Genomic DNA, 56716 nt, shown 5'->3' with positions numbered 1-56716 from the left:
GCCGAACTTCCATTGCTGCAACAAACCACCCGCCCTTACGCCTGGCGACAGTGGTTCAACGCCCAACAGTTGAATATCCCACGCGACATGACAGGCCCGCGTTACGAACTATTCTCGATGTTGTCCCAAGCCGCCATGCATGACATGGGCATTGCGCTGATTCCGCCGTTCCTTATCCAGCGAGAACTCGAAGAGCGACAGCTGGTGGTTGCAAGCCCTAAGGCACTGACCAGCCTGAAGGCTTATTACTTGATGATTCCTGACCGAAAAGTCGAATCAGCCTCGCTGCACGCATTCAAGGACTGGCTGGTCGATCAATCGAAGCGCTTCAGCTCCAGCATTTAGTGACCAGTAGCGATTTACTGACTTTGTAGTCAATAAATAAAATCCCCTACAGATATAACTATATGTCGCATTTAAACAGACTGTACTTGTCGTTGAAAAATATGGCCCAACGCTATGATTTTCAGGGCTTGTAGCGACTATCACAGGCCAATGCACGACTATTCACAGCGGCGATGTAAAAACCACCTAGAATTCCCTAGACCTCTTTAATTACCTGTATTTAAAGAGGTTATTCCACGGTATTGCGACAATCAGTCACAGGGTGACTTGTAGTTAATTTTTCGTCACCCGTCATAATCCCTTGAAGGCCGTAAAGTTCGCCTGCAAAATGCCGCGCCCCGCTGTCATTTCAGCGGGATCGTGCTGATCGGCCGCCCCAGTTGTGCCACTCGCGGTGCACTGGCCTTTTTACAAAAAGATCAAAAGCAAAAAGATCATGCAGGAGATTTGACGTGCACATTGGTGTTCCTCTCGAAACCCAGACCGGTGAAACGCGGGTGGCTGCCACCCCGGAAACCATCAAGAAGCTGATCGGCCAGGGCCATAAGGTCACTGTACAAAGCGGCGCAGGCATCAAGGCCAGCGTTGTCGACAGTGCCTATGAAACGGCAGGCGCAACCATTGGCAGTGCCGACGATGCATTTGGCGCCGAGCTGATTCTCAAGGTGGTTACTCCCAGCGACAGCGAATTGGCGCTGATCAAAAGCGGCACCGTGTTGGTGGGCATGCTCAATCCGTTCAGCAACGAAACCATCGCCAAGCTGGCCGAGCGCGGTATCACTGCCTTCGCTCTCGAAGCCGCGCCACGCACCTCTCGGGCCCAGAGCCTCGACGTGCTGTCCTCGCAAGCCAATATTGCCGGCTATAAAGCGGTGTTGTTGGCGGCACATCACTACCCGCGTTTCATGCCGATGCTGATGACCGCTGCCGGCACCGTCAAAGCTGCACGCGTGTTAATCCTCGGTGCAGGTGTCGCAGGCTTGCAGGCCATCGCCACGGCGAAACGCCTGGGTGCGGTGATCGAAGCGTCTGACGTACGTCCGGCAGTAAAAGAGCAAATCGAATCCCTCGGCGCCAAGTTCGTCGACGTGCCTTACGAAACCGATGAAGAGCGCGAATGCGCCGTCGGCGTCGGCGGTTACGCACGACCGATGCCGACCAGCTGGATGCAGCGTCAGGCCCTGGCCGTCCACGAACGCGCCAAGCAAGCCGACATCGTCATCACTACCGCCCTGATCCCGGGCCGCAAAGCGCCGACCCTGCTCAGCGCCGAGACCGTCGCGCAGATGAAACCCGGCTCGGTAGTCATCGACCTCGCGGCAGCCCAGGGTGGCAACTGCCCGCTGACCGTTGCCGACCAGGTGGTTGTGGAAAACGGCGTGATCATCTGCGGCCCGACCAACCTCGCCGGCGCTGTCGCCGCCGATGCATCGGCCTTGTACGCGCGCAACCTGCTGGACTTCCTGAAGCTGGTCTTCACCAAGGAAGGGCAGTTTGAAATCAACCTCGAAGACGACATCGTCGCCGCGTGCCTGATGTGCCGCGACGGCCAAGTCATCCGCAAAAACGCCTAAGCAGGGATTCAGACGATGGAAGAGCTTATCTCCCCCGGTATCTACAACCTGATCATCTTTGTGCTGGCGATTTATGTCGGTTACCACGTGGTCTGGAACGTTACCCCCGCATTGCACACGCCGTTGATGGCGGTGACCAACGCGATTTCGGCGATCGTGATTGTCGGCGCCATGCTCGCGGCCGCGCTCACTGTTACGCCATTGGGCAAGACTATGGGCACCCTGGCCGTGGCCCTGGCGGCGGTCAACGTGTTCGGTGGCTTCCTGGTCACCCGCCGCATGCTTGAGATGTTCAAGAAAAAAGCCCCGAAAGTAAAAGAAGAGGCGCCATCGTCATGAGCATGAATCTGGTTACGACGCTCTACTTGATCGCGTCGATCTGCTTTATCCAGGCCCTCAAAGGCCTGTCGCACCCAACCACGTCGCGACGCGGCAACTTGTTCGGCATGCTCGGCATGGCGCTGGCGGTACTCACTACCGTGGGCCTCATCTATAAGCTCGGCGCTGAGCTTGCGACGGCCGGCATTGGCTACGTGATTGTCGGCCTGCTGGTCGGCGGCACCGCCGGTTCGATCATGGCCAAGCGCGTTGAAATGACCAAGATGCCGGAACTGGTGGCATTCATGCACAGCATGATTGGCCTGGCTGCGGTGTTTATCGCGATTGCCGCCGTGGTTGAGCCGCAATCCCTGGGCATCGTCAAACATTTGGGCGATGCGATTCCTGCGGGCAACCGCCTGGAGTTGTTCCTCGGTGCCGCCATCGGCGCAATCACCTTCTCCGGCTCGGTGATCGCCTTCGGCAAGCTGTCGGGCAAGTACAAGTTCCGCCTGTTCCAGGGCGCACCCGTACAGTTCGGCGGTCAGCACAAGCTGAACCTGGTGCTCGGCCTTGCGACGCTGGGCCTGGGCTTGGCATTCATGTTCACCGGCAACCTCACCGCGTTCGCGCTGATGCTGGCCCTGGCGTTCGTGCTCGGTGTGCTGATCATCATCCCGATCGGCGGCGCCGACATGCCGGTGGTGGTGTCGATGCTTAACAGCTACTCCGGCTGGGCAGCGGCGGGTATCGGTTTCTCACTGAACAACTCGATGCTGATCATCGCCGGCTCCCTCGTGGGCTCCAGCGGCGCGATCCTGTCGTACATCATGTGCAAGGCGATGAACCGTTCCTTCTTTAATGTACTGCTCGGCGGTTTCGGCAATGCGCCGGACGCCGGAGCCGCTGCAGGCGCCAAAGAGGCGCGCCCGGTCAAGTCCGGCTCGGCCGACGACGCAACCTTCCTGCTGACCAACGCCGACACCGTGATCATCGTCCCGGGCTACGGCTTGGCGGTAGCGCGGGCGCAACACGCGCTGAAGGAGCTGACCGAGAAACTGACCCACCACGGCGTCACCGTGAAGTACGCGATCCACCCGGTGGCAGGCCGTATGCCCGGGCACATGAACGTGCTGCTGGCCGAGGCCGAAGTGCCTTACGACCAAGTGTTCGAGATGGAAGACATCAACTCCGAGTTCGGCCAGGCCGACGTGGTGCTGGTGCTTGGCGCAAACGACGTGGTCAACCCGGCCGCGAAGAACGATCCGAACTCACCGATCGCCGGCATGCCAATCCTGGAAGCGTTCAAGGCCAAGACCATCATCGTCAACAAGCGCTCGATGGCCAGCGGTTATGCCGGGCTGGATAACGAACTGTTTTACCTGGATAAGACCATGATGGTTTTCGGTGACGCCAAGAAGGTCATTGAAGACATGGTCAAAGCCGTCGACTAACACTGCGTCAGCGCAATACTCCAAACCCCGGCCTCACGTAGGCTGGGGTTTTTTATTGCTGCGTGAAACCCGACCAAAGGCTCTAAATCGCGGCCTCACATTCGACCATGGTAGCGGGCCGAAATCTTTTGAAATCACTACACTGCCCACCTTGCTTCCGTAGCCTGAGATAACCATTCATGTACCGTGATCGTATCCGCTTGCCTTCGCTGTTGAACAAGGTCATGAGCGCGGCAGACGCCGCCGCACTGATCGAGGACGGCATGACCGTCGGCATGAGCGGCTTCACCCGTGCCGGTGAAGCCAAGGCCGTCCCCCACGCCCTCGCCGAACGCGCCAAGACCTCGCCGCTCAAAATCACCTTGATGACCGGCGCCAGCCTGGGCAATGACCTGGACAAGCAACTGACAGAAGCCGGCGTACTGTCCCGACGCATGCCGTTCCAGGTCGACAGTACCCTGCGCAAAGCGATCAACGCCGGCGAAGTAATGTTTATCGATCAGCACCTGTCGGAAACCGTCGAGCAACTGCGCAACAACCAGCTCAAGCTACCGGACATTGCGGTGATCGAGGCCGTTGCCATCACTGAGCAAGGGCATATCGTGCCCACTACCTCCGTCGGTAACTCGGCCAGCTTTGCGATTTTCGCCAAGCAAGTGATCGTTGAGATCAACCTGGCGCACAACCCGAACCTGGAAGGGTTGCACGACATCTATATCCCGACCTACCGGCCGACCCGCACGCCGATCCCGCTGGTGAAAGTTGACGATCGCATCGGCAGCACCGCGATCCCGATCCCGCCGGAAAAGATCGTCGCCATCGTCATCACCAACCAGGCGGACTCCGCGTCCACCGTGACGCCGCCCGACAGTGACACCCAAGGCATCGCCAATCACCTGATCAACTTTCTCAAGCAGGAAGTGGACGCCGGGCGCATGACCAACAAGCTCGGCCCGCTGCAGGCGGGTATCGGCAATATTGCCAACGCGGTGATGTGCGGTTTGATCGACTCGCCGTTCGAAGACCTGACCATGTACTCGGAAGTCTTGCAGGACTCGACCTTCGACCTGATCGACGCCGGCAAACTGAGTTTCGCCTCAGGCAGTTCGATCACCTTGTCGGAGCGGCGCAACGCTGATGTGTTCGGCAACCTGGAGCACTACAAGAACAAACTGGTGCTGCGTCCGCAGGAGATCTCCAACCACCCTGAAGTGGTGCGACGCCTGGGCATTATCGGCATCAATACCGCGCTTGAATTCGACATCTACGGCAACGTCAATTCCACCCATGTCTGCGGTACGCGGATGATGAACGGGATTGGCGGCTCCGGCGATTTCGCGCGTAATGCGCACCTGGCGATCTTCGTGACTAAATCGATCGCCAAGGGCGGCGCGATTTCCAGTGTGGTCCCGATGGTCAGCCATGTGGACCATACCGAGCACGACGTCGACATCCTCGTCACCGAAGTAGGCCTGGCGGATCTGCGCGGCCTGGCGCCGCGCGAGCGCGCTCGGGTGATCATCGACAACTGCGTGCACCCGGCCTACCGCGATGCGCTGAACAATTACTTCAATACCGCCTGCGCTCTCGGCGGGCACACCCCGCATATCCTGCGTGAAGCACTGAGTTGGCACATTAACCTGGAAGAAACCGGGCATATGCTCAAGGCTTGATTGATACAGATCCGGGCTGATGCAAACACAGTTTCATCAGCTTGGCTGGCTCAGCCTCACTTCTTGAAAAAACTGTACTGCTGTACTGGTGTTTTCCTACCGATAATTCCTACTTCCTCACTCGAAATTGCCTATTTCGCACTGTTTCGGTGCGGACAGGTACAGTTGCCCCATTTCCGTACAGTACAGCACCTATAAACAGTTAACTGGCCCCTCACAATACAAGTGAACTGTATCTAGAGAGTCTTGCGCCGGAGGAGGATCATTGGCATCAGTTAAACCACTACCTAATCCCGCCACAAGCGGAAGGATGTCATCATGGAACGTACACTCAGTTCCGAACTGTTCTTCGAAGAAAAAGCTGTAAACTCCCAGGCTTCCCTGCCTTTGCGCGTTCTCGCCAACCTGATGTTGTGGCAGCGCCGCATCTCCAGCCGCCATCAACTGGCTCGTCTGGATTCGCGTCTGCTTGCTGACGCCGGCATCAGCGAAGCTCAACGCTACGAAGAGCTGAGCAAGCCGTTCTGGCGCTAATGGGCGCCCGCTGGCCCTGACCCAACGGGTCCACTGCCAGCACTGATTATTCAAAACAAAGCCCGCCCCGGGAGACCGGAGGCGGGCTTTGTTGTTCTCGGGTCTTGCACTACGAAACAGGTACAGTTTATAAAATTTACAATATAATAAGTACAGTTATGCGCGCTGCATAAAATCTACCCGAACTGATAAGCCGCAGCCTAATATCCAGTCAGCATCTGGATACCGCCCTGCACCACATTCATTGTTCACTTACAGGAGTCACCCCATGTCCCGCCTTCGTCTGCTCAGCGCTGCTGCCTTGTTGGCCCTGGCTGCCAACGCCACTGCATCCAGCTTCATCGTGACCACCGACTCCATCGTCGGCGCGCTGAAAGCCACTTCCGACGCTACCTCCGATGCGACTTCATCCCTGCGTGACAACAAGATCGTGCGCGCCGCACGTGACGATGCCGCCAGCTTTGTCGCCAGCGAAGGCGCGATTCGTGGCGTGAAACTGGAAAGTGCGCTGGCTCAGATCCGCCAGCAAGCACCGCAATTGAACACCGCAACGGATGCACAACTGGCCCAGGCCATCCTGGCCATCTGAAACGGCCACACAAGGGGAGCGCCCGCTCCCTGACACCTTCACTGGCTCTCGCCCAAGCATTGCGCTAGCCTTGGCGCTCGTTTTCAGTAGTCGAGTCCCATGGCTTTTTCATTCCGCCTGTTCCTGGTCCCCGTATTGTTTTTTGCCTGCTGGTCGCCTTTGGTTTCAGCCTTTGACTTGATCACCCAGGGCACCGTCGCGAGCGCATACGCCACCAGCAAGGTGACCTCGGCCCCCTTCGACCGCAAAGTCATCATGGCCGCCCAGGATGACGCTGCCGCGTTTATCGCCACTGACGGCCAGTGGCGGGGCGCACGGCTGGAATCGGCGCTTGATTACCTGCGTCGCACCCAACCAAAACTTCATGCCGGCGACCTTGAACTGGCGCAGGCAATTCTCGTCCAATAATCATCCTCATATTTCTATCTTTGTAACTGGAGTAATTCCATGCGTAGCCCGCTGATCGCCGCCACCCTTGGCCTGCTGTTGTTGGCCGACGTTGCCCAGGCGCATACCCTGGTGGCCACCAGTAACATCATCGTTCGTGCCTCCGGCCGCACCATTGATTTCACCTCGGACACCACCACCTCCATCCGCGATTCCAAGGTCGTGCGTGAAGCCCACGATGATGCGGCGAGCTTCGTCGCCAGCAACGGCGAAATCCGCGGTGCACAGTTGGAAGCCGCCTTCGACACCTTGCGCACCCGCCTGCCGGAAGCTCGCGATGCCAGTGACCAGACCCTCGCCGAAGCTATTCTCGCTCTGTGAGGCGCCTTGTCGCCTGGCTCTTGGCCGGGACGGTGCTGCTCTGTGCCGGCGCAGCCCAGGCCAGCCTGCAACTGCGGCTCAAGACAGATGGCTTGAGCCCGGCCCAACAGCAGGCCAGCCAGGCATTGCTCGATGAAGCGATGCGCTCGTTGCCACCGCGCTTCGTCGAGCAGTTGGACCGGCGCATCGATGTCGGCTGGACGGACAAGATGCCCGACAACGCCTACGGCCAGGCTTCGCTGGTGTCGGAACTGGACCTCAACCGCAACCTGCTCGACAGCCTGACCGACGGCAGCGCCGCCACCCAGAAAACCCATCGTCCCCACGGCACCGTGCGCCGTGAAATGCTCGCCACGGTCCTGCATGAACTGACCCATATCTATGACCGTGCGCGCCTATGGTCTCCAGACGAGCGCACATTGATCCAGCGTTGCAGCCGCCAGAACAGCATCACCGGCCTGATTGGCCTGCCCGATCAGTGCCGCGGACAGAACGACCGGCGTTTCTCCCTCAGCGATGATCCGCGCCTGTTGGACCTTGCCGGCTGGCCGCAATATGTCGGTCGTCGCGGCGAACGCGAGCAGCACAATCGCCAAGTTGCGCGCAGCCCGGATATTTACGAAACCACCAGCCCACTGGAGTTCGTCGCGGTCAACATGGAGTACTTTCTCCTCGACCCGAGCTACGCCTGCCGGCGTCCCGCACTGTTCCGCTATTACCAGCAGCACTTCGGCTGGGCTCCGCCAGTACAGGACGCCTGCGCCAAGACCTACCCGTTTCTCAATGCCGGCAACGATTTCGCCAAGACGCCGCTGGGTCATGTGGACCCGGAACGGGTCTACGAAATCGACTACCTGCTGGCCGAAGCCAACCAGAACCTGGTGAGCCGCTGGGGCCACAGCATGTTGCGCCTGGTGATCTGCGCACCGGGCCGCCCTCGTGGGCCGGATTGTCGGCTGGATCTGGACCAGCACCTGGTGCTGTCCTATCGCGCATTTGTCGGCGACGTTCAGCTGTCGAGCTGGGACGGCTTGGTGGGCAAATACCCGTCACGCCTGTTTGTGTTGCCGCTGGCCCAGGTCATCGACGAATACACCAAGACCGAGCTGCGCGGCCTGGCCTCCGTGCCGCTGAAACTGTCGCGCCAGGAAATCAACGACACCGTCGAACACGCTGCAGAAATGCACTGGAGCTACGACGGCAACTACTATTTCCTGTCCAATAACTGCGCGGTCGAAAGCCTGAAACTGTTGCGCAGCGGCAGCGCAAACCCGCAACTCACTGGCCTGGATAACATCACCCCCAACGGCCTGCTCGAAGTGCTGCAAGCCCGCGGCCTGGCCGATACCAGCGTACTGAATGACAAACGCGAAGCGCTGCGCCTGGGCTATCACTTTGACTCGTTCCGCGAGCGCTATCAGGCGATGTTCGACGTGCTGCGCAAGCATCTGCCGATCAAGCAGACCCAGGTGGAAGATTGGTTAGCGCTGAGCGCAGCGCAGCGTCGCCAATGGTTCGATCAGGCCGACCTGCGTACCAGCGCCGCGTTGCTGCTGCTGGAGCAAGCCAGCTTTCGCAAACAGTTGATGCTCGCTCAGGACGAAGTCAAGCAACGCTACCTCGGTGCCCGCGAGCTGAAAAACGGCGGTATGGAGAAGGCCAACGCCACCCTGCAGCAGATCCTCGCCAACAGCGGCTTCCTCAGCCGCCCGGCGGAACTGCTGGACAGCGGCGGCTACGGCCTGCCGCAACCGTCGGAAGCCAAACGCCTGGAGTCGGAAAGTGCCGAGCGCCAGAAGCAATTGCAATCACTGACCGGTGAGTTGGATAAAGAGGTGAGGGCGCTGCTGGAACCTGCGCGCGCGGCCGAGATTGCCGCGTGCGAGGCCAACCTCAAGCAGTTGGGAGAACACCTGCGGTCACTGCACAAGGCAGCCGGCGGCCTCGAACTACCCTGAAATATCCGAGATAACACATGCCAATGTGGGAGGGGGCTTACCCCCTCCCACATTTTGACCTGTGCAAGCTTGAAGACCGCATGTCTATTCCATATCACCTGTTTTGCCAACGAAAGCTGGCTGAAAGCTTACCCGTCTAGGATCACCCCCACTGCCGGCAACAGACCGGCTGTTAACAACAACAATGGTGATTCCCGATGTCCGTCCGTACCCGCCTGTTCGCCCCAACTCCCCCCGTACGCCTCGTGCCTTTCGTTCTGCGCTGAGCCTCCCGGTTCGCCATTCCCTAGCCGCGCTACGCCTGGAGTATTCCTATGCTGACTTTCCTTGGCTTTGCCATGGTCATCACGTTCATGTTCCTGATCATGACCAAGCGCCTGTCTGCGCTGATCGCCCTGATCATCGTGCCGATCCTGTTCGCGCTGTTCGGCGGTTTCGCGCCGAAGATCGGCCCGATGATGCTCGAAGGCATCACCAAGCTCGCGCCGACCGGCGTGATGCTGATGTTCGCCATCCTTTACTTTGCCTTGATGATCGACTCCGGCCTGTTCGACCCGGCCGTGCGCAAGATCCTCAAGATGGTCAAGGGCGATCCGCTGAAGGTCTCGGTCGGCACCGCAGTGCTGGCCCTGGTGGTGTCCCTCGACGGTGACGGCGCTACCACCTACATGATCTGCGTGGCCGCCATGCTGCCGCTGTACCAGCGCATCGGCATGAGCCCGCGGATCATGGCCGGCCTGATCATCCTCGCCGGTGGCGTGATGAACATGACCCCCTGGGGCGGCCCGACCGCCCGCGCCGCCAGTGCGCTGCATGTGGACCCTTCGGATATTTTCGTGCCGATGATCCCGGCCATGGCCGCAGGTGTCGTGGCAATCCTGGTGATCGCCTATATGTACGGCAAGCGCGAACGTGCGCGTCTGGGTGAGTTGCACCTGCAGGGTGATGAGATCGACCACAGCGAAATCAGCGTGTCGCAATACCCGGACGCCCGCCGTCCGAAGCTGATCTGGTTCAACGGCGCGCTGACCTTGGCCCTGATGTGCACCCTGATCGCCGGCCTGTTGCCGCTGCCGGTGTTGTTCATGGTGGCGTTCAGTATCGCGATGATCGTCAACTACCCGTGCCTGCAGCAGCAAAAAGATCGAGTCGCCGCCCACGCCGGCAGCGTGCTGGCGGTGGTGGGGTTGATCTTCGCCGCGGGTATCTTCACCGGCATCCTGTCGGGCACCGGCATGGTCGATGCTATGTCCAAGAGCCTGCTGGCGGTCATCCCGGAAGCCATGGGCCCGTACCTGGCGGTAATTACGGCACTGGTGAGCATGCCGTTCACCTTCTTCATGTCTAACGATGCGTTCTACTACGGCGTACTGCCAGTATTGGCCGAAGCCGCCAGCCACTACGGGATCACTGCAGTGGAAATGGCTCGCGCCTCGATCGTTGGACAGCCTGTGCACTTGCTCAGCCCACTGGTACCGTCGACCTACCTGCTGGTGGCCCTGGCCGGTATCGAATTTGGTGATCACCAGCGCTTCACCCTGAAGTGGGCAGTGCTCGTGTGCCTGTGCATAATGTTTGCCGCATTGCTGATGGGGATTTTTCCGCTGTTCAGCACTCTATAATCGTACAACCCAACCGCACCGGCCTATCCGCCGGTGCGGTTTAACACTTGCTCAAAGGAATACACATGGAATGGCTGACCAATCCGGAAATCTGGATTGCCTTCTTCACCCTGACGGCCCTCGAGATCGTCCTGGGCATCGATAACATCATCATGATCTCGATCCTGGTCAGCCGCATGCCCAAGCATATGCAGGCACGCACCCGGATCTTCGGCCTGGCACTGGCCATGGTCACGCGCATCATGCTGCTGCTGTCGATCACCTGGGTCATGCAACTGACCGCCGATCTGTTCGTGGTGTTTGGCCAGGGCATTTCCGGGCGCGACCTGATCCTGTTCTTCGGTGGCCTGTTCCTGCTGTGGAAAAGCTCTCAAGAGATGTACCACGCCCTGGAAGGTGAAGACGAAACCCACGACGAGCCAAAAGGCGCCAGTGGCAAGTTCATCTACACCATCATCCAGATCGCGATCATCGACATCGTGTTCTCCCTGGACTCGGTCATTACGGCGGTGGGCATGGTGTCACACGTTCCGGTCATGGTTGCCGCGATCGTCGTGGCCGTACTGGTGATGATGCTGGCGGCCGGCACCATCAGCGAGTTCATCGACAAGCACCCGTCGTTGAAGATGCTGGCGCTGTCGTTCCTGCTGGTAGTAGGTACCGTGCTGATCGCTGAATCCTTCGATGTGCACGTGCCAAAAGGCTACGTCTACTTCGCCATGGCGTTCTCGCTGGCGGTTGAAGCGGTGAACATCAAGATGCGTACCGCCATCGCGAAAAAGAAGAAGCAGCAGGACCCAGTGAAACTGCGCAAGGACATTCCGGGTCAATAGCGGTGACCCGCTGTTGAAAAGGGGCTTTCGAGCCCCTTTTTTTCTGCGCATTCGGGACGCGGAGCATCCCTGGCGGCATTCCCACGCAGAGCGTCGGGAACGACCTTCATGACAGTTTTGTTTCAATCCCCACTTTAGCTATGCGATGCTGGCGCAGAGCCCATTCGCCAACTACAGCTTAAGTACAAGACGTAGAGCGGCACGCGGCAATTTTCATTTGCTCCTGCTGGAGCACACCCACACGGGGGGCCGAGCATGCTGACCTTGCTCAATCTGCTTTCCGCCGTGACCCTGCTTATCTGGGGCACGCACATCGTCCGGACCGGCATCCTGCGGGTCTACGGCTCCAACTTGCGCCAAGTCATCGGGCAGAACATGTCCAAGCGCTGGCTGGCGTTTGTCGCCGGCATCCTGGTGACGGCCATGGTGCAGAGCAGCAACGCCACGGCGATGCTGGTGACATCGTTTGTCGGCCAGGGCCTGATGGGCCTGGTGCCCGCCTTGGCAACCATGCTCGGCGCAGATGTCGGTACCGCGTTGATGGCACGGGTACTCACCTTTGACTTGTCCTGGCTGTCGCCGCTGCTTATTTTTCTCGGCGTGATCTTCTTTCTGTCGCGCAAACAGACGCGGGCAGGGCAGTTGGGACGCGTGGGGATCGGCCTCGGACTGATCATCCTCGCGCTGCAATTGATCGTCGAAGCCGCCGGGCCGATTACCCATGCCCAGGGCGTCAAGGTGATCTTCGCTTCGCTGACCGGTGACATTCTGCTCGACGCCCTGGTTGGCGCCTTGTTCGCGATGATTTCCTACTCCAGCCTGGCCGCCGTGCTGCTCACCGCCACCCTGGCCGGTGCCGGCGTGATCGGTTTGCACGTAGCCATCGGCCTGGTGATCGGTGCCAACATCGGCAGTGGGGTGCTGGCCTTTCTCAGCACCAGCATGCAGAACTCAGCCGGGCGTCAGGTGGCCTTGGGCAGCCTGTTATACAAACTGATCGGGCTGCTGTTGATCATTCCGGTGCTCGACCCTCTCGTCCGTTGGATGGACGACCTGGATTACAGCGCCCAAGGCATGGTCATCACTTTCCATTTGCTCTACAACGTCAGCCGCTGCCTGATCCTGCTGCCGACTATCGGCCCTATGGCACGCCTGTGTGCGTGGTTGCTGCCCGAGCGCGAAGAGGCCAACGGCAAGGCCAAGCCACGCCACCTGGACCCCACGGCCCTCGCCACACCAAGCCTGGCGCTGGCCAACGCGGCCCGCGAAACCCTACGCCTGGGCGACCTCATCGACAATATGCTCACCGCCATGCAGGAAGTGCTGCGCGGCAAGCAAACCGCCATCACCCAGGAAATGCGCAGCCTCAGCGACGATGTCGAAGCGCTCTACAGTGCGATCAAGCTCTACCTGGCGCAAATGCCCCGGGAAGACCTCAGCGAACATGACAGCAGGCGCTGGGCCGAAATCATCGAACTGTCGATCAACCTCAAGCTCGCCGGCGACCTGATCGAACGCATGCTGCGCAAAGTCCAGCAGCAAAAAACGTCCCAGCGTCGCCAGTTCTCTGAAGTCGGCCTGGAAGAACTTACCGGGCTGCACAGCCAACTGATCGCCAATCTGCGCCTGGGCCTGTCGGTGTTTCTCAGCGCCGACCGGGAAAGCGCACGCCAGTTGCTTCGTGAGAAGCGCCGCTTCCGCGCCCAGGAACGGCGCCTGGCCCACGCCCATGTCAGCCGCCTGCAGCGCAAGATCGTACAGAGCCTGGAGACCAGCTCCCTGCATCTGGAGCTGATTGCCGACATGAAACGCCTCAACTCGTTGTTTTGCAGCAGTGCGTATGTAGTGTTGGAAACCTCAGACACCGGCGCGCTCTCGGCTGAAGATATTGCCGACATCACGCATTCGCCCTGAACGTACGATGGCCCGTGAAGTCAGTTAAGGCTGACCTCACTCGCCAGGAAGCCAGTTATGCGTCGCCTGTTATTCGCCTGCCTGCTCATGGGCGCTACCCACGCCTTTGCCTTTGATCGCCTGCAGGTCGAGGGCTACACACTGCCCAATGGCCTGCAAGTGCTGCTCAAACCGGGCAATGAACGCGGGCATGTGGCGATCCGTCTGGTGGTCGGTGTGGGCCTGGATGACTTCAGGTGCGCAGACAAGGAACTGCCGCACCTGTTTGAACACTTGCTGTTCAGCGGCATCGATGGCGGCGGCGAAGGTGACCTGGAAGACCGCATGCAAGCCCTGGGCGGCGAGTGGAACGCCTACACCAGCAACGCCGACACCACCTTCGTGATCGAAGCGCCAGCGCAAAACCAGCGCAAGGTGCTCGACCTGCTGCTGGCGATTCTCACGCGCACCGAATTGACCGATGCGAATATCGACGCCGCCAAAAAAGTGGTCGAGCGCGAAGACGGCGGCCATTACTCACATTTGCAACGCCTGCTCGACCGCCAGGATCTGGGGCACACCGCCAGCAATCAATTGGCCGTCGAGCTGGGCCTCAAGTGCGCCGAACGCGCCGAGGTCCATCAACTGACCCGCGACCAACTGCAAAAGCTGCGCAAAGATTGGTACGCCCCCAACAACATGACCCTGATCATCGTCGGCGAACTCGACAAGCTGCTGCCGGCCTACCTGGAACGTACCTACGGCCAGCTCGACCCGGTCGAGCCCAGCGAGCATGCACCGCTGCCGCAGATCCAGCAGGCTGCCGCCGGCCATCGCGAATTGATCCACGGCTGGGTGGGCAACAGCGCCAAACTGCACTGGTTGCTGCCCGAACCGGTGCTGGACGACCAACATGACGAAACCTACGACCTGCTCAAGGACTATTTCGACTGGGCGCTGTACCGCCAACTGCGCCTCAGGCACGGCTTGTCCTACGGCCCCTGGAGCGAGCGCGAAGTATTCGGCGGTGTGGGTTTTCTCAGCCTGAACGCCGACGTTGAACGGGAAAATCTCGACAACGCCGAACAGGTACTGCAAGACCTCAAGGCCCAATTGCTCAAGGACGGCCTCGCCCCGCAGGTGTTTGCCCGGCTGCAGCAAGCCGCCATTGCGCGCCAGGCCTGGGCCGTGCAGGGTAACAGCGCCCTGGCCGACTATTACTGGAGCGCCATGGGCGACTACGACAACGGCCATTTCAGCGATCCGGTCAAACGCATCAAGGCGGTCAAACTGGAACAAGCCAATGAGGCGATGCGCCAAGTCCTCAAGCAACCAGGCTACTGGCGCATCGAGAAACCGCTGTTGAGCTACGATGCCCTGAGCTGGATCGGCGCCGGCCTGCTCGGGCTGGCCGCCCTTGTGTTGATCGGCGTGCGGTTTTATCGCAAACGGATCACGTAATGAGGCACCGAACACCCGGCTAAGGCGCTATTCTGTCTTGGATTTTTTCCTACAAAACTGCGAACCGCCGAATGCCCAACCTGACCCACTTAATCCAGCGCATCCTCGAACTGATGAAGCGCTACCCAGGGGTGATTGCACTCGGCGGTTTCATTTCGGGTGTGAGCAGCTTCATCCTGGTGGATCGCCAGCAGGGCATGGCCAGTTGGATCGCGGTGATCATGCTGGTCAGTTGGTTGTGGCTTATGCTGGAAAACAGCTTCACCCAGCTGTTTACCAAGCTGTTCAAGCGCGAAATCCCCGAGCCCCTGCTGCGCTACGCCACCCAGATGATCCACCAGGAAAGTCTGTTCTTTGTACTGCCGTTCTTCTTCGTCACCACCGCCTGGAACAGCGGCCAGTCGATTTTTACCGGCCTGCTCGGCGCGGCGGCGCTGGTATCGATCATCGACCCGCTGTACTACAAGTGGCTGGCCCCCAAGCGCTCGCTGTTCCTGGCGCTGCACACCCTGACCCTGTTCGCCGCATTGCTCACCGCGCTGCCGATCATCCTGCACCTGACCACCGCCGAGAGTTACAAGCTGGCGCTTGGCGTCGCCATGGCCCTGTCAATCCCGAGCCTGGCGGTGAGCCTGCCGCTGCGCAGCCTCAAAGGCTGGGGGATGCTGCTGGGGGTGACGGCCGCCATAGGTTGCGCGGGCTGGTTCCTGCGCAGCTGGGTACCGCCGGCCACCCTGTGGATGACCGAAGTTGCCATCAGCACCCAGTTGCAGGACCGCACGCCAGGCGATGACCTCAAGGAAGTCAGCGCCTCGCAACTGCGCAGCGGCGGGCTGTACGCCTACACCGCGATCAACGCACCGCGCGGGCTGGACGAGCGGATCTACCATGTATGGAAATTCAACGGCAAAGAGGTCGACCGCATCGCCCTGGATATCCACGGCGGGCGCAAGGAGGGCTACCGCGCCTGGACTCACAAACAGAACTTCCCGAACGACGCAGTAGGCCGCTGGCAGGTTCAGGTGCTGACCGAAGATGGGCAAGTGATCGGCGTACTGCGTTTTAAAGTCTCGGACGCAGCACAAACGGACAACCCACAGTAGGCGGGATCGTGCTATTACGTAGCAATTGTGGATAGCCCATACAAGCTCGGAGCTTATGACCAGTAGGACCACCGCCGGCGCAGCCCAACTCGATACGTCCTCCGTCCCTGCACTGTTGCGGATTACCGGGGACTGGACGCTTGCCCACTACGCAAATCTGAAGAAGCTGGCGGACAAGCTCGACGGCCAATACGATGCCGGCGCACGCATTGACCTCAATGGCCTCGGCGCCTTGGATACCGCTGGCGCCTCATTGCTGGTAGAGCTGCTGGGGCCGACCCGTATCGAACAGTCTGCCGAGCAGACCGACTGCACCCTGTCCGCCGCCGATCGTGCACTGCTCAAGACGGTCTACCGTTCCCTGAATGATTTCTGCGTACCGGAAAAAGCCCCGGAAGAAACCGCCGGCATGCAACTGCTGGCGCGCATCGGCCGAGCGGTTGACACCGTCTGGCAGGACAGCAAACAACTGCTCGGCTTTATTGGCCTGATCCTCGAAACATTCGCCCGTGGCATTTTCCGGCCCAAGCGTTGGCGCATCACGCCGATGGTCGCGCACCTGGAACAAGTCGGCCTCGACGCCGCGCCTATCGTGGCCTTGTTGACCTTTCTGGTGGGCGCCGTGGTGGCCTTCCTCGGCGCGACGGTACTCAAGAGCTTCGGCGCGACGATTTTTACCGTAGACCTGGTGGCGTTCTCGTTCCTGCGCGAATTCGGTGTGTTGCTCACCGCGATCCTCATCGCCGGCCGCACCGCCAGTGCCTTCACCGCGCAAATCGGCTCAATGAAGGCCAACGAGGAAATCGACGCCATCCGTACCCTGGGCCTGGACCCGATGGAACTGCTGGTGCTGCCCCGCGTGCTTGCGTTGCTGGTGGCGCTGCCGATGCTGACGTTCCTGGCTATGCTCTCGGGGATTGTCGGCGGCGGCGTGGTGTGCGCGGTGGCCTTGGATATTTCGCCGGCGATGTTCCTGTCGCTGCTGCAGTCGGACATTGGCGTGCAGCACTTTCTGGTGGGCATGGTGAAAGCGCCGATCTTTGCCTTCCTGATCGCCGCCATCGGCTGCCTGGAAGGTTTCAAGGTCAGCGGCAGCGCCGAATCGGTCGGTGCGCACACCACCTCCAGCGTGGTGCAATCGATCTTCGTGGTGATTGTGCTGGACGCGGTCGCAGCGCTGTTCTTCATGGAGATGAGCTGGTGAGTCGCTTACACCGTGCGCCCACCGAGGCGGTGATCGAAGTACGCGGTCTGTGCAACCGCTTCGGCAGCCAGAGCGTGCACGAAAATCTCGACCTGTCGTTGTACAAGGGCGAGATCCTTGCGGTGGTCGGCGGCTCTGGCAGCGGCAAATCGGTGTTGCTGCGCAGCATCGTCGGCCTGCGTAGGCCCAGCGAAGGCGAAGTTCGGGTGTTCGGCAACAACCTGCCGAGCCTGCCAGAACATGAACGTTCCCTGGTGGAGCGGCGCTTTGGCGTGTTGTTTCAGAAGGGCGCACTGTTTTCCTCGCTGACCGTGACCGAAAACGTCGCGCTGCCGCTGATCGAACATGCCGGCCTCAGCCGCCGCGACGCCGAACACCTGGCGGCGGTCAAGCTGGCCCTGGCCGGGTTGCCACTGTCGGCCGCCGACAAGTACCCGGCGTCGCTGTCCGGCGGCATGATCAAGCGCGCGGCCCTGGCCCGGGCGTTGGCGCTGGACCCGGACATCCTGTTCCTCGATGAGCCCACCGCCGGCCTCGACCCGATTGGCGCGGCGCAATTCGACCAACTGATCCTGACCTTGCGTGACGCGCTAGGCCTGAGCGTGTTCCTGGTCACCCATGACCTCGACACGCTGTACACCATCACCGACCGCGTGGCGGTACTGGCACAGAAAAAAGTGTTGGTGGCCGGTGCCATCGATGTCGTCTCGGAAACCGACGACGCGTGGATTCACGAATATTTCCACGGCCCCCGTGGCCGCGCGGCATTGGATGCCGCTCAATCGCTCAACGAGGTATGACATGGAAACCCGAGCCCATCATGTGATGATCGGTCTGTTCAGCGTGATTGTGGTAGTCGGCGCGATGCTGTTTGGCCTGTGGCTGGCCAAATCCAGCGTCGACAGCGCCTTCCAGGATTACGAAGTGATCTTCAACGAAGCGGTCAGCGGCCTGTCCCAGGGCAGTTCGGTGCAATACAGCGGGATCAAGGTGGGCGACGTGATCAGCCTGAGCCTGGACCCCAAGGACCCGCGCCGCGTCCTCGCACGCATCCGCCTGGCAGGGCAAACGCCGGTCAAGGAAGACACCCAGGCCAAGCTGGCGCTGACGGGCATCACCGGCACCTCAATCATCCAGCTCAGCGGCGGCACTCCACAAAGCCCCGCACTTAAGGGCAAGGACGGCAACCTGCCGCAGATCATCGCCTCGCCGTCGCCTATCGCACGGCTACTGAACGACAGCAACGACCTGATGACCGGCATCAACCTGCTGCTGCATAACGCCAACGCGATGTTCTCCTCGGAGAACGTCGACCGCATCAGTAAAACCCTGGATAACCTGCAACAAACCACCGGCGCCATCGCCGACCAACGCGGTGATATCAAGGTGGTGATGCAGCAACTGATGCAAGTGAGCAAACAGGCCAGCGCCGCGCTGGAGCAGACCACGTTGCTGATGCGTAATGCCAATGGCTTGCTCAATGATCAAGGCAAACAGGCTTTCGGCAGTGCCGAGCAGGCTATGAAATCCCTGGAACACAGCACTGCGACCCTCAACACCTTGTTGACCGATAACAAGGACTCGGTGAACAGCGGCCTGCAAGGCCTCAATGAACTGGCGCCGGCGGTGCGTGAACTGCGCGAAACCCTCGGTTCGCTGCGCGCTATCTCCCGCCGCCTGGAAGCCAACCCCAGCGGTTACCTGCTGGGCAGCGACAAGAACAAGGAGTTCACGCCATGAAGCGTGCGTATCAACTGATCGCCCCTGTGGCACTGGCGCTGATCAGCGCCTGTTCGATTCTGCCCAAAGCCGACCCTTCGGACGTGTATCGCCTGGCTGCCACCCAGACCGCCACACAAGGTGCGCCGGTCAGTTGGTCGCTGCGCGTGACCAAGCCGCAGACCAGCGAGTTTCTCGATAGCCCACGCATCGCCGTGGTGCCCAATGGCGATTTGATCAGCAGCTATGCCAACTCGCGCTGGAGCGATCCGGCGCCGGTGTTGTTGCGTAACCGCCTGCTCGATGGTTTCCAGCGCGATGGCCGGGTGACGTTGCTCAGTACCGACGAGACCAACCTGCAGGCCGACTATGAATTGGGCGGGCAGTTGCAGGCGTTTCAGAGTGAGTATCGAGGGAGCGCGGTGGAGGTGGTGATTCGCCTCGACGCACGCCTGGTGCGAGGGAGCGATCAACGGATTATGGCCAGCCGGCGATTTGAAGTGCGCCAGCCGGTGGCAGATACCAAGGTGCCAGCGGTGGTGGCTGCTTTTGGGCAGGCCGGGGATCAATTGAATAAGCAGGTGGTGGATTGGGTAGTGGTGCAGGGCAACGGTGCGGTGAAACGCTGAGGGCCTCTTCGGGGGCAAGCCCCCCGATAGCAATCCAAGCCTTAGGCAAAAAACCAGTAGCACACCGCAATCGCGGCCACGACGCCAGCAAACTCCGCCAGCAACGCACAGCCCACCGCATGCCGCGCCCGCTGGATGCCCACCGAACCGAAGTACACGGCCAACACATAAAAGGTGGTTTCGGTACTGCCCTGGATCGTCGCCGCCACCAGCGCCGGGAAGCTGTCCACGCCTTGGGTCTGCATGGTCTCGATCAACATCGCCCGAGCGGCACTGCCGGAGAACGGCTTGACCATCGCGGTCGGCAACGCATCGACAAAGCGCGTGTCCATCCCCGTCCAGGCCACCACATGGCGAATGCCTTCCAGACCGAAGTCCAACGCGCCGGACGCACGCAACACGCCCACCGCACAGAGCATCGCCACCAAGTACGGCAACAGGTTCTTGGCAACGTCGAAACCTTCTTTGGCACCTTCGACAAACGCCTCGTACACCTTCACCTTGCGCAGCGCGCCGATCACCAGGAACAGCATGATCAAGCCAAACAGCGTGAGGTTACCGAGGATCGACGACAAGCCGGCCAACGCCGTGGCGGACAAGGTCGCCAGCAACGCCATGAAGCCACCCAATATCAACGCGCCGGGAATCAGGTAGGCCAGCACGACCGGGTCCCACAGGCGCAGGCGCTGCATCACCGCCACAGAAAGCAGGCCCACCAGGGTCGAGGCGCTGGTGGCCAGCAGGATCGGCAGGAACACCAGCGTCGGGTCGGCGGCCCCTTGCTGGGCGCGGTACATGAAGATGGTCACCGGCAACAGCGTCAATGAAGACGCGTTGAGCACCAGGAACAGGATCTGCGCGTTACTGGCGGTGTTGGGGAGGGGGTTGAGTTCCTGCAACGCCTTCATCGCCTTCAGGCCGATGGGCGTGGCCGCATTGTCCAGGCCCAGGCCGTTGGCGGCGAAGTTAAGGGTGATCAAGCCGATGGCGGGGTGGCCGGCGGGCACTTCCGGCATTAACCGGCGGAACAGTGGGCCGAGAGCCTTGGCCAGCCAATCGACAATTCCGGCTTTTTCGGCGATGCGCAAAAAGCCCAGCCACAACGTAAGCGTGCCGAACAGCAGCACCATCACTTCCACCGACAACTTGGCCATGGCAAAAATGCTTTCCACCATGGCCGCAAAAATCCCGGCGTTACCGCCCACCAGCCATTGCGCCAGTGCTGACACCATTGCCACGACGAAGAAGCCAAGCCATAGGCCATTGAGCATCAGTTAAATCCCCCGAAAGATGGGGCGAATGATAGCGGGGCTGGCAGAAACGACAAACCCCGGAATTCTCCGGGGTTTGTTTCAGTGCCCGCGTGCTATCAGCTGCGAGTGGCTTGGGCCGTCGGCAAGGCTTCCTTGCTGCGCCAGTGCGGCAGCGAGTTCCAGTAGCGCTCGCCCTTGGCATCGTCATACATGCCTTCCCAACGGGAGATCACCAGCACGGCCAGCGCGTTGCCGATCACGTTGAGGGCGGTACGCGCCATGTCCATGATGCGGTCGACACCGGCGATGAATGCCAGGCCTTCCAACGGGATGCCCACGCTGCCCAGGGTAGCCAGCAGCACCACGAAGGAAACGCCCGGCACACCGGCAATACCTTTGGAGGTGACCATCAGCGTCAATACCAGCATCAGTTGCTGGCCGATCGACAGATCGATGCCATACAGCTGGGCAATAAAGATCGCCGCAATGCTCTGGTACAGGGTCGAACCGTCGAGGTTGAACGAGTAACCGGTCGGTACCACGAAGCTGCAAATGGCCTTGGGCGCACCGTAGCTTTCCATCTTCTCGATCACGCGCGGCAGCACGGTTTCGGAGCTGGCGGTGGAGTAGGCCAGGACCAGCTCGTCCTTGAAGATGCGGATCAGCTTGAGGATCGAGAAGCCAAACAGCCGTGCGATCAGGCCCAGTACGACAAAAGCGAAGAACAAGATGGCGACGTAAACCAGGATCACCAGCTTGGCCAGCGGCAACAGCGAGGCAAAGCCGAAGTTGGCCACGGTCACCGCGATCAGCGCGAATACGCCGATCGGCGCGTATTTCATGATCATGTGGGTGACTTTGAACATGCTCTCGGACACGCCCTGGAACATAGTCACCAGCGGCTCGCGCAGTTCAGGCTTGAGGCTCGACAAGCCCAGGCCGAACAGCACCGAGAAGAAGATGATCGGCAGCATTTCGCCACGGGCCACGGCGGCGAAGATGTTCGACGGAATCAGGTTGAGGATGGTCTGGATGAACGCGTGTTCATGCTGAACCTCGGCAGCGGTGGCCTGGTACTTGGAAATGTCCACGGTGCCCAGGGTGCTCATGTCGATACCCGCGCCCGGGTGAAAGACGTTGGCCAACACCAGGCCGACCACAATGGCGATGGTCGTGACGATTTCGAAGTAAAGGATGGTTTTGACGCCGATGCGGCCGAGTTTTTTCGCGTCACCCACACCGGCAATACCGACGATCAGCGAGGAAATCACAATCGGGATCACGATCATCTTGATCAGGCGGATAAAGATATCGCCCGCCGGTTGCAGCACATTGCTGATCCACCAGGCCTTTTCAGCACTGAAATGGTTAAGCACTGCACCAATTGCAATCCCCAGCACCAAACCGATGAGGATCTGCCAGGCGAGGCTTAGCTTTGCCTTCTTCATGTCATTACCCTTACTTCAAGTGAACTTAAGGCAAATGCGCCAGCTGCAACGCTCGAGAGCGAAAAAGTGTGTGCATCGGCCTCCATGGAAGGTCACCGCAGCGTGGCCGAAATGGCTTACTGGCAGGCGAAAAAAGGCGCAACTATTCCGATGCCAGGGAGCGCCGTCTAATGCCGTAAACGCCTACCCCATGCCGAATCGGCATGAGTTTTTTTCATCATAACTGTCCGATCGGTCAGTTCAAATGCGACATTTTGCCCGGTGAATACGCCGTGAACCGGCCAATTCAGGCTCGCCCAGAGGTTCTGCACCTCTTTGCGGCATTGACGCAAACGCTAGGGAATTCGGCGGGCGCACAGCAGAAATGGCCGATAGAGGCGTAAAAACTTTCTCGATAGATGGTCACCCCGACATACCAAGTAATGGTTGGGTGCGAGCAAAAAAGGAATTGTGCGGCTAAGGGCGGAATAAGAGGGCGAGATCGAGAGTGACAAGCCCGCCGCAAGTTCAGCAAACCGTGGGCCTGTGAACTTGCGTCGCAGCTTTTCGCCTGACCCGGCCCTTGCGCAGGCACTCCCTGTGCCCGTAGGTCACGCCGATCCCAGTTGATCAGAGCAACCCGGCCCCCTGGTCATGCACCGCCCATGGCGAGCGGCGCAGACAGAAAGAAGCAAGCGTGCTTCTTTCTATGGATGATGGCCCCGTAGACGACAGACGCGTCAGACGGCACCTAGTACCAATTCGGATCTTTCTTCAGTTGCTCCATCAGCAACTTCTGCATGCCTTCATCCGGCTTACCGATAAACCGGTAATCGGCATGGCGCGTTGGCGATTTATCCTTCGGCAGTCCGGCCGGGACCTCTACCAACATCGCGTAGGCGTCTTCCTTGTCGAAGCTGAAGGCAACGATCAGGCGTTTGTTCAGGCACGTGTCTGCGGTTTCGCACAACGGCCCCACCAAATACTTGCCGCCATCTTCTTCCACGGCCGTCATTTGCTCGGCCGTACCCGACAGGTTCATCACCCACTCCGGCAGACGCTCTTCTTTCTTCACCACGTCTTGCCAGGTTTCGCGGTATTGCGGGTCCGCGCTGAGCAGTTCATTGGCTCGCGATTGGCCGTCATTGGCGGCCATCGCCAAGCCGCTGCCGCCTAATAGCAAGACGGCAGCAATGGCTTTGAGAGACAAAGTGGTCATATTCAGCCTCGGCCGCGACGACCAAAGAAGAACGAAGCAATGAACATCACCAGGAAGACGACAAACAGGATCTTGGCGATACCCGTAGCGGTGCCTGCGATACCACCGAAGCCCAGTACTGCAGCCACAATGGCGATGATCAGAAATGTGATTGCCCAACTCAACATGGTGATTCTCCTTATGCTTCTATAAAAGGTAACAGCGGTAGTGCAGTGCGGGCGCTCAACTCAAGCGGCCGCTTTCTTGCCTAGAACACCCAACGCTCTTGGGTGGGCAGCTGATCCAGGGTGGAATCCTGGTCAACGACTCTCAATTGCGGGGCGGTCACATCAGCAGAAACGCTACCGACGGCACGGCTGCCAATGGAACTGAAATGGGTTTGGGTCATCACCGGACGTTCGAACTGCGGGGCTTGCTGCTGACTCTGCTGCCAATGCTGAAACTGCTGGCCTGCAATCAGCGTCACCATAAGGGCAAGGCTGGCGAACAGACCTTGTTGCAAGCGCAGTGGCGATACACGCAATTGGCTGAGGCTTTGGCGAGTCATGCTGTTGTTCTCCCGCATTCTGATTATTCGTTCGTGATGCTCTTGGGAGAGGTATTGCAGAGCGCATGCCAGCTTTTTTTCAAAATAAAACACATGAAAATCAATAGGTTATCAAATTTCATTTAAGCCACACCCCAGCATCCTGCACGATGCCCCCCTGTGGGCCGTGCGAAATGCACGATGGCCAGCGGTCGGCTCAGGGGATCGAAAGCAAGGGAGACGTTGCCGAAGTGGCAAGACGGCATGAAAAAGCCATCATCCAGGCTTTGTAGGAAGAGATGCAGATAGCTGCACGATGTTGTTATTTATCAATCAGAATAAACCATGCAACTTGCCCGATTATTCCGGGACTAACCAAGATCACTCACCGTTAAGGAGCGCAGCACAGATGGAATCAGGCAAGGATCTTCAAGGCCGCATTCTTTTAGTGGATGACGAATCCGCGATCTTGCGCACCTTCCGTTACTGCCTGGAAGACGAAGGCTACACCGTCGCCACTGCCAACAGCGCCGCGCAGGCCGATACCTTGATGCAGCGCCAGGTGTTCGACCTGTGCTTCCTGGACCTGCGCCTGGGCGAGGACAATGGCTTGGATGTGTTGGCGCAAATGCGCATACAAGCGCCGTGGATGCGCGTGGTGATCGTCACCGCCCACTCCGCCGTCGACACCGCGGTGGACGCGATCCAGGCCGGGGCCGCCGACTACCTGGTCAAGCCCTGCAGCCCTGATCAATTGCGCCTGGCCACCGCCAAGCAATTGGAAGTACGCCAACTCTCCGCACGCCTGGAAGCACTGGAAGGCGCCGTGCGCCAGCCCAAGGACGGCCTCGACTCCCACAGCCCGGCGATGATGGTGGTGCTGGAAACCGCCCGCCAAGTGGCCGGCACCGACGCCAACATCCTGATCCTGGGCGAGTCCGGTACCGGTAAAGGTGAACTCGCCCGGGCGATTCATGGCTGGAGCAAGCGCTCCAAGAAATCCTGCGTGACTATCAACTGCCCGTCGCTGACCGCTGAGCTGATGGAAAGCGAGCTGTTCGGCCACAGCCGTGGCGCCTTTACCGGTGCCAGTGAAAGCACGTTGGGCCGCGTCAATCAGGCGGATGGCGGTACGCTGTTTCTCGACGAGATCGGCGATTTTCCCCTCACTCTGCAACCCAAGTTGCTGCGTTTCATCCAGGACAAGGAATACGAGCGCGTGGGCGATCCCGTCACCCGTCGCGCCGATGTGCGCATTCTCGCGGCCACCAACCTGAACCTCGAAGACATGGTGCGCGATGGCCGCTTCCGTGAGGATTTGCTCTACCGTCTCAACGTCATCACCTTGCACCTGCCGCCGTTGCGCGAACGCAGTGAAGACATCCTGACCCTGGCCGACCGTTTCCTGGCGCGCTTCGTCAAGGAATACGCCCGCCCGGCTCGCGGCTTCAGCGACCAAGCCCGCGAAGCGCTGCTCAACTACCGCTGGCCAGGCAATATCCGCGAGTTACGCAACGTGGTTGAGCGCGCCAGCATTATTTGCCCGCAGGAAAAGGTCGAAATCAGCCACCTCGGCATGGCCGAACAGCCGACCAACAATGCCCCGCGCATCGGCGCCGCGCTGAGCCTGGACGAGCTGGAAAAAGCCCATATCGGTGCCGTCCTGGCCACCAGCGACACACTGGACCAAGCGGCTCGTACCCTCGGCATTGACGCGTCGACCCTGTACCGCAAACGCAAACAGTACAACCTGTGAGCTGCACCTTATGAAGTTAGCGATGACACTGCGCACTCGGTTGTTCCTGAGCATCTCTGCGCTGATCACCGTCGCTCTGCTGGGATTGATCCTGGGCCTGGTCAGCGTCATGCAGATGGCCAAGACCCAGGAATCGCTGATTCGCAGCAATTTCGTCACCCTCGAACTGGGCCTGAAGCTGCGCCAAAGCCTGGGTGACCAATTGATTCTGATGCTTGAAGAGCGCCCCAACGCTCACGCATTCGAGGAATCCAAACAGCAGTATTTCGACTTGCTCAATCAGGGCATAGCCCATGAGCAGCAGGACGGCAGATCCAGTGGCTTCGCACGGGCTCGAATCGACTACCTGAACTTTCTCAAAGCCTATGACGAATCACAGCCCGCTTCACTGGTCAGCAGCAATAACGACAGACTCACCGAATCATTCAACGTACTGCGCAACGGCTTGATCGACGAACACAAGCGCGCACTGGAAACCATCAACCTCAGTGAGCGCAAGTCCCACGACCGAGCCTTATTGATCGCCGGGCTGATGGGGTTGGTGGGCCTGGCGGTGCTCATCATTGGCTTCGTCACCGCCCATGGCATCGCCCGGCGCTTCGGCGGCCCCATCGAAGCCTTGGCCAAGGCGGCGGACAGGATCGGGCAGGGCGATTTCGAGGTGACGCTGCCGATCTCGTCGGCGGCGGAAATGAACCAGTTGACCCGTCGTTTCGGCATCATGGCCGAAGCCTTGCGCCAGCATCAGGCAACCAATATCGACGAGCTGCTGGCCGGTCAGCAGCGCCTGCAGGCGGTACTCGACAGCATCGACGACGGGTTGTTGATGATTGATCGCCAGGGCCGCCTGGAGCACCTCAACCCGGTTGCACAACGCCAGTTAGGCTGGGACGAGGAACGTCTCGGCCAGGGCCTGGGCGAAGCCCTCGTACGCCCGGAACTGGATGAGCAACTGCAGCTGGTGCTGCGCGGCGGCAACCTGGAGCGCGCACCGGACGATCTGGAAGTGGAGGTCGAGGGCGAACTGCGGTTGCTGACATACAGCCTGACACCGGTGAGCCATACCCAAGGGCATATTCTGGGCGCGGTGATGGTGCTGCATGACGTGACCGAACAGCGAGCGTTCGAGCGGGTACGCAGCGAGTTTGTACTGCGCGCCTCCCATGAGCTGCGCACACCGGTAACCGGCATGCATATGGCCTTCGGACTGTTCCGTGAACGGGCGAAGTTTCCTGCCGAGTCTCGCGAGGCGGACCTGCTGGACACGGTCAACGAAGAAATGCAGCGCCTGATGCAGTTGATCAACGACTTGCTCAACTTCTCGCGCTACCAGAGCGGCCTACAGAAACTGACCCTGGGCCCGTGCGATGTCCCCGACCTGCTCGAACATGCACAGGCACGCTTTGTGGAGCCGGCCAAAGCGCAGAACATCGAACTGTTGGTGGAAGCCCAGGACGATCTGCCCCGACTGTACGCCGACCAGGCGCAGCTGGAGCGAGTGCTCGACAATTTGCTGGGCAATGCCTTGCGCCACACCGCAGACGGTGGGCAGATCCGGCTGCAGGCGCGCCGTCATGGCGAGCGTGTGATTATCAGCGTCGAGGACAACGGCGAAGGTATCGCCTATGGTCAGCAAGGTCGCATCTTTGAACCATTCGTCCAGGTCGGTCGCAAAAAAGGCGGCGCCGGCCTGGGGCTGGCCCTGTGCAAGGAGATCGTACAGTTGCACGGCGGCCGCATGGGTGTGTATTCGCGGCCGGGGCAAGGCACCCAGTTCTACATGGCATTGCCGTTGTAGGAACTCGGCTTTTGGGGGGCCTCTGTCCCCTGGCGCAAGCAGGTTTGCTCGCCACAGTTCAGTGCACGCAGGATCGCAGCCGTTTCAGCATCCGGCGCACCATCGAACAACGTTGGCCGGAAGCGCATCTGGAACGCGGCGATCACATGGCGCGTGGCAACATCCAGCTCGCCGGTCTGGGGTGTCGGGTAGCCCAGGTGGGCCAACTCTTCCTGAAACCAACTGGCACTAGGCGGCTCGGCGGCATATTGCGCCTGGAGACGTGTGACCGTCTGGGCATTCGGCCACACGCCGAGTCCTTCATCCGCCAGGCGCTTCCAGGGGAACAACGGACCCGGGTCCAGCTTGCGCAGCGGGGCGATATCGCTATGGCCGATGATGTTCCGGGGGTCGATGCCATTGCGCTTGCTGATGTCCTTGAGCAACACCACCAATGCTTTCACCTGCGCCTCGGAGTAGGGGTACCAGACCCGGCCGGTCGGCGTATCGCGGTAGCCAGGATTTACGATCTCTATACCGATAGAGCTGGAGTTGAGCCAGGTACGCCCCATCCACTCGCTCTCTCCGGCATGCCAGGCTCGCTGGCTTTCATCCACCAGCTTATAGATGGTCGCGCCAGCATCATCGCCGATCAGGTAATGGGCACTGACTTGGCCGTGCGTCAGCAGGGCCAGGGAGCGTTCAAGGTTGGTGGAGGTGTAGTGGACGACCACGAATTGCACGCGATTGTCGTGGTTCACCGAGGGATGGCTGGTGTCCAGGCGCGGGCCACTGGCGCAGCCGGCGAGCAGGAAACATACACATGCAAAATACAAGGATTTCATGGCGGGAGACGTTACGCTGAAGACGATAATGCAACAGTGTAACGTACCGTTTGTGGCCCGGCGGTCAAATTACAAAATGGAACATCTTTTACGCCGCCTGAACCTGGTTACGCCCGGCCGCCTTGGCTCGATACAACGCCTCGTCCGCTCGCTTGAGCGCCAGCTCACTGCGCTCACCCGACTGAAGCTGTGCCACGCCCATCGATACCGTGATCGTCACCGGCTCACCTTTGAAGTGGAACGGGCAAGCCTCTATCGCGTTGCGCAATACCTCACCCACCGCCAGCGCATCCGCCAAGGGTGAGTCAGGCATCAACAACACAAACTCTTCACCGCCAAAGCGCGCGATAAAGTCAGTCGGGCGCAGGCGCTTGCTCAGTACGTTGGCGATGATCTTCAGCACCTTGTCTCCGGCCAGATGACCGTAACCGTCGTTGATACGCTTGAAATGATCCAGGTCGAGCATCGCCAGCGACAGGCTGTTACCGCGCTGATGCCAGGCATTGACCTCTTGGTCGAGGCGCTCGCTCCAGGCGGCACGGTTGGGCAAACCGGTAAGCGGGTCGATCAAGGCTTTTTGGCGCTGTACTTCCAGGTGCTCGCGATAACCCTGAGCTTCCTGTTCCATATTGGCTACCCGTTCGGCCAGGCCTTTGAGACGAGCCGCCACCTCCTGCTCGCGCTGGTCACGTTGCTGCTGGTGCTCATCCATGGTGCCGAGCAAGCCCTCAAGGTGGCTTTCCAGTACCTGCTTGAGACCGTCCAGATCGGCCGCTTCCTGCACGCTGTTTTGCAGGCCATCGACTTGTTCACGAATCTGCGTGTCCAGTTCCCGCGCAGCGGAACGGCTGTCGGCATGCCCCTCACTGGCCACCTGCAAGTGGCCCTGGAATGCTTCAAGACGCTCGTTGAGCTGTTTGAGGTACGCCTCGAATTCGTGCTGGCCGCTGTCGGTGACCGCCAGCATCAACACCGCCAAGTCGTCGAGAATCGGTAGCAGCTCGTACCAGTTCAAGCCATGGGCCAGGCGCTCGCGCATGGCTTCGGCCTGGGGTCGATGACGCTCGGGCAGGGCCAGCTCTTCCAACAGCCCCATCAAAGTGTCTTCGATATGTTTGGCTACTGAGCTGTAGGACGGCTCCGGAGAATCCGGCAGGGAATAGGTACCGTCCGATTGCAACTCATCGGGGTCGCGCTCCTCGGTTTCCAGCACAGGGGGCAGCGAAAGGCTGCCGATTACCGTTTCATCCGGCGTTTCGACCGAAACCTCGGCTGTTTCGATAAAGGCGGCGAGGGCGCTTTCAGGGGTGGGCTCTTCGATCTGCGGCTCGGGCGCCTTGACCCCGACAACGACTACTGCTTCTTTCGCAGGCTCCACGGCTACGGCCGTCTGCACAGGCGGCTCGTACACAAACGTTTCGCTGGCGACCTCGGCAATCTTGACGGGCGCCGTGGGTTCAGGCTGTGGGGCAACCGATGCTTCGGCCTGGGGTCCGAAGGCCCGCAAGGCTTGGGTAAGCTCTTCGGATTGCTCGGGTTCCGGCGGCACAGCGGCAGGCTTGGGTGCAACGGGTTGCGGTGCCGGACCGGACGCCGGATCGCTTGCCGGCTCATGGGTGACGTCTTTTGTACCAAACAAGCGTTGTAACAAGCCCGGCCCGGTGCGTGCGGTTTCAGCGTCGGGCTCCAGGTTATTCAGCGCTTGCCCTTGCAGGCCGCTCAACTCGCTGAGTAACAGGGGGATTTCGCGCGCCTGACTGACGCGACCGTCCAACTGCTTGGCAAAGGTCTTCAGCGGGCGCGCCACCTCACGGGGCAGCGGCAGTTTTTGCAGTTGCGTGACCAGTGAGGTCAGGGCGGTGCTGATCTGGTCGATCCTGGTTTCGCGGCGCTGCTCCGAATCCAGCACGGCTTTTTCCAGGCGCGGCAGCAGGGCAGCCAGCGCAGCGTCCATGTCGTCGGTGCGGACGATGTCGCGCATTTCCTTCATGCACTGGTCAACCGCGCGGTCTGTGCCTTCAGCAGCCAGCGTGCTGCGCACCAACCCGCGACGCAGCAGGTCGAGGCGAGCGGCCCAGCGCCGTTCGAGCTTTTCTTGTTGCTCGATACTTAACAGGTATTTTTCTTTCCAGCGCTGGGCGTCGTCGCTCATGCAAGGGGTCCGCTGGTGCCTGGGTTCAACGCGGGCAATGCATCAACCGTAAGCGAACCCGGCAGACGAATCTCCACCGCGACCGGCAGGTGATCGGAGATGGGATGCGCAAGTACCTGCACACTTTCGAGAGTAAGGGTGGGGCTGAGCAGGATATGGTCCAGACAGCGTTGCGGGCGCCAGCTGGGAAACGTGGCTTCGACTTGCGGTGCCAGTAACCCAAGGTCACGCAACGGTGAGTTCTGCAGCAGATCGGTGGCGTGGGTGTTCATGTCCCCCATCAGCACCTGATGCTTGTAATTGCCAATCAGCTCACGCACGTACGCCAGTTGCAGGTTGCGTGTACGTCCCCCGAGTGCCAGGTGCATCATCACCACCACCAAGGCTTCCGGGCCCTCGCCAAAACGCACGAGAATTGCCCCGCGCCCCTTGGGGCCCGGCAACGGATGATCTTCGATGGCCGTCGGCTTCAGGCGACTGAGCACACCATTGCTGTGCTGCGCCAGGCGACCGAGGTTGCGATTGAGCTGTTGGTACCAGTAGGGAAAGGCACCCAACTGGGCCAGGTGTTCAACCTGGTTGATATAGCCGGAACGCATGCTGCCGCCATCGGCCTCCTGCAGGGCGACCAGGTCGAAGTCATTCAACAGGTCGCCAATCTTCTGCAGGTTGCTGGTACGCCCCTTGTGGGGCAGCACGTGCTGCCAGCCACGGGTGAGGTAGTGCCGATACTTCTCGGTACTGTTGCCCACCTGGATATTGAAGCTGAGCAGGCGCAGGCGACTGTCCGCCGGCAGGCCCGTGGATTCCAAGTGATGCTCATTGACCCGCGGTTCATGCAGGCCAACCCCACGTTCGGTGCCCCAGCGGCGCATAACGAGCCCCTTACTTGGCTGCGCGTTCTTTGGCGATCAGTTGGTCAGCCACATTGAGGGTCTGCTCAGGACCACCGGTGGTGCCCAGGTCGAAACGGTACTTGCCGTTGACGATCATGGTCGGTACGCCTTGCACGCCGTACTTCTGCGCCAGCTCCTTGGCCTGCTTGATCTGGCCCTGGATAGCGAAGGAGTTGAAGGTGGCCAGGAACTTGTCCTTGTCGACACCTTGAGTGGCAACAAAGTCAGCCATTTCGTCCGGTTTGGTCAGGCGTTTGCCTTGTTTCTGGATTGCGTCAAATACGGCGTTGTGGACCTTGTGCTCCACCCCCATGGCTTCCAGGGTCAGGAACAGTTGGCCGTGGGCATCCCATGGGCCGCCGAACATCGCGGGGATGCGCTTGAAGTTCACGTCTTTGGGCAGTTTTTCAACCCATGGGTTGATGGTCGGTTCAAACGCGTAGCAATGCGGGCAGCCGTACCAGAACAGCTCCACCACTTCGATCTTTCCCGGCACCGAGACTGGCACTGGGTTGGCCAATTCAACGTAGGTTTTACCGGCTTCAAGCGGCACGTCGGCAGCTTGTGCGGTCATGCCGAAAAGGCTGGCAGTGACGAGAGCGGCGCTGAGGATCAGATTACGCATGCTTTACTCCTGGACAAATAAGGTCGCCTCACGCGACCTTTAGGTGTGACAGGTCTACGCGGACATGAGTTCGTTAGTGTAACGGCACCGGCCACAAAAAAGGGCGGCCAAGGCCACCCTTTTTATGCTTGCATCGCGGGATTAATCGAGCGTTAACGTAGCACGCGCTTAGTGCAGACCCTGGATGTAACTGGAGACCGCTGCGATGTCTTCGTCGCTCAGCTTGCGCGCGATGGTGCGCATGGTCATCGCATCCCCATCGTTGGCGCGGCCGGCTTCTTCCTTGCGGAACTCGGTCAGCTGTTTGGCGATGTATGCAGCGTGCTGGCCACCCAGGTGCGGGAAGCCTGCTGCCGCATTGCCCGCGCCATTGGGCGAGTGGCAACCGGTACAGGCGGGAAGGCCCTTGTCCAGGTCACCGCCACGGAACAGCTTCTCTCCACGAGCAACAAGCTTGGGATCGGCAGCTCCCACGCTGCCTTTCTGGCTGGCAAAATACGCCGCGATATCCGCCAGGTCCTGATCGCTGAGGTTGGTCAGCAGGCCGGTCATTTCCAGCACCGTGCGCTTGCCGCTCTTGATATCCTGCATCTGCTTGGTCAGGTAACGCTCACCCTGGCCGGCCAGCTTGGGAAAGTTCGGCGCCGGGCTGTTGCCATCCGGTCCGTGGCAAGCACCACACACGGCGGCTTTCGCCTGGCCCGCTGTAGCGTCGCCTGCAGCATGGGCAACACCGGTGATGCCCAAGGTCAACAGCAGACTCACGATCAGTTTGTTCATCAGCTAATCCAACTACGGCTAAGGGTTTAAGAGTTATCTACCGGGTTTACTCACCATCAACCCAATGATGGCCTGGTAATCCTCAGTACTGCAGTCCATGCACAAACCACGCGGCGGCATTGCCTTGAAACCCTGCGGCGCGCGCAGCATCAGCGCGACCTAAGCAAACTCGGTTGTACAGCACTCCTGGATCCTGTGTAGCCTGAGCGCCAAAAAGCGGGATCAGGACACCAAAAGCGCACAACCATCAGGTCATACATCGACCTTTTCAGGGTTTGAGAGCGTTTTGCGTTCTAATGCGCAATAAAGGTCTATCGCTCTCGTGAACCTCATCCTTCGCTGGGACAAAGCACACACAAAATCTGCGGCATTATATACTGGCGCTACTGAAACGGAAACGACACCGCTTGCCGCACCCTTTCTCGGCACCGCCCACATCGGAAATCTCATGCAACTCAAGAATCCCATCCTCGGCCTGTGCCAACAGTCCACCTTCATGCTCAGCGCCGCCAAAGTGGACCAATGCCCCGATGACGAAGGCTTTGAAGTCGCCTTTGCCGGCCGTTCCAACGCCGGCAAGTCCAGCGCGCTGAACACCCTCACCCATGCGAGCCTGGCGCGCACCTCGAAAACCCCGGGCCGCACGCAACTGCTCAATTTCTTCAAGCTAGACGATGATCGGCGTCTGGTCGACCTGCCAGGCTACGGATATGCAAAAGTACCTATCCCGCTGAAGCTGCACTGGCAGCGTCACCTGGAGGCTTACCTGGGTGGCCGGGAGAGTTTGAAGGGTTTGATTCTGATGATGGACATCCGTCATCCAATGACCGACTTCGACCTGTTGATGCTCGATTGGGCGGTCGCCAGCGGCATGCCGATGCATATCCTGCTGACCAAGGCCGACAAGCTGACCTACGGCGCGGCCAAGAACACCCTGCTCAAAGTGCAGTCCGAAATCCGCAAAGGCTGGGGTGACGCGATCACTATCCAGTTGTTCTCGGCGCCCAAGCGCATGGGCCTGGAAGACGCTTACACCGTGCTGGCCGGCTGGATGGAATTGGCGGACAAGGGCGCGGAAATCGCGGAATAACTTTTCTGCAGGCAAAAAAAACCCCGGACTTCGTATGGGGAGGGGAAGTTCGGGGTTCAAGTTCCGGACCGCTAGGGCGGGGTCCAGATATCTGCCAACACTTAACACAACATAGGAGCATTGAAGGGCTTCACCACCCATTCAGTAACTCTGAGTGGCGGTTCACGGGTTAAGTTCCGGCAGCGTCGAAAAACTATTGGAAATAACTGACGGAAGTTTCCGACATAAAGCGCTCTGCCACCACGCCCGGTGGTGGCCCCACCCCCGAAATCAGTGCGCTTCGTCCCAGTTATCGCCCACGCCCACTTCCACCAGCAGCGGCACGTCCAACTGCGCTGCAGCGCTCATGTGTTCACGGACTTTCTCGCTGACTTCGGCAACCAGGTCTTCACGCACTTCGAGCACCAATTCGTCGTGCACCTGCAGGATCACCTTGGCGTCCAGGCCCGAGGCAGTCAGCCAGTTATCCACCCGTACCATGGCTTTCTTGATGATGTCGGCCGCCGTGCCCTGCATCGGCGCGTTGATCGCGGTACGTTCCGCCGCCGCGCGCTCTTGAGGCTTGTTGGAGTGGATGTCCGGCAAGTACAGCCGACGGCCGAAGAACGTCTCCACATAACCCTGATCGGAAGCCTGCGCGCGGGTACGCTCCATGTATTCACGAACCCCGGGGTAGCGGGCGAAGTACACATCGATATACGCCTTGGCGGTCTTGGTATCGACCCCAATGTCCTTGCCCAGCTTTTGCGCGCCCATGCCGTAGATCAGGCCGAAGTTGATCGCCTTGGCGCTGCGACGCTGATCGGACGTGACCTCGCCCAACTCAACCTTGAATACCTCGGCAGCCGTAGCCGTGTGCACATCCAGGTTATGGCGGAAGGCGTTCATCAACCCTTCGTCCTTGGACAGGTGCGCCATGATGCGCAACTCGATCTGCGAATAGTCCGCCGCCAGCAGCTTGTAGCCTTTGGGCGCAACAAACGCCTGGCGAATGCGCCGCCCTTCAGCTGTGCGCACCGGGATATTCTGCAGGTTCGGATCGCTCGAAGACAGACGACCGGTGGCCGCCACCGCCTGGTGGTAAGACGTGTGGATACGCCCGGTACGGGGGTTGATCTGCTCCGGCAGGCGGTCGGTGTAGGTGCTTTTGAGCTTGCTCATGCTGCGGTACTGCATCAGCACCTTGGGCAGCGGATAGTCATCTTCGGCCAGCTTGGCCAGCACGTCTTCAGCGGTGGACGCCTGCCCTTTACCGGTCTTCTTCAGCACCGGCATCCCCAGCTTCTCGTAGAGAATCGCCCCCAATTGCTTGGGGGATCCCAGGTTGAATGCTTCACCGGCGATTTCGAAGGCTTGACGCTCCAATTCCACCATTTTGTTGCCCAGCTCGATGCTCTGGACACCCAGCAACTGCGCATCCACCAACACCCCCTGACGCTCGATGCGCGCCAGCACCGGCACCAATGGCATCTCGATATCCGTCAGCACACTGGCCAGGCTCGGAATAGCAGCCAGTTGCGCATGCAGCTCCTGGTGCAAACGCAAGGTCACATCGGCATCTTCGGCCGCATACGGGCCGGCCTGTTCAAGCGCGATCTGGTCAAACGTAAGCTGCTTGGCGCCCTTACCGGCAATGTCCTGGAAACTGACCGTGTCGTAGTCCAGGTACTTCTTGGCCAGGCTGTCCATATCGTGACGGGTTGCGGTGGCATTGAGCACATAGGATTCGAGCATGGTATCGAACGCGATGCCTTGCACAGTGATGCCCTGCGCGGGGTCGCCATCGATGGCGCAGTTGGCCAGGATGTTCATGTCGAACTTGGCGTGCTGGCCGATCTTGAGTTTGGTCGGGTCTTCAAGCAATGGCTTCAACGCCCGCAGCACCGTGTCACGATCCAACTGGTCCGGCACGCCGATGTAGGCATGGGTCAGCGGGATGTAGGCCGCCTCATGGGGCTGGACGGCAAAGGAAACCCCGACCAATTGCGCCTGATGGGCGTCGATGCCGGTGGTTTCGGTGTCGAAGGCAAACAGCTTCGCGTCGTTGAGTTTCTTCAGCCAAAGGTCGAAGGTGGCCTGGTCGAGGATGGTGGTATAGATCGCCTCCACCGGTACGGATATCACCGCCTCGACCGACACGTCGACGACAGGCGCGACCTCGTTTGCCGTCTTGAGCTCAACCCGCTTGGTATCGCGCTGGATCTCGTCGTACCAGCTCTTGAACTCGAGCAGGGTGTACAACTCAAGCAGCTTTTCACGATCAGGCTCGATCAGGTGCAGGTCATCCAGGCCCACGTCCAGCGGCACGTCGATCTTGATCGTCGCCAACTGGTACGACAGGAAGGCCATCTCCTTGTGCTCCTCCAGCTTGGCCGGCAGCGTCTTGGCGCCGCGGATCGGCAGGGTCGGCACGATATCGAGCTGCTCATAAAGCTCTTTGAGTCCGCCATTCACCCCCACCAGCAAGCCGGAAGCCGTCTTCGGCCCAATGCCCGGAACACCTGGAATGTTGTCGGACGAATCGCCCATCAGCGCCAGATAGTCGATGATCTGCTCCGGAGCGACGCCAAATTTCTCCTTTACGCCGTCCACGTCCATGGCGCTACCGGTCATGGTGTTGACCAAGGTAATGTGCCCGTCGACCAGTTGCGCCATGTCCTTGTCGCCGGTGGAAATCACCACCGGACGGTCGGCGGCCGCGCTGCTGCGGGCCAGGGTGCCGATCACGTCATCGGCCTCGACGCCTTCGACGCACAGCAACGGAAAGCCCAGGGCGATTACGCTCTGGTGCAGGGGTTCGATCTGCAGGCGCATGTCATCAGGCATGCTCGGGCGGTTGGCCTTGTATTCGGCGTACATGTCGTCGCGAAAGGTCCCACCCTTGGCGTCGAACACCACCGCGAAAGGACTGTCCGGGTACTGCTTGCGCAGGCTCTTGAGCATGTTCAACACGCCCTTGACCGCACCGGTCGGCAGGCCTTTGGAAGTGGTCAACGGTGGCAACGCGTGGAAGGCGCGGTACAGGTAAGAAGAACCGTCCACCAGGACGAGGGGCGCTTGGCTCATGAGCAGGATCAACCTTTTCGGCGGGTCTGGCGCTAGAATAGCCGGACCAATGAAAACAAAGGGACAAGGTTATCATGCGTACATTCAATCGCCTGCTGTTGACTGGCTTGATTGCACTCGCTCCGATGGCTGCCATGGCGGCAGACGATGCCCCTTCGGGCGATCCGGAAGTAACCATTCGCACGGAAGGCGACAAGACCATCCAGGAATACCGCCAAAACGGCTTCCTGTACGCCATCAAGGTCATCCCGAAGGGGGCTCCACCGTACTTCCTGGTGCGCGCGGACGGAACCGACGCGAACTTCATCCGCTCTGACCAGCCGGATATGCTGATCCCGTCATGGAAGATCTTCGAATGGAAATGATTTCTTAACTTCAATTGGCGCCGTGCAGCACGGTGCCCGTACTGGCAGTTTTAACCATGTCTGTGTTCACCCCCCTGGCTCGGCCCGAGCTGGAAACCTTTCTCGCCCCATACGGGCTAGGCCGCCTGCTTGATTTCCAGGGGATTGCCGCTGGTAGCGAAAACACCAATTTCTTTATCAGCCTGGAACAGGGCGAGTACGTCCTGACCCTGGTTGAACGCGGCCCGGTGGCGGAAATGCCATTTTTCATCGAACTGCTCGACGTGCTCCACGCCGCCGACCTGCCGGTGCCCTACGCCCTGCGCACCACCGATGGTGTGGCCTTGCGCGAGCTGGCCGGCAAACCGGCACTGCTGCAACCACGCCTGGCTGGCAAGCACATCAAGGAGGCCAATGCGCAACATTGCACCCAGGTGGGCGACCTGCTGGGCCATCTGCACTTGGCGACGCAAGGCAATAAAGTACTGGAACGCAAGACTGATCGCGGCTTGGACTGGATGCTCAGCGAAGGTGTGCAGCTGATTTCGCACTTGAGCGAGGCACAACAAAGCCTGCTGCACGCTGCATTGACTGAAATTGAAGCTCACAAGGCCGAAATTCTCGCCCTGCCGCGCGCCAATGTGCATGCCGACCTGTTCCGCGACAACGCCATGTTCGAAGGCACGCACCTGACGGGCTTGATCGACTTCTACAACGCCTGCTCCGGGCCGATGCTGTACGACGTGGCCATCGCCCTGAATGACTGGTGCTCGGACGCCGATGGCATGATCGACGGGCAGCGCGCCCGTGCCTTGCTGGGGGCGTATGCCGGGCTGCGGCCGTTTACAGCGAAGGAAGCGGAACTGTGGCCGACCATGCTGCGCGTGGCATGCGTGCGATTCTGGCTGTCACGCCTGATCGCCGCTGAATCGTTTGCCGGACAGGATGTGTTGATTCACGACCCGGCGGAGTTCGAGCACCGCCTGGCTCAACGCCAGCAGGTTACGATCCAGCTGCCTTTCGCGCTCTGATCTTCGTTAAACCTTACAACGACTCCAGGCACCCGGCCAAGTCGTTCCCCAGTTTATCCAGCACCTGCTCATAGCCTTGAGCAGTGGCCGGTGTATAACCGCCCAACGCATCCAACTCTGCCAATTTCACCGGCAATCCCGCCACTAGCGTCTCGGCCAGACGCGGGCGCAGCGGCGGCTCACTGAACACGCAAGTCTTGCCCACTTCCTGCAAACGCGCGCGCATCGCAGCTACGTGCTGCGCGCCCGGCTGCACTTCGGCAGCGACACTGAATACGCCGGCATGCTTCAAGCCGTAAGCGTCTTCGAAGTAATCAAAGGCTTCGTGGAACACAAAGTAAGGTTTGCCATCGACGGAGGCCAGACGCTTTTTCAGCCGCGCATCCAACGCATCCAGGCGCCCTGCAAAGGCCTTCGCATTGCTCTGATAACGCTCGGCGTTCGCCGGATCAGCCTGACTGAGGTCCGCCGCCATGCGCGCCGCGATCACCCGCGCATTCACCGTGGACAGCCACAAATGGGCATCGACGCTGCCTGGACGGTGATCATGGTCGTGTTCGTCGGCATCATCGGCGTGGGAATGGCTATCTTCGCCGAAACGACGCAATTTCATGCCCGGCAGGTCCTGCACCGCAACCGTCGGCGCCGTACGACCTGCCAGTACGCGCGGCAGGAAGGTCTCCATATCCGGCCCGATCCAATACAGCAGTTCCACCGACTGCACGCGCCGTACGTCGGATGGACGCAGCGCGAAGTTATGCGGCGACGCACCCGGCGGCAATAACACCTCCGGCACCGCCACACCGTCCTGCACCGCAGCGGCAATCAACTGCAAAGGCTTGATGCTGGTCAACACCTTGACCTCGGCCTGAGCCAGGCCTGCGACGAACAAACTGGTGACAAATACGACAAAAACGGGAAAAAGTCGGGACACGATGACCACTCAATGGCGTAAGAACGGGTAACATAATAACGTCTCTATCAAATATCTGTCGCCGCTCATGCCTATAACACCGCTTGCCAGCCGTCCCCACGACCACTCTCACTGCGTGCACACTGCGCTGTCGGAAGCCGACACCCTGTGCACACAGAAGGGTTTGCGCCTGACCGCCTTGCGCCGCCGCGTGCTGGAACTGGTGTGGCAGAGCCACAAGCCGCTTGGCGCCTACGACATCCTGGGTGTGCTCAGCGAGCAGGACGGCCGCCGCGCCGCGCCGCCCACCGTGTACCGCGCGCTGGACTTCCTGCTGGAAAACGGCTTGGTGCATCGCATCGCCTCACTCAACGCCTTTGTCGGCTGCAACCACCCGGAACATGCGCATCAGGGCCAGTTCCTGATCTGCCGCGAGTGCCACGCCGCCATCGAACTTGAACAAAAAAGCATCAGCGACGCCATTATCAAGAGTTCTGCCGATGTGGGCTTCAAGGTCGAAGGGCAGACCGTCGAAGTGGTCGGCCTGTGCTCCGGATGCCAGGGGGCTTGATGAGCAACGCGTTAATCCGCCTGGAGCAGGTTGGCGTCACGTTCGCAGGGCAAAACGTGCTGGATAACATTGCGCTGAGCGTGGAACCGGGGCAGATCGTCACGCTGATCGGCCCCAATGGAGCCGGCAAAACCACCTTGGTGCGTGCCGTGCTCGGCCTGCTCAAGCCCGACAGCGGCAGCGTGTGGCGCAAACCCAGGTTGCGCGTCGGCTATATGCCGCAGAAACTGCACGTCGACCCGACCCTGCCGCTGTCTGTGCTGCGCTTCCTGCGGCTAGTGCCAGGTGTGGATCGCGCCCGTGCGCAGGCCGCGCTCAAGGAAGTCGGCGCCGAGCAGGTGATCGATAGTCCGGTGCAAAGCATCTCCGGCGGTGAAATGCAGCGCGTGCTGCTGGCCCGTGCCCTGTTGCGCGAGCCAGAACTGCTGGTACTCGATGAACCCGTGCAGGGCGTCGACGTCGCAGGCCAGGCCGAGCTGTACAGCCTCATCACCCGCCTGCGCGACCGCCATGGCTGCGGCGTGCTGATGGTCTCCCATGATTTGCACCTGGTGATGAGCACCACCGACCAGGTGGTATGCCTCAACCGCCACGTGTGCTGTTCCGGCCACCCGGAACAGGTCAGCGGCGACCCGGCGTTCGTCGAGTTGTTCGGCAAGAACGCCCAGAGCCTGGCGATCTACCACCACCGTCACGACCACGCCCATGACCTGCATGGCGCAGTCGTGGACGATAGCGCGACGCCCCACACCCACGCTCATGGAGATGGCTGCAAGCATGGCTGATTTTCTGCTCTACGCCCTGCTGGCCGGCTTGGCTTTGGCGTTGGTGGCGGGCCCATTGGGCTCGTTCGTCGTCTGGCGACGCATGGCCTATTTTGGCGACACCTTGTCCCACGCCGCGCTACTGGGCGTGGCCATGGGCTTTTTGCTGGACGTGAGCCCGACCATCGCCGTGACCGTGGGCTGCCTGCTGCTGGCGGTGCTGCTGGTGACCTTGCAACAGCGTCAGCCGCTGGCCTCGGACACATTGCTCGGCATTCTGGCGCCGAGCACCTTGTCCCTGGGCCTGGTGGTGCTGAGCTTCATGCATGAAGTGCGCATCGACCTGATGGCCTACCTGTTCGGCGACCTGCTGGCGATCAGCCCTACCGATCTGGCATGGATTCTCGGCGGCAGCGCCGCAGTGCTAGTGCTGCTGGTGGTGCTGTGGCGGCCCTTGCTGGCAATCACGGTGCATGAAGAGCTGGCCAAGGTCGAAGGCTTGCCCGTATCGGGCCTGCGCATGGCCCTGATGTTGCTCATCGCCGTGGTGATCGCTGTCGCGATGAAGATTGTCGGCGTATTGTTGATCACATCGCTGTTGATCATTCCCGCCGCCGCCGCCCAGCGCCACGCCCGTTCACCGGAGCAGATGGCGATCGGCGCCAGCCTGCTGGGGATGCTCGCCGTGTGTGGCGGCCTGGCACTGTCGTGGTTCAAGGACACGCCGGCCGGGCCATCGATTGTGGTCGCAGCCGCCGCCCTGTTTCTGCTGAGTTTTGTTCTGCCCCGTCGAGGGGTGTAGACTTGCTCGCTTTTTGCGCAAATAGAGAGTCGCAGGAATGAAGCCGTTCACCTCCCGTTATCTGCTCCTTGCCGCATTTTCCTTGCTGCTGGGCGCCTGTCAAAGCACACCGCCCGCCGCCCCCGAGGCCAAGGACCCACGTGCTGCGGCCATCGCGCAGCTGGAGCAAAACCTGGCCAGCAGCGAGCTGGCTACCGCCGAAGACCAGCTGGCGACATTGCAGGCCCAGTCGCCCAACGACCCGACACTGGAGTCCTACCAGCGCCAATTGGCCGAAGCCTACCTGCAGCGCAGTCAGATCGTGCTGCAAAAGGGCGACGTCAACGCCGCCGCCACCGCCCTGAGCCGCGCCCGCGCCTTGATGCCCAAGGCACCGGCGCTGACCGGCGGCGTCAACAGCGCCATCACCCATGCACGCAAGGTCGAGCTGGATAAAGCCGAGGAAGCCCTCAAAGCCGCCGAAGCCAAGCCGGCCGCCAAAGTTATTGACCCGGCGGCGCCCAGCACTACCGTGGCGTTGAACCTCACCGATATCGAAGAGCTTCGTCATCAACTGGATGCGATCGCCACCGATGTGGTGAATTACCAGTGCGATGTGAGCATCCAGGCGCCACGCACCGAGGATTACCCGTGGCTGGCCACGTTGCTGACCAAACGGGTGAAACGCATTGATTCGGGGTATGACTTGAAGATTCACCGGCAGATTCTGAAGAAGATCCCGGCGCAGATCGTGCTGATCCCGCGCAAGGCGGACTAAAGCATCGGGAGCAAGTCGAATCGTCGCACCGCCCCTCCCACGTTTTGAACGGTGAACACATTCAAAATGTGGGAGAGGGCTTGCTCCCGATGGCGATTTGACAAACAGCGAAGATCTTAAGCCGGAATCGCCTTGGCCTTAGCCTCGCGATCCCACACCCGATGCTGCGCAATGCCGGCAAAGAACGCCTTGAACGCCGCAGCATCAGCCCCCACGATCAGCCCCGCATCCACCTCCAGTTTCAGCAGATCCAGCAGTGGCTTCACGTCACTGGCAACCGCAATCGCCTTCAGATGCTTGTACGCTTCCAGCACATAGTGCAGCGCCACACCATCACCGCTCAACGCTTGCACCGACTCCTTACCGCCCGGGATAAACACCGCGTCAAACGCAATGGACGGCATGCCTTCCATCGACGCATCCACCGGCAGGGTCTTGCCATCCGCCGTGGTCACAGGTGCCGAGGTCGGCCCCAACAACTTGGCATGCGCACCCTCGGTCTCCAGCGCTTTTTTCAGCGCATCGATCGCCGCACCGTCTACGCCATTGGCCGCCAGAATCGCCACTTTACGCGTCTTGATATCACCCGACAGCAGGTTCACCTGGCTCAAAGCCGGTGACGTTTTCACCGATGTTTCACGCGCAGGCACAGTGCCCTTGGTCGGCACCGGCAAGCCGAGGTTTTGCGCAACACGCTTGGCCAATTCAAGATCGATATTGGCCAGAATCTCGTTCACCTGACGGGCGCGGATAAACTCGCGTTCCACTTTGCCCAACTCGAAGCTGTACGCCGCAATGATGTGCTCTTTCTCATGGTGGCTCATGCTGTTGAAAAACAGCGTGGCCTGGGAGAAGTGGTCACCGAACGACTCGCTGCGCTCGCGTACCTTGTTGGCGTCGACACGCTCGTAATAGGTTTCGAAGCCGCCATCCGTCGGCCCTGCCGGCGTCTCCTTCGGCCAGCCGCCATCGATAGAGTTCGGCTCGTAAGAAGCGCGGCCCTTGTCTATCACTGTACGGTGCTGAGCATCGCGCTGACCGTTATGGAACGGCGCGATGGGGCGGTTGATCGGGATCTCATGGAAGTTCGGCCCACCCAGTCGGCTGATCTGCGTATCCGTGTAGGAAAACAGACGGCCTTGCAGCAAGGGGTCATTGGTGAAGTCGATACCCGGCACGATATGGCCAGGGCAGAACGCAACCTGCTCGACTTCGGCGAAGAAGTTATCCGGGTTGCGGTTAAGCACCATCTTGCCCAGCGGCGTAATGGGCACCAGCTCTTCAGGAATAATCTTGGTGGGGTCCAGCAAGTCGAAGTCGAATTTATGCTCATCTTCTTCGGCGACCACCTGAACGCCCAATTCCCACTCGGGATAATCGCCCATTTCAATCGACTCCCACAGATCTCGGCGATGGTAGTCGGTGTCTTTACCCGCGAGCTTTTGCGCTTCGTCCCACACCAGGGAGCAGGTGCCAACCTTGGGCCGCCAGTGGAATTTCACGAAGCTGGATTTGCCTTCGGTGTTGATCAGGCGAAAGGTGTGCACGCCAAAACCCTGCATGGCGCGCAGGCTTTTTGGAATCGCTCGGTCAGACATCGCCCAGATCACCATGTGCGCCGATTCCGGCTGCAGCGAGACGAAATCCCAAAAGGTGTCATGGGCCGAGCCACCGGTAGGAATCTCGTTGTGTGGCTCAGGTTTTACCGCATGCACAAAGTCAGGAAACTTGATTGCGTCCTGAATGAAAAACACCGGCATGTTGTTGCCGACCAGGTCGAAGTTGCCTTCGTCGGTGAAGAACTTCACGGCAAAACCGCGTACGTCACGCACGGTGTCGCCGGAGCCGCGCGGGCCTTGCACGGTGGAAAAGCGCGCAAATACCGGGGTTTTATGCTCTGGGGTACGCAGGAATCCGGCCTTGGTCAGCGCTGAATGGTCGCCATAGGATTGAAAGTAACCATGTGCGCCAGTCCCGCGGGCATGCACGATGCGCTCCGGAATACGCTCATGGTCAAAGTGCGTGATTTTTTCACGCATGATGAAATCTTCAAGCAGAGAAGGGCCACGAGAACCGACCTTCAGGCTGTTCTGGTTGTCGGAAATTTTCACGCCTTGGTTAGTGCGCAAGGCTTGTCCGGTCGCGTCGGACCGGAACGCTTCCAGTGCCTGCAGCTTGGCGTTGGTATTGCCACGGTCCAGGGTATCGGTGCCTGCAAGTTCACTCTTCGGCGGGGTAGCTGGCTTCTTGGTGCTCATCAGTCAAAACTCCTTATTCAAAGTGGCCAGAGCGGTCCCCGGCTCGTTTGAGCAAAACCCAGGCACGGCACCTGGGAAATCGCGTTGCCTAAGTAGTGACTGATGGTGTTTTGGGCCGTTCCTTTTTTATGACCTTTGATCGCGTTATTGCCAAATCGCTGGATGAATGCGAAATAAATGCTAAGAAACGCTAATCGGACAGGCTAAAATGCGCGCCCGGCTAACCGCTGATCCCTTTTCCATGCGCCCCACAAGGTTCGCTACGTGATCGAGTTTCAAAACGTCCATAAAACCTACCGCGTTGCCGGTAAGGATATTCCCGCCCTGCACCCCACCAGTCTGCGCGTCGACAACGGCCAGGTGTTTGGCCTGATCGGCCACTCGGGCGCGGGTAAAAGCACCCTGCTGCGCCTGATCAACCGCCTCGAAGAACCGAGCGGCGGCCAGATCACGGTCGACGGCGAAGAAGTCACCGCCCTGGACGCCAACGGCCTGCGCCGTTTCCGGCAACAGGTCGGCATGATCTTCCAGCACTTCAACCTGCTGGCGTCCAAGACCGTCGCCGACAACGTGGCACTGCCGCTGACCCTGGCCGGCGAATTGTCGCGCAAGGACATCGACCTGCGCGTGGCTGAACTGCTGGCCCGCGTCGGCTTGTCGGATCACGCCAAAAAGTACCCGGCGCAATTGTCCGGCGGCCAGAAGCAGCGCGTCGGCATCGCCCGAGCCCTGGCGACCAAGCCCAAGATTTTGCTGTGCGACGAAGCCACCAGTGCCCTCGACCCGCAGACCACCGCCTCGGTGCTGCAGCTGCTGGCCGAGATCAACCGTGAGCTGAAACTGACCATCGTGCTGATCACCCATGAAATGGACGTGATCCGTCGCGTGTGCGACCAGGTGGCCGTGATGGACGCCGGCGTGATCGTCGAGCAAGGCTCGGTGGCCGACGTGTTCCTGCACCCGCAACACCCGACCACCAAACGTTTCGTACAAGAAGCCGAGCAGGTCGACGAAGGCGAACAGCGCGATGACTTCGCCCACGTACCCGGCCGTATCGTGCGCCTGACCTTCCAGGGCGACGCGACCTACGCGCCATTGCTGGGTACCGTCGCCCGTGAAACGGGGGTGGACTACAGCATCCTTGCCGGGCGTATCGACCGCATCAAAGACATCCCCTACGGGCAACTGACCCTCGCCGTCACCGGCGGTGACATGGAAGCGGCGTTTGCACGCTTTACCGCCGCGGACGTTCACATGGAGGTGCTGCGCTAATGGACGTTTTCCTGAATTTTTTCGCCAACGTTGACTGGTCCGAAATCTGGCTCGCCACCGGCGACACCATGATCATGCTGTTCGGCTCGCTGTTCTTCACCGTCGTGCTGGGCCTGCCGTTGGGTGTGTTGCTGTTCCTGACCAGCCCGCGCCAGCTGTTCGAACAAAAAGGTTTGTACGCGCTGCTGTCGCTGATCGTAAACATCTTGCGTTCGCTGCCGTTCATCATCCTGCTGATCGTGATGATCCCATTCACCGTTCTGATCACCGGCACCTCGTTGGGAGTAGCCGGGGCGATCCCGCCACTGGTCGTGGGCGCCACGCCATTCTTTGCGCGCCTGGTGGAAACTGCCCTGCGCGAAGTGGACCGCGGAATCATTGAGGCCACCCAGTCCATGGGCGCCACCACCCGCCAGATCATCACCAATGCACTGCTGCCCGAAGCACGCCCCGGCATCTACGCGGCGATTACAGTGACGGCGATTACACTCGTGTCCTACACCGCCATGGCCGGTGTGGTCGGTGCCGGTGGCCTGGGTGACTTGGCGATCCGCTTCGGTTACCAGCGTTTCCAGACCGATGTGATGGTGGTTACCGTGGTCATGCTGTTGATCCTGGTGCAAATTCTGCAAACCCTCGGCGACAAGCTGGTGGTGCACTTTTCTCGAAAATAACGGCCATTGCCGGCCCAAGCCGGCACATGCCCGAACAAGGAGCTTGTTGGATGAAAAAACTACTGGTTGCTTTCGCCGCCGTTGCTGCGTTTTCCGCCCACGCCGAGACCCTCACGGTCGCTGCCTCGCCGGTACCGCATGCAGAAATCCTCGAATTCGTGAAACCTGCCCTGGCCAAGGAAGGCGTGGACCTGAAGGTCAAAGTTTTTACCGACTACGTACAGCCCAACGTACAAGTGGCCGAAAAGCGCCTGGACGCCAACTTCTTCCAGCACCAGCCGTACCTGGATGAGTTCAACAAAGCCAAGGGCACTCACCTGGTGAGCGTCGGCGCTGTGCATCTGGAGCCCCTGGGCGCCTACTCCAGCAAGTACAAGAAACTGGACGAGCTGCCGGACGGCGCCAACGTGGTGATCCCGAACGACGCCACCAACGGCGGCCGCGCGCTGTTGTTGCTGGCCAAGAGCGGCCTGATCACCTTGAAGGACCCGACCAACATCCTGTCGACCATCAAGGACATCACCGGTAACAGCAAAAACCTGAAGTTCCGCGAACTGGAAGCCGCCACACTGCCGCGCGTACTGACCCAGGTCGACCTGGCACTGATCAATACCAACTACGCCCTGGAAGCCAAGCTGGACCCGTCCAAGGACGCACTGGTGATCGAAGGCAACGACTCGCCTTACGTGAACATCCTGGTCACCCGCGAAGACAACAAGGATTCGGACGCGGTGAAGAAGCTGGTTGCAGCACTGCACACACCTGAGGTGAAGCAATTCATCGAAGAGAAGTACAAGGGCGCGATCAAACCGGCGTTCTGATCCAACCTTCAATCCAAAATACTGGAGATAAAAAATGTGGGAGGGGGCTTGCCCCCTCCCACATTTGCTTTGTGTTGTCTTCACTTGCGCTGCAATAACCCCGGTAACTGCGCCACCAGCTTCTGGTTGTTCAACGGCGCCCGAATAAACCCACGCTGCGTCCCGTCCGGCCCGATCAGCGCGAGGTTGCCGCTGTGGTCGACGGTGTAGTTGGGCTTGCTGGTGTCAGCCGGGATGAACGGGATGCTCACCGCATTCGATACCTTCTGCACGTCGTCCACATTCGCGCCGGTGAGGCCTGCAAATTGTGGGTCGAAGTAGCCCAGGTACTGCTTGAGCTGCGTCGGGGTATCGCGGTTCGGGTCGACACTGACCAGGATCACCTGCAACTTATCTACCGCCTCCTTGGGCAGTTCGCTCTTGATCTGGCGCAGTTGGGCGAGGGTGGTCGGGCAGATGTCCGGGCAGAAGGTGTAGCCGAAGAACAGTAGGCTCCACTTGCCTTTCAATGCGTTGACCTGCACCGGCTGACCGTCCTGGTTGGTCATGGTCACCGCCGGCAGTTGACGGCTCTGCGGCAGCAGGATGATGCCAGCGTCAATCAGCGCAGTGGGATCACCCTGGCCTTTGCCCGACAGCACTTTATTAACAGTCAGGCCCATGATCAGCGCGACGATCGCCACAAGGATAAAGACGGTTTTTTGAGTTCGAGTCATAGGTTCAACAATAAGTAATGGTCTACGAGCAGGGCGATGAACAACAAAAACAGGTACCAGATAGAGTACTTGAACGTGTTGATCGCCGCGTGCGGCCGACCGCCACGGTACAACACCCAGGCCCATTGCAGAAAGCGCCCACCCAATACCAGCGCGCATATCAGGTACAGCGGGCCGCTCATGTGGATGACATAGGGCATCAGGCTCACCGCCAGCAGGACGCAGGTGTAGAGCAGGATATGCACCTTGGTGTAGTGCTCGCCGTGGGTCACCGGCAGCATCGGGATGTCGGCCTTGGCGTATTCCTCTTTGCGGTGGATGGCCAGCGCCCAGAAATGCGGTGGGGTCCAGGCGAAGATGATCAGCACCAGCAGCAGCGGCTCGGCGCTGATGTGGCCAGTGACGGCGACCCAGCCCAACAACGGCGGCGCAGCGCCGGCCAGCCCGCCGATGACGATATTCTGCGGCGTCGCGCGCTTGAGGAACCCGGTGTAGATCACCGCGTAGCCGAGCAGTGAAGCCAGCGTCAGCCAGGCCGCCAGCGGGTTGGTGAACGCCAGCAACAGCGCCAGGCCCGCAACCGCCAGAAACAATGCAAACGCCAGCGCCGCGACAGGCGATACGCGACCTTCCGCCAGCGGCCGCTTGTGAGTGCGCGCCATCACCGCATCGATGCGTCGGTCCACCACATGGTTGACCGCCGCCGCGCCGCCTGCACACAGCGCAATGCCGAGGTTGCCGAACACCAACACCGTCCACGGCACCCCGGCGCGCGTGGCGAGGAACATACCCACCAACGAGGTGATGAGCATCAGCACCACCACTTTCGGCTTGGTCAGCTCCAGGTAGTCGCGCCAGATAGCCCGGCCGTGACGGGCGCCGATCAAGGTCGCCATGGCATCTCTCCTTTAAGGGTGACAAGGCCCGCCACGGGTTTGCGCGGGCTGAAGCGCCAACCGAACAACCGCGGGTGACGCACCCGAACCAGGCTGGTGCGCGCGTGGTAGTTCACCAGCACCAGCGTCAACAATAAGGCCGCACCGCCAGCGTTGTGCGCAACAGCCACCGGCAGCGGCAGACCGAACGCCACATTGCTCAGGCCCAAGCCAATTTGCGCGGCCAGGGCGATCAGCAGCAAGCCGGCAAGCCGGGTCATGCCCACCGCGCGCAATTGCCAGGCCAGGCCCAGCAGCACCAGGCTGACCAGCACCGCGCCGATGCGATGGGTCAGGTGGATGGCCGTGCGCGCTTCGCTGTCGAGCTGGCCGCCCAGGTAGTTGGGGCCAATGTGCTGGGTCAAGTGAAAGCCGTTGGCAAAGTCCGCCGCCGGCCACCACTGGCCATGGCAGGTCGGCAAATCGACACAGGCCACGGCCGCGTAGTTGGAGCTGACCCAACCGCCAAGCGCGATCTGCCCGATCACCAGCACCAGCCCGGCGGTGGCCCAATATTGCAGGCGCTTGGGCACGACCAACGCAGGCAGTACCCCGGACAATCGCAGCGTCAGTAAAAGTAGCAGACTCAAGGTCGCAAACCCGCCCAACAGATGGCCGGTCACCACCTGCGGCCAGAGCTTCAAAGTCACCGTCCACATGCCGAACGCCGCCTGGGCGAATACCACGGCCAACACGAACAGCGGCAACTTCACCGGCTGACCAGGATCATGTCGGTGACGCCACGAACGCGCCGCCAACAGCGCGATCAGCACGCCCAAGGTGCCGGCGAAGTAGCGATGGGTCATCTCGGCCCAGCCTTTGTCGGCCTCCACCGGCGCGTCGGGAAAATGCAGCTCGGCATGGGCCAGTTGGGCCTCGCTTTGCGGCACGCTGATAAAGCCATAGCAGCCCGGCCAATCCGGGCAGCCGAGGCCGGCATGGGTCAGGCGGGTATAGGCACCGAGCAGCACGACGATCAGTGCCAGCAAAGTGGCAAACAATGCGAGGCGAAATCCAGGTTTGGCCATGACGGTGCCCTTATCCGATATTCGACAGTTTCAGCAGGTGGCGCAGGTCATTGAGCAAGTCCTTGCCCTTGACCTTGGCGTCGTAGCGCAGCACCAGGTTGCCGTGGGGATCGACGATCCACAGCTGCGCCTCACCCGGTGCGGCGGCGTTCTTGGTGAAGGTCGAGAGGTCCAGCGCGTAACGCTGCAATTGCGGGTATTCGGCCTTGAGCTTGGCGTCGTAGTCAGCACTCACCGGTTGCGTACTGGCCAGGGCATGACTGGCGCGAGAGGCGTCGCGGCCCAGGCCGATCTGCAACTGCCGCGCGAGGTACACCAGTTGCTGGCAGTCCGCAGCGCAGGCCGTGGGCGCGGTGACCAGCAGTTGCCAGCGCATTTCATCGGCCTGCACGCCAATATCGACGCGGGTCTGGCCGTTGCCGATCATCTCACCGTGGTAGCTGCGGCTGTCCGGCACCCAGAACTGCAGCTTGTACATAAAGGTGGCCAGCACCATCGGGCCGATCACCATCAGCAGGATCAAGAGCAGTTGCCAGCGGCCTTTGCGCCGATCAGGCCGTTCAGACATGTTGAGTGGATTCGTGACCGCTCCCATGGGGCTTCTCCTTTTTGTTATGCCATCCGAGGTAGAGGTAAAGCGCAAGCAATGCCAGGGCCATGGCAAACCACTGCACGGCATAGGCCAGGTGTTTTTCCGGCCCCATGGCGACCACTGGCCAGGTGGTTTCATACGTCCCGGGGCCGGCTTCGGCGCGCAGCTCGTAGGCAAAACCGCTGCGGCCCAACTCGGCCCATAGCGCGGCGGGGTGCAGCGCGGTGAGCACGCGCGGCCATGGCGCACCGGCAGGGTCGGCATGCAGTTGGAAGGTTTCGCCGGGGGCAACGTACACCCAGGCGTCGAGGTTCACTGGTTGTTCAGGAGTAGTGAAAACGGGCGCGGTGCGCCTGTCCGGCCAGGGCAGCCAGCCGCGATTGAGCAACAGCCACAGACCGCTGGCCTGGTCGTGGAAAGGCTGCAACAACTCGACCCCGACCTTGCCGTCGCGCATCCGGTTATCAAGCAATACGCTGTGATCGGCGTCGAATTGACCGCGCAAACGTACGCGGCGAAAGGCCGGATCAGCGGTGTCAGTAAGTTGCTCACTGCTCATCGGCGCCGCCGCGCGGCGCTCGGCGTAGGTATCGAGCAGCACCTGTTTTTCGTGGCCACGCGACAACTGCCAGAACCCCAAACCCACCATCAACGGCAGCAGTATCAACACCACCAGTGTCGGCGCGATGCCGGGACGAAACGGTTTCATGGCGCTGGCTATACTTGTTTTCATTGCCCGCCCCCTTTGTAAAAGCCCAGGAGCCAGACCATGCTCAAAGCAGCCATTGCCCTGATGCTGATCGCGACTGTCGTGAGCCTGTTCAGTGGCTTGTTTTTTCTGGTCAAGGACGAGGGCCACTCCGATCGCCTCGTGACTGCCTTGACCGTGCGTGTCGTGCTGGCCGTGATCACCCTGGCGTTGATCACCTGGGGTTTTTTCAGCGGCCAGCTGGTGTCGCATGCGCCTTGGTAAGACGCCTCATAGTACGTAAACGAAGAAAAACAAACCGATCCACACCACATCCACAAAGTGCCAATACCAACTGGCCGCCTCGAAACCGAACTGGTGCTCGGCATTGAAATGCCCACGCAGGATGCGCATCAACATCACAAACAAAATGATGGTACCGATGGTCACGTGGGCGCCGTGGAAACCCGTAAGCATAAAAAACGTCGCGCCGTACACCCCCGAGCCCAGGGTCAGGCCCAGCTCTTTATAGGCGTGGATGTATTCCTCGGCCTGGAACCCGAGGAACGCCAGGCCCAGCAACACCGTGATCGCCAGCCAGAGCTTCAGCGCACCGCGATGCCCCTTGCGCAGGGCATGGTGGGCGATGGTGATGGTCACGCTGGAACTCACCAGCAGGATGGTGTTGACCAAAGGCAAGCCCCACGGGCTTATGGTGCCTTCAGGCGCCGGGTACATTTTCGGGTCAGGGTTGTTGAGCAACGGCCAGGCGAACTCGAAGTTCGGCCACAGCATGTGCGCGATGCCTTTGGGGCCTTCGCCGGCCAACGCAGGACCGGACAGGTGGCGCACGTAGAACAGCGCACCGAAGAACGCGATAAAAAACATCACTTCGGAAAAGATGAACCACGTCATGCCCCAGCGAAACGAGCGATCCATCTGCGAACTGTACAAACCGGCGCGGCTTTCTTTGATCACCGCCCCGAACCAGCCAAACATCATGTAGGCCAGCAACAGCCCGCCGACGAAGAAGATCCACGGGCCATGGGATTCCGGGCGCGCGGCCTTCAGGTCGTTGAACCACACGCCCAGGCCATACACGGTGATCAGCAGGCCAAACGTGGCAATTATTGGCCATTTACTTTGAGCTGGTACGTAGTACGTATCATGAGTCGACATGTATTCGCTCTCCTGATTGAGCGGGCAAACAGTAGCTAGCCCCCGGTGCGTACAGCCACGGGCGGTTGGCGCGCAGTGATGTCAAACAGCGTGTACGCCAGCGTCAGATGCTTCACATCCTTGGGCATGTCGCGGTCGACGATGAAGCGCACCGGCATTTCGATACGCTCGCCTGGCTGCAGCACTTGCTGGGTGAAGCAAAAGCATTCGGTCTTGTGGAAGTACATCGCCGCTTCGGCCGGAGAGATACTCGGGATCGCCTGGGCCGTCATCGGCTTGCTCGTAGGGTTGTAGGCCACAAACAGCATCTCGTTGACCGCCCCCGGATTGACCACGATCTCATCGGCCTTGGAATGGAACTCCCAGACCATGTCGATAGCGTTGGTGGATAAGAACTGCACGCGCACCTGACGTGTCGGGTCCACCACTTGCGAACCCTCGTACTGCCCGGCGGTCTTGCCGTTGATGCCGAACGCCTTGCACATCACGTCGTAGATCGGCACCAGGGCAAAACCAAAGGCGAACATCGCCACCACCAGGATCAGCAGGCGGGTGACGAGGCGCTTGAGGGGGAGGGAGTCAGCCATGACGCTCACCGAAGCCGAAGCCGAACTCGGTCAAGGTGGGAGGGGCGGTGTCACATCGCAAAAAGGTGTTCATTTGACCTCCGGCGGCGTGGTGAAGGTGTGGTACGGCGCCGGCGAAGGCACGCTCCACTCCAGGCCTTCGGCACCATCCCACGGCTTGGCCGGTGCCGGCGCGCCGCCACGGATGCACTTGATCACGATGAACAAAAAGAAGATCTGCGTGGCGCCAAACATGAACGCCCCAATCGACGACACCATGTTGAAATCGGCGAACTGCAGGTTGTAATCCGGCACCCGCCGCGGCATACCGGCCAGCCCGACGAAGTGCATCGGAAAGAACGCCATGTTCATGCCCACGAAGGACAGCCAGAAGTGCAGCTTGCCCAGGGTTTCGTCGTACATGTGGCCGGTCCATTTCGGCAGCCAGTAGTAGGCCGAGGCGAAGATCCCGAAAATCGCGCCAGGCACCAGTACGTAATGGAAGTGCGCCACCACAAAGTAGGTGTCGTGGTACTGGAAATCCGCCGGGGCGATCGCCAGCATCAGCCCGGAGAACCCGCCGATGGTGAACAGAATCACGAAGGCCACCGCGAACAACATCGGCGTCTCGAACGTCAGCGAGCCCTGCCACATGGTGCTGACCCAGTTGAACACCTTCACCCCCGTGGGCACGGCGATCAGCAGCGTGGCGTACATGAAGAACAGCTCGCCCACCAGTGGGATGCCGACCACGAACATGTGGTGCGCCCACACGATAAACGACAGGAACGCGATGCTCGCCGTGGCATAGACCATCGAGGTGTAGCCGAACAGCGGCTTGCGCGAGAAGGTCGGGATGATCGAGCTGACGGCGCCGAAGGCCGGCAGGATCATGATGTACACCTCGGGGTGGCCGAAGAACCAGAACACGTGCTGGAACAACACCGGGTCACCACCACCGGCCGCACTGAAGAAGCTGGTACCGAAGTGAATATCCATGAGCATCATGGTCACGCAACCGGCCAGCACCGGCATCACCGCAATCAGCAGGAACGCGGTAATCAACCAGGTCCACACGAACAGCGGCATTTTCATCAAGGTCATGCCGGGGGCGCGCAGATTGAGGATGGTGGCGACCACATTGATCGCGCCCATGATCGAGCTGATACCCATCAGGTGAATGGCGAAGATGAAGAACGTCACGCTTTCCGGCGCATACGTGGTGGAAAGCGGGGCGTAGAAGGTCCAGCCGAAGTTCGGTCCGCCGCCCGGCGTGAACAGCGTCGAGACCAGCAGCAGGAACGCCGCTGGCAGCAGCCAGAAGCTGAAGTTGTTCATGCGCGGCAGGGCCATGTCGGGCGCGCCGATCATCAACGGGATCATCCAGTTGGCCAGGCCGACGAAGGCCGGCATCACCGCGCCGAACACCATGATCAGGCCGTGCATGGTGGTCATCTGGTTGAAGAACGCCGGCTCGACGATCTGCAGGCCGGGCTGGAACAACTCGGCACGGATCACCATGGCGAACGAACCACCCAGCAGGAACATCGCGAAGGCGAACCACAGGTACATCGTGCCGATGTCTTTGTGGTTGGTGGTCAGCACCCAACGCATCAAACCCTTGGCGGGGCCGTGGGCATGGTCACTGGCGTGGCCATGGTCATCGATTACAGCGCTCATGGCCGTTCTCCTGCAAACGAATGGGCGGGGCGGGTCGAGGCAATCGCAATGAAGTGCGTCATTTGCTTTCCGCCTGCTTGATGGCCAGCACGTCTTTAGGCGTGACCATGTCGCCTTTGTTGTTGCCCCAAGCGTTGCGCTCGTAGGTCACTACGGCGGCGATATCCACTTCCGAGAGCTGCTTGCCGAATGCGGCCATCGCGGTGCCGGGCTTGCCGTGGTAGACGATGCTCAGGTGATCGGCGGCAGGCCCGGTGGCGATTTTCGAGCCCTTGAGCGCCGGGAACATCGGCGGCAGGCCCTGGCCTTCGGCCTGGTGACAGGCCACGCACGTGGTGTGATAGACCTTGTCGCCACGGGCCACCAGTTCTTCGCGCGTCCACTCTTTGGAAGTCAGCTCCTTGAGCTTGGCGGCTTCTTCCTTGCGCTGGCCGAGCCAGGTGTCGTAGTCGGCCTTGGACTTGACCTCGACCACGATGGGCATGAAGCCGTGGTCCTTGCCGCATAGCTCCGCACACTGGCCACGGTAGATGCCAGGCTTCTCGATACGGGTCCAGGCCTCGTTGACGAACCCGGGGATGGCGTCGCGCTTGACCGCAAAGGCCGGCACCCACCACGAGTGGATCACGTCAGCGGCGGTGACCAGGAAACGCACCTTGGCGCCCACCGGCAACACCAGCGGCTGATCGACTTCCAGCAGGTAGTGTTCGCCTTTGGTGGCCTGGTTATGGATTTGCTCGGCAGGCGTGGCCAGGTTGCTGAAGAACTCAACGTCCTGGCCCAGGTATTTGTAATGCCACTTCCATTGGTACCCAGTGACCTGGATATCGATATCCGACTCACTGCTGTCGTAGATGTTGATCAGGGTCCTGGTCGCCGGAATAGCCATCGCAACGAGGATCAGCAGGGGCACGACCGTCCAGAGGATCTCCACGGTGGTGCTCTCGTGGAACTTGGCCGCCACCTGGCCGGTGGAGCGCCGGTGCACCATCATCGACCAGAACATGGCGCCAAACACGATGATGCCGATCACCACACAGATCCAGAAAATGGTCATGTGCAGGTCGAACACTGCGTGACTGACTTCTGTCGCCCCTGGCGCCATATTCGTTGTCCAGGCGGCATGTGCCTGGCCGAATACCGACCACAACAGGAGGCCCATCCAAACGTGTGGATGTCGCATCATTGCGGGTTCCCCTTATCGTTCTTGTTATCCCGCCGGTTTGCACCTGCGTCGAAGGGAGCGGCTTCCATACTGCTTACAACCGCTTAGCCTCACCTGCTCATGCAGTCTGGCGTCATCAGCAAATTGCCTACAAATCCGAGTATAGACAGGGTGGGCAACCCCGCAATGTGTAGGGGCAAATGAGCGAAAATGATCGATAAACCCCAATAAAAACGGGGTGCGGAATCGTTTTTCCGACGAACGATGGCAATTCGATATAACGCCCGCGCATAACCATGAAATAATTATGACAAATGCGTCTTAGGCGCTCGTATAAACGAGCTACCTTGTCTTCTCCCTCTTCCTACACCGCATCACTGGAGCGTCCATGAACACCGCCGCATTGCGCGAGCAGATTTCCCGTGCCCATCAACACGAAGCCAAAACGGGCCAGCTTGCCCTGCAACTGGAAACACAATTGCCGCACCTGCATGCAGCCATTTCCCTGGCTGAGGGTGATCGCAACGTGGTCATGACCCGCTTTGTCACTGCCTACATCGACCTCGTCCCGGAGCTGCTCGATGCTGCCAATGACGTGGCTCGCGAAGCCGGGATCGAAAGCCAGATCAAGCCGGTGCTGAAAATTGCCGAGCATTTCTTTCTGCAGCCTCCGGCGATCCTGGCAGGCCACGAAGGCCTGGACAGTCTGTTGGACGAGGCCTATCTGGCCCATCGCCTGGTGGAAGAAGTAAACGATGTGTATATCAAGCATTTCGGCCAGCCGTTGATTCCGGCGGATACCACCGTGGCCAACGTGATAGCCCATCAGTTGATCGGTGAAGATTTCGCCAATCAGTTGGACGAAGCGGTG

Annotated in this window: 55 protein-coding genes and 1 pseudogene (2 of these 56 only partly in view); 33 read left to right on the top strand and 23 right to left on the bottom strand. The window is 60.2% G+C overall.

Features of this window, described 5'->3' with window-relative positions:
* From PSH66_RS00555 to PSH66_RS00465, 19 genes are all read left to right on the top strand, one after another.
* Nucleotides 1-345, top strand: partial view of a LysR family transcriptional regulator gene (locus PSH66_RS00555; RefSeq protein ID WP_003170840.1) — the end only. The gene continues 555 nt to the left of window position 1, outside the view; only the last 345 of its 900 coding nucleotides appear in the window; its start codon lies off the left edge, out of view; its stop codon occupies nt 343-345.
* A gap of 452 nt (nt 346-797) precedes the next feature.
* Complete coding sequence (locus tag PSH66_RS00550) at nt 798-1919, top strand: Re/Si-specific NAD(P)(+) transhydrogenase subunit alpha (protein WP_305428168.1); 1122 nt, start codon at nt 798-800, stop codon at nt 1917-1919.
* A 15-nt stretch (nt 1920-1934) separates the two neighbouring features.
* A complete protein-coding gene (locus PSH66_RS00545) occupies nt 1935-2258 on the top strand; it encodes an NAD(P) transhydrogenase subunit alpha (RefSeq protein ID WP_003170836.1) in 324 nt (107 codons plus the stop codon).
* On the top strand, nt 2255-3691 hold the full coding sequence (locus PSH66_RS00540; RefSeq protein ID WP_003170835.1) for an NAD(P)(+) transhydrogenase (Re/Si-specific) subunit beta: 1437 nt from the start codon (nt 2255-2257) through the stop codon (nt 3689-3691). The genes PSH66_RS00545 and PSH66_RS00540 overlap by 4 nt, the downstream gene beginning before the upstream one ends.
* 179 nt (nt 3692-3870) lie before the next feature.
* The gene (locus tag PSH66_RS00535) at nt 3871-5364 is read left to right on the top strand and encodes an acetyl-CoA hydrolase/transferase family protein (RefSeq protein WP_003170834.1); all 1494 of its coding nucleotides are present in this window, start codon (nt 3871-3873) and stop codon (nt 5362-5364) included.
* A 318-nt stretch (nt 5365-5682) separates the two neighbouring features.
* Complete coding sequence (locus PSH66_RS00530; protein ID WP_003170833.1) at nt 5683-5898, top strand: DUF1127 domain-containing protein; 216 nt, start codon at nt 5683-5685, stop codon at nt 5896-5898.
* A 268-nt stretch (nt 5899-6166) separates the two neighbouring features.
* Complete coding sequence (locus tag PSH66_RS00525; RefSeq protein WP_003170832.1) at nt 6167-6487, top strand: DUF2388 domain-containing protein; 321 nt, start codon at nt 6167-6169, stop codon at nt 6485-6487.
* Nucleotides 6488-6586: 99 nt separating this feature from the next.
* The gene (locus tag PSH66_RS00520; RefSeq protein WP_003170831.1) at nt 6587-6895 is read left to right on the top strand and encodes a DUF2388 domain-containing protein; all 309 of its coding nucleotides are present in this window, start codon (nt 6587-6589) and stop codon (nt 6893-6895) included.
* A 39-nt stretch (nt 6896-6934) separates the two neighbouring features.
* The gene (locus PSH66_RS00515; protein ID WP_003170830.1) at nt 6935-7255 is read left to right on the top strand and encodes a DUF2388 domain-containing protein; all 321 of its coding nucleotides are present in this window, start codon (nt 6935-6937) and stop codon (nt 7253-7255) included.
* Complete coding sequence (locus PSH66_RS00510) at nt 7252-9213, top strand: DUF4105 domain-containing protein (protein ID WP_003170828.1); 1962 nt, start codon at nt 7252-7254, stop codon at nt 9211-9213. Before PSH66_RS00515 ends, PSH66_RS00510 begins: the two co-directional genes overlap by 4 nt.
* Nucleotides 9214-9527: 314 nt before the next feature.
* Nucleotides 9528-10835: a CitMHS family transporter gene (locus PSH66_RS00505; RefSeq protein WP_003170826.1), complete on the top strand. Its 1308-nt coding sequence runs from the start codon at nt 9528-9530 to the stop codon at nt 10833-10835.
* Between the two features lie 65 nt (nt 10836-10900).
* Nucleotides 10901-11668: a TerC family protein gene (locus PSH66_RS00500; RefSeq protein ID WP_003170824.1), complete on the top strand. Its 768-nt coding sequence runs from the start codon at nt 10901-10903 to the stop codon at nt 11666-11668.
* Nucleotides 11669-11923: 255 nt separating this feature from the next.
* Nucleotides 11924-13582, top strand: a complete 1659-nt coding sequence (locus tag PSH66_RS00495) for a Na/Pi cotransporter family protein (RefSeq protein WP_003170822.1) — start codon at nt 11924-11926, stop codon at nt 13580-13582.
* A gap of 57 nt (nt 13583-13639) precedes the next feature.
* Complete coding sequence (locus tag PSH66_RS00490) at nt 13640-15022, top strand: pitrilysin family protein (RefSeq protein ID WP_305428167.1); 1383 nt, start codon at nt 13640-13642, stop codon at nt 15020-15022.
* 71 nt (nt 15023-15093) lie between these two features.
* The gene (locus PSH66_RS00485) at nt 15094-16125 is read left to right on the top strand and encodes a DUF5924 family protein (protein ID WP_003170818.1); all 1032 of its coding nucleotides are present in this window, start codon (nt 15094-15096) and stop codon (nt 16123-16125) included.
* Nucleotides 16126-16180: 55 nt separating this feature from the next.
* Nucleotides 16181-17329, top strand: a complete 1149-nt coding sequence (locus tag PSH66_RS00480) for an ABC transporter permease (RefSeq protein ID WP_003170816.1) — start codon at nt 16181-16183, stop codon at nt 17327-17329.
* Nucleotides 17326-18129: an ABC transporter ATP-binding protein gene (locus PSH66_RS00475; RefSeq protein ID WP_305428166.1), complete on the top strand. Its 804-nt coding sequence runs from the start codon at nt 17326-17328 to the stop codon at nt 18127-18129. The genes PSH66_RS00480 and PSH66_RS00475 overlap by 4 nt, the downstream gene beginning before the upstream one ends.
* A gap of 1 nt (nt 18130) precedes the next feature.
* On the top strand, nt 18131-19069 hold the full coding sequence (locus tag PSH66_RS00470; RefSeq protein ID WP_003170814.1) for an MlaD family protein: 939 nt from the start codon (nt 18131-18133) through the stop codon (nt 19067-19069).
* Nucleotides 19066-19677, top strand: coding sequence for an ABC-type transport auxiliary lipoprotein family protein (locus PSH66_RS00465; RefSeq protein WP_003170813.1), 612 nt, complete (start codon nt 19066-19068; stop codon nt 19675-19677). The genes PSH66_RS00470 and PSH66_RS00465 overlap by 4 nt, the downstream gene beginning before the upstream one ends.
* Nucleotides 19678-19718: 41 nt before the next feature.
* Here PSH66_RS00465 and PSH66_RS00460 read toward each other — a convergent pair whose 3' ends face one another.
* The 5 genes from PSH66_RS00460 to PSH66_RS00440 form a co-directional block, all read right to left on the bottom strand.
* Entirely contained in the window at nt 19719-20948 is a 1230-nt protein-coding gene (locus PSH66_RS00460; RefSeq protein ID WP_141062753.1) for a nucleoside recognition domain-containing protein, read from the bottom strand.
* A 98-nt stretch (nt 20949-21046) separates the two neighbouring features.
* A complete protein-coding gene (gene gltP / locus PSH66_RS00455) occupies nt 21047-22378 on the bottom strand; it encodes a glutamate/aspartate:proton symporter GltP (RefSeq protein WP_305428165.1) in 1332 nt (443 codons plus the stop codon).
* A 730-nt stretch (nt 22379-23108) separates the two neighbouring features.
* The gene (locus PSH66_RS00450) at nt 23109-23576 is read right to left on the bottom strand and encodes an inhibitor of vertebrate lysozyme family protein (protein ID WP_305428164.1); all 468 of its coding nucleotides are present in this window, start codon (nt 23574-23576) and stop codon (nt 23109-23111) included.
* Between the two features lie 2 nt (nt 23577-23578).
* A complete protein-coding gene (locus PSH66_RS00445; protein ID WP_003170804.1) occupies nt 23579-23743 on the bottom strand; it encodes a DUF1328 domain-containing protein in 165 nt (54 codons plus the stop codon).
* 80 nt (nt 23744-23823) lie between these two features.
* Nucleotides 23824-24123, bottom strand: coding sequence for a hypothetical protein (locus PSH66_RS00440; protein WP_003170799.1), 300 nt, complete (start codon nt 24121-24123; stop codon nt 23824-23826).
* 388 nt (nt 24124-24511) lie between these two features.
* Between PSH66_RS00440 and algB the strand changes: the two genes are divergently transcribed.
* Nucleotides 24512-25858, top strand: coding sequence for a sigma-54-dependent response regulator transcription factor AlgB (gene algB, locus PSH66_RS00435; protein WP_078826724.1), 1347 nt, complete (start codon nt 24512-24514; stop codon nt 25856-25858).
* 10 nt (nt 25859-25868) lie between these two features.
* Nucleotides 25869-27656, top strand: a complete 1788-nt coding sequence (locus PSH66_RS00430) for an ATP-binding protein (RefSeq protein WP_003170797.1) — start codon at nt 25869-25871, stop codon at nt 27654-27656.
* Here the strand turns inward: PSH66_RS00430 and PSH66_RS00425 are convergent.
* The 6 genes and pseudogenes from PSH66_RS00425 to PSH66_RS00400 all read right to left on the bottom strand — a co-directional run bounded on the left by PSH66_RS00425 (nt 27635) and on the right by PSH66_RS00400 (nt 33177).
* Complete coding sequence (locus PSH66_RS00425; RefSeq protein WP_003170796.1) at nt 27635-28480, bottom strand: N-acetylmuramoyl-L-alanine amidase; 846 nt, start codon at nt 28478-28480, stop codon at nt 27635-27637. The genes PSH66_RS00430 and PSH66_RS00425 overlap by 22 nt on opposite strands.
* Before the next feature lie 88 nt (nt 28481-28568).
* Nucleotides 28569-30632, bottom strand: coding sequence for a GGDEF domain-containing protein (locus PSH66_RS00420; RefSeq protein WP_141062756.1), 2064 nt, complete (start codon nt 30630-30632; stop codon nt 28569-28571).
* A complete protein-coding gene (locus PSH66_RS00415) occupies nt 30629-31507 on the bottom strand; it encodes an endonuclease/exonuclease/phosphatase family protein (protein WP_003170793.1) in 879 nt (292 codons plus the stop codon). The genes PSH66_RS00420 and PSH66_RS00415 overlap by 4 nt, the downstream gene beginning before the upstream one ends.
* A gap of 10 nt (nt 31508-31517) precedes the next feature.
* Complete coding sequence (gene dsbA, locus PSH66_RS00410; protein ID WP_078826720.1) at nt 31518-32153, bottom strand: thiol:disulfide interchange protein DsbA; 636 nt, start codon at nt 32151-32153, stop codon at nt 31518-31520.
* Nucleotides 32154-32321: 168 nt separating this feature from the next.
* Nucleotides 32322-32933 (bottom strand): cytochrome c4, encoded by a 612-nt coding sequence (locus PSH66_RS00405; protein WP_003170791.1) that lies wholly within the window; start codon nt 32931-32933, stop codon nt 32322-32324.
* A gap of 33 nt (nt 32934-32966) precedes the next feature.
* Nucleotides 32967-33177, bottom strand: a pseudogene (locus PSH66_RS00400) (cytochrome).
* A gap of 204 nt (nt 33178-33381) precedes the next feature.
* Here PSH66_RS00400 and yihA point away from each other — a divergent pair.
* Nucleotides 33382-34023 carry a ribosome biogenesis GTP-binding protein YihA/YsxC gene (gene yihA, locus PSH66_RS00395; RefSeq protein WP_042943980.1) on the top strand — a complete coding sequence of 214 codons (642 nt, stop codon included), beginning with the start codon at nt 33382-33384 and terminating at the stop codon, nt 34021-34023.
* 270 nt (nt 34024-34293) lie between these two features.
* Here the strand turns inward: yihA and polA are convergent, their stop codons facing one another.
* Complete coding sequence (gene polA, locus PSH66_RS00390) at nt 34294-37089, bottom strand: DNA polymerase I (RefSeq protein WP_305428163.1); 2796 nt, start codon at nt 37087-37089, stop codon at nt 34294-34296.
* A gap of 74 nt (nt 37090-37163) precedes the next feature.
* On the opposite strand from polA, the gene PSH66_RS00385 reads away from it, so the two are divergent.
* Both PSH66_RS00385 and PSH66_RS00380 read left to right on the top strand, forming a co-directional pair.
* A complete protein-coding gene (locus tag PSH66_RS00385) occupies nt 37164-37454 on the top strand; it encodes a DUF2782 domain-containing protein (protein ID WP_003170786.1) in 291 nt (96 codons plus the stop codon).
* Between the two features lie 56 nt (nt 37455-37510).
* The gene (locus PSH66_RS00380; protein WP_003170785.1) at nt 37511-38464 is read left to right on the top strand and encodes a homoserine kinase; all 954 of its coding nucleotides are present in this window, start codon (nt 37511-37513) and stop codon (nt 38462-38464) included.
* Between the two features lie 13 nt (nt 38465-38477).
* On the opposite strand, the gene PSH66_RS00375 is transcribed toward PSH66_RS00380, so the two are convergent.
* Complete coding sequence (locus tag PSH66_RS00375; protein WP_003170784.1) at nt 38478-39407, bottom strand: zinc ABC transporter substrate-binding protein; 930 nt, start codon at nt 39405-39407, stop codon at nt 38478-38480.
* Nucleotides 39408-39465: 58 nt separating this feature from the next.
* Here PSH66_RS00375 and PSH66_RS00370 point away from each other — a divergent pair, with 58 nt between their 5' ends.
* The 4 genes from PSH66_RS00370 to PSH66_RS00355 are packed head-to-tail and all read left to right on the top strand — an operon-like array spanning nt 39466 to nt 42271.
* The gene (locus PSH66_RS00370) at nt 39466-39948 is read left to right on the top strand and encodes a Fur family transcriptional regulator (protein WP_003170783.1); all 483 of its coding nucleotides are present in this window, start codon (nt 39466-39468) and stop codon (nt 39946-39948) included.
* Entirely contained in the window at nt 39948-40733 is a 786-nt protein-coding gene (znuC, locus tag PSH66_RS00365) for a zinc ABC transporter ATP-binding protein ZnuC (protein WP_305428162.1), read from the top strand. The genes PSH66_RS00370 and znuC overlap by 1 nt, the downstream gene beginning before the upstream one ends.
* Nucleotides 40726-41514 (top strand): zinc ABC transporter permease subunit ZnuB, encoded by a 789-nt coding sequence (gene znuB, locus PSH66_RS00360; RefSeq protein ID WP_003170780.1) that lies wholly within the window; start codon nt 40726-40728, stop codon nt 41512-41514. Before znuC ends, znuB begins: the two co-directional genes overlap by 8 nt.
* Nucleotides 41515-41551: 37 nt before the next feature.
* On the top strand, nt 41552-42271 hold the full coding sequence (locus PSH66_RS00355; RefSeq protein ID WP_141062758.1) for a PA5502 family lipoprotein: 720 nt from the start codon (nt 41552-41554) through the stop codon (nt 42269-42271).
* A 116-nt stretch (nt 42272-42387) separates the two neighbouring features.
* Here the strand turns inward: PSH66_RS00355 and katE are convergent, their stop codons facing one another.
* Nucleotides 42388-44529, bottom strand: coding sequence for a catalase HPII (gene katE / locus PSH66_RS00350; RefSeq protein WP_305428161.1), 2142 nt, complete (start codon nt 44527-44529; stop codon nt 42388-42390).
* A 264-nt stretch (nt 44530-44793) separates the two neighbouring features.
* Between katE and PSH66_RS00345 the strand changes: the two genes are divergently transcribed.
* The 3 genes from PSH66_RS00345 to PSH66_RS00335 are packed head-to-tail and all read left to right on the top strand — an operon-like array spanning nt 44794 to nt 47296.
* A complete protein-coding gene (locus tag PSH66_RS00345; protein WP_003170777.1) occupies nt 44794-45801 on the top strand; it encodes a methionine ABC transporter ATP-binding protein in 1008 nt (335 codons plus the stop codon).
* The gene (locus PSH66_RS00340; protein ID WP_141062760.1) at nt 45801-46475 is read left to right on the top strand and encodes a methionine ABC transporter permease; all 675 of its coding nucleotides are present in this window, start codon (nt 45801-45803) and stop codon (nt 46473-46475) included. The genes PSH66_RS00345 and PSH66_RS00340 overlap by 1 nt, the downstream gene beginning before the upstream one ends.
* 50 nt (nt 46476-46525) lie before the next feature.
* Complete coding sequence (locus PSH66_RS00335) at nt 46526-47296, top strand: MetQ/NlpA family ABC transporter substrate-binding protein (protein WP_305428160.1); 771 nt, start codon at nt 46526-46528, stop codon at nt 47294-47296.
* Between the two features lie 80 nt (nt 47297-47376).
* Here PSH66_RS00335 and PSH66_RS00330 read toward each other — a convergent pair whose 3' ends face one another.
* The 5 genes from PSH66_RS00330 to PSH66_RS00310 are packed head-to-tail and all read right to left on the bottom strand — an operon-like array spanning nt 47377 to nt 51300.
* Nucleotides 47377-48012 carry an SCO family protein gene (locus PSH66_RS00330; RefSeq protein WP_003170774.1) on the bottom strand — a complete coding sequence of 212 codons (636 nt, stop codon included), beginning with the start codon at nt 48010-48012 and terminating at the stop codon, nt 47377-47379.
* Entirely contained in the window at nt 48009-48908 is a 900-nt protein-coding gene (cyoE, locus tag PSH66_RS00325; RefSeq protein ID WP_003170773.1) for a heme o synthase, read from the bottom strand. Before cyoE ends, PSH66_RS00330 begins: the two co-directional genes overlap by 4 nt.
* Nucleotides 48896-49975 carry a heme A synthase gene (locus PSH66_RS00320; protein WP_003170772.1) on the bottom strand — a complete coding sequence of 360 codons (1080 nt, stop codon included), beginning with the start codon at nt 49973-49975 and terminating at the stop codon, nt 48896-48898. The genes cyoE and PSH66_RS00320 overlap by 13 nt, the downstream gene beginning before the upstream one ends.
* Nucleotides 49976-49985: 10 nt before the next feature.
* Nucleotides 49986-50570, bottom strand: coding sequence for a hypothetical protein (locus PSH66_RS00315; RefSeq protein WP_141062764.1), 585 nt, complete (start codon nt 50568-50570; stop codon nt 49986-49988).
* Complete coding sequence (locus PSH66_RS00310; RefSeq protein ID WP_305428159.1) at nt 50536-51300, bottom strand: SURF1 family protein; 765 nt, start codon at nt 51298-51300, stop codon at nt 50536-50538. Before PSH66_RS00310 ends, PSH66_RS00315 begins: the two co-directional genes overlap by 35 nt.
* A 36-nt stretch (nt 51301-51336) precedes the next feature.
* Between PSH66_RS00310 and PSH66_RS00305 the strand changes: the two genes are divergently transcribed.
* Nucleotides 51337-51540 carry a twin transmembrane helix small protein gene (locus PSH66_RS00305; RefSeq protein ID WP_003170769.1) on the top strand — a complete coding sequence of 68 codons (204 nt, stop codon included), beginning with the start codon at nt 51337-51339 and terminating at the stop codon, nt 51538-51540.
* A 6-nt stretch (nt 51541-51546) separates the two neighbouring features.
* On the opposite strand, the gene PSH66_RS00300 is transcribed toward PSH66_RS00305, so the two are convergent.
* The 4 genes from PSH66_RS00300 to coxB all read right to left on the bottom strand — a co-directional run bounded on the left by PSH66_RS00300 (nt 51547) and on the right by coxB (nt 55866).
* A complete protein-coding gene (locus tag PSH66_RS00300; protein WP_003170768.1) occupies nt 51547-52434 on the bottom strand; it encodes a cytochrome c oxidase subunit 3 in 888 nt (295 codons plus the stop codon).
* A 35-nt stretch (nt 52435-52469) separates the two neighbouring features.
* Nucleotides 52470-53021, bottom strand: coding sequence for a cytochrome c oxidase assembly protein (locus PSH66_RS00295; RefSeq protein WP_003170767.1), 552 nt, complete (start codon nt 53019-53021; stop codon nt 52470-52472).
* Nucleotides 53022-53090: 69 nt separating this feature from the next.
* Entirely contained in the window at nt 53091-54680 is a 1590-nt protein-coding gene (gene ctaD / locus PSH66_RS00290; RefSeq protein ID WP_141062767.1) for a cytochrome c oxidase subunit I, read from the bottom strand.
* Between the two features lie 58 nt (nt 54681-54738).
* Nucleotides 54739-55866: a cytochrome c oxidase subunit II gene (gene coxB / locus PSH66_RS00285; RefSeq protein ID WP_141062768.1), complete on the bottom strand. Its 1128-nt coding sequence runs from the start codon at nt 55864-55866 to the stop codon at nt 54739-54741.
* Nucleotides 55867-56233: 367 nt separating this feature from the next.
* On the opposite strand from coxB, the gene PSH66_RS00280 reads away from it, so the two are divergent.
* Nucleotides 56234-56716: the 5' portion of a hypothetical protein gene (locus tag PSH66_RS00280; protein ID WP_003170764.1), read on the top strand. Its footprint extends 165 nt past the window's final position; only the first 483 of its 648 coding nucleotides appear in the window; it begins with the start codon at nt 56234-56236; its stop codon lies beyond the right edge, outside the window.

Origin of the sequence: Pseudomonas sp. FP597, assembly GCF_030687435.1 — a bacterium.
Lineage (GTDB): Bacteria > Pseudomonadota > Gammaproteobacteria > Pseudomonadales > Pseudomonadaceae > Aquipseudomonas > Aquipseudomonas lactucae.
This window is presented reverse-complemented; position numbering and strand designations above follow the sequence as displayed.

Excerpts from the sequence above, each read along its gene's own strand:
- PSH66_RS00545 (WP_003170836.1), top strand. The coding sequence starts at position 1,935 with ATGGAAGAGCTTATCTCCCCCGGTATCTACAACCTGATCATCTTTGTG.
- PSH66_RS00540 (WP_003170835.1), top strand. The coding sequence starts at position 2,255 with ATGAGCATGAATCTGGTTACGACGCTCTACTTGATCGCGTCGATCTGC.
- PSH66_RS00535 (WP_003170834.1), top strand. The coding sequence starts at position 3,871 with ATGTACCGTGATCGTATCCGCTTGCCTTCGCTGTTGAACAAGGTCATG.
- PSH66_RS00530 (WP_003170833.1), top strand. The coding sequence starts at position 5,683 with ATGGAACGTACACTCAGTTCCGAACTGTTCTTCGAAGAAAAAGCTGTA.
- PSH66_RS00525 (WP_003170832.1), top strand. The coding sequence starts at position 6,167 with ATGTCCCGCCTTCGTCTGCTCAGCGCTGCTGCCTTGTTGGCCCTGGCT.
- PSH66_RS00520 (WP_003170831.1), top strand. The coding sequence starts at position 6,587 with ATGGCTTTTTCATTCCGCCTGTTCCTGGTCCCCGTATTGTTTTTTGCC.
- PSH66_RS00515 (WP_003170830.1), top strand. The coding sequence starts at position 6,935 with ATGCGTAGCCCGCTGATCGCCGCCACCCTTGGCCTGCTGTTGTTGGCC.
- PSH66_RS00505 (WP_003170826.1), top strand. The coding sequence starts at position 9,528 with ATGCTGACTTTCCTTGGCTTTGCCATGGTCATCACGTTCATGTTCCTG.
- PSH66_RS00500 (WP_003170824.1), top strand. The coding sequence starts at position 10,901 with ATGGAATGGCTGACCAATCCGGAAATCTGGATTGCCTTCTTCACCCTG.
- PSH66_RS00495 (WP_003170822.1), top strand. The coding sequence starts at position 11,924 with ATGCTGACCTTGCTCAATCTGCTTTCCGCCGTGACCCTGCTTATCTGG.
- PSH66_RS00490 (WP_305428167.1), top strand. The coding sequence starts at position 13,640 with ATGCGTCGCCTGTTATTCGCCTGCCTGCTCATGGGCGCTACCCACGCC.
- PSH66_RS00485 (WP_003170818.1), top strand. The coding sequence starts at position 15,094 with ATGCCCAACCTGACCCACTTAATCCAGCGCATCCTCGAACTGATGAAG.
- PSH66_RS00480 (WP_003170816.1), top strand. The coding sequence starts at position 16,181 with ATGACCAGTAGGACCACCGCCGGCGCAGCCCAACTCGATACGTCCTCC.
- PSH66_RS00470 (WP_003170814.1), top strand. The coding sequence starts at position 18,131 with ATGGAAACCCGAGCCCATCATGTGATGATCGGTCTGTTCAGCGTGATT.
- PSH66_RS00465 (WP_003170813.1), top strand. The coding sequence starts at position 19,066 with ATGAAGCGTGCGTATCAACTGATCGCCCCTGTGGCACTGGCGCTGATC.
- PSH66_RS00460 (WP_141062753.1), bottom strand. The coding sequence starts at position 20,948 with ATGCTCAATGGCCTATGGCTTGGCTTCTTCGTCGTGGCAATGGTGTCA.
- gltP (WP_305428165.1), bottom strand. The coding sequence starts at position 22,378 with ATGAAGAAGGCAAAGCTAAGCCTCGCCTGGCAGATCCTCATCGGTTTG.
- PSH66_RS00450 (WP_305428164.1), bottom strand. The coding sequence starts at position 23,576 with ATGACCACTTTGTCTCTCAAAGCCATTGCTGCCGTCTTGCTATTAGGC.
- PSH66_RS00445 (WP_003170804.1), bottom strand. The coding sequence starts at position 23,743 with ATGTTGAGTTGGGCAATCACATTTCTGATCATCGCCATTGTGGCTGCA.
- PSH66_RS00440 (WP_003170799.1), bottom strand. The coding sequence starts at position 24,123 with ATGACTCGCCAAAGCCTCAGCCAATTGCGTGTATCGCCACTGCGCTTG.
- algB (WP_078826724.1), top strand. The coding sequence starts at position 24,512 with ATGGAATCAGGCAAGGATCTTCAAGGCCGCATTCTTTTAGTGGATGAC.
- PSH66_RS00430 (WP_003170797.1), top strand. The coding sequence starts at position 25,869 with ATGAAGTTAGCGATGACACTGCGCACTCGGTTGTTCCTGAGCATCTCT.
- PSH66_RS00425 (WP_003170796.1), bottom strand. The coding sequence starts at position 28,480 with ATGAAATCCTTGTATTTTGCATGTGTATGTTTCCTGCTCGCCGGCTGC.
- PSH66_RS00420 (WP_141062756.1), bottom strand. The coding sequence starts at position 30,632 with ATGAGCGACGACGCCCAGCGCTGGAAAGAAAAATACCTGTTAAGTATC.
- PSH66_RS00415 (WP_003170793.1), bottom strand. The coding sequence starts at position 31,507 with ATGCGCCGCTGGGGCACCGAACGTGGGGTTGGCCTGCATGAACCGCGG.
- dsbA (WP_078826720.1), bottom strand. The coding sequence starts at position 32,153 with ATGCGTAATCTGATCCTCAGCGCCGCTCTCGTCACTGCCAGCCTTTTC.
- PSH66_RS00405 (WP_003170791.1), bottom strand. The coding sequence starts at position 32,933 with ATGAACAAACTGATCGTGAGTCTGCTGTTGACCTTGGGCATCACCGGT.
- yihA (WP_042943980.1), top strand. The coding sequence starts at position 33,382 with ATGCAACTCAAGAATCCCATCCTCGGCCTGTGCCAACAGTCCACCTTC.
- polA (WP_305428163.1), bottom strand. The coding sequence starts at position 37,089 with ATGAGCCAAGCGCCCCTCGTCCTGGTGGACGGTTCTTCTTACCTGTAC.
- PSH66_RS00385 (WP_003170786.1), top strand. The coding sequence starts at position 37,164 with ATGCGTACATTCAATCGCCTGCTGTTGACTGGCTTGATTGCACTCGCT.
- PSH66_RS00380 (WP_003170785.1), top strand. The coding sequence starts at position 37,511 with ATGTCTGTGTTCACCCCCCTGGCTCGGCCCGAGCTGGAAACCTTTCTC.
- PSH66_RS00370 (WP_003170783.1), top strand. The coding sequence starts at position 39,466 with ATGCCTATAACACCGCTTGCCAGCCGTCCCCACGACCACTCTCACTGC.
- znuC (WP_305428162.1), top strand. The coding sequence starts at position 39,948 with ATGAGCAACGCGTTAATCCGCCTGGAGCAGGTTGGCGTCACGTTCGCA.
- znuB (WP_003170780.1), top strand. The coding sequence starts at position 40,726 with ATGGCTGATTTTCTGCTCTACGCCCTGCTGGCCGGCTTGGCTTTGGCG.
- PSH66_RS00355 (WP_141062758.1), top strand. The coding sequence starts at position 41,552 with ATGAAGCCGTTCACCTCCCGTTATCTGCTCCTTGCCGCATTTTCCTTG.
- katE (WP_305428161.1), bottom strand. The coding sequence starts at position 44,529 with ATGAGCACCAAGAAGCCAGCTACCCCGCCGAAGAGTGAACTTGCAGGC.
- PSH66_RS00340 (WP_141062760.1), top strand. The coding sequence starts at position 45,801 with ATGGACGTTTTCCTGAATTTTTTCGCCAACGTTGACTGGTCCGAAATC.
- PSH66_RS00335 (WP_305428160.1), top strand. The coding sequence starts at position 46,526 with ATGAAAAAACTACTGGTTGCTTTCGCCGCCGTTGCTGCGTTTTCCGCC.
- PSH66_RS00330 (WP_003170774.1), bottom strand. The coding sequence starts at position 48,012 with ATGACTCGAACTCAAAAAACCGTCTTTATCCTTGTGGCGATCGTCGCG.
- cyoE (WP_003170773.1), bottom strand. The coding sequence starts at position 48,908 with ATGGCGACCTTGATCGGCGCCCGTCACGGCCGGGCTATCTGGCGCGAC.
- PSH66_RS00320 (WP_003170772.1), bottom strand. The coding sequence starts at position 49,975 with ATGGCCAAACCTGGATTTCGCCTCGCATTGTTTGCCACTTTGCTGGCA.
- PSH66_RS00315 (WP_141062764.1), bottom strand. The coding sequence starts at position 50,570 with ATGGGAGCGGTCACGAATCCACTCAACATGTCTGAACGGCCTGATCGG.
- PSH66_RS00310 (WP_305428159.1), bottom strand. The coding sequence starts at position 51,300 with ATGAAAACAAGTATAGCCAGCGCCATGAAACCGTTTCGTCCCGGCATC.
- PSH66_RS00305 (WP_003170769.1), top strand. The coding sequence starts at position 51,337 with ATGCTCAAAGCAGCCATTGCCCTGATGCTGATCGCGACTGTCGTGAGC.
- PSH66_RS00300 (WP_003170768.1), bottom strand. The coding sequence starts at position 52,434 with ATGTCGACTCATGATACGTACTACGTACCAGCTCAAAGTAAATGGCCA.
- PSH66_RS00295 (WP_003170767.1), bottom strand. The coding sequence starts at position 53,021 with ATGGCTGACTCCCTCCCCCTCAAGCGCCTCGTCACCCGCCTGCTGATC.
- ctaD (WP_141062767.1), bottom strand. The coding sequence starts at position 54,680 with ATGAGCGCTGTAATCGATGACCATGGCCACGCCAGTGACCATGCCCAC.
- coxB (WP_141062768.1), bottom strand. The coding sequence starts at position 55,866 with ATGATGCGACATCCACACGTTTGGATGGGCCTCCTGTTGTGGTCGGTA.